The 53,521-nt window shown below is 71.4% G+C and carries 62 protein-coding genes and 1 tRNA gene (1 of these 63 cut by a window edge); 19 read left to right on the top strand and 44 right to left on the bottom strand.

What is annotated here, in order from left to right:
- The 22 genes from ACZ4TW_RS10160 to rpsJ all read right to left on the bottom strand — a co-directional run.
- Positions 1 to 277: the start of an adenylate kinase gene (locus ACZ4TW_RS10160; RefSeq protein WP_465542586.1), read on the bottom strand. 356 nt of this gene lie to the left of the window's left edge; 277 of the gene's 633 nt are visible here — the first part of the coding sequence; the start codon lies at positions 275 to 277; the stop codon falls past the left edge of the window.
- Positions 274 to 1,596 carry a preprotein translocase subunit SecY gene (gene secY / locus ACZ4TW_RS10155; RefSeq protein WP_465542584.1) on the bottom strand — a complete coding sequence of 441 codons (1,323 nt, stop codon included), beginning with the start codon at positions 1,594 to 1,596 and terminating at the stop codon, positions 274 to 276. Before secY ends, ACZ4TW_RS10160 begins: the two co-directional genes overlap by 4 nt.
- 114 nt (positions 1,597 to 1,710) lie before the next feature.
- Positions 1,711 to 2,364 carry a 50S ribosomal protein L15 gene (rplO, locus tag ACZ4TW_RS10150; RefSeq protein WP_465542582.1) on the bottom strand — a complete coding sequence of 218 codons (654 nt, stop codon included), beginning with the start codon at positions 2,362 to 2,364 and terminating at the stop codon, positions 1,711 to 1,713.
- A complete protein-coding gene (rpmD, locus tag ACZ4TW_RS10145; RefSeq protein WP_092668548.1) occupies positions 2,364 to 2,549 on the bottom strand; it encodes a 50S ribosomal protein L30 in 186 nt (61 codons plus the stop codon). Before rpmD ends, rplO begins: the two co-directional genes overlap by 1 nt.
- Positions 2,549 to 3,214, bottom strand: coding sequence for a 30S ribosomal protein S5 (gene rpsE / locus ACZ4TW_RS10140; RefSeq protein ID WP_465542579.1), 666 nt, complete (start codon positions 3,212 to 3,214; stop codon positions 2,549 to 2,551). The genes rpmD and rpsE overlap by 1 nt, the downstream gene beginning before the upstream one ends.
- Positions 3,215 to 3,258: 44 nt before the next feature.
- Positions 3,259 to 3,618, bottom strand: a complete 360-nt coding sequence (gene rplR, locus ACZ4TW_RS10135; RefSeq protein ID WP_465542577.1) for a 50S ribosomal protein L18 — start codon at positions 3,616 to 3,618, stop codon at positions 3,259 to 3,261.
- Positions 3,619 to 3,620: 2 nt separating this feature from the next.
- A complete protein-coding gene (rplF, locus tag ACZ4TW_RS10130; protein WP_465542575.1) occupies positions 3,621 to 4,157 on the bottom strand; it encodes a 50S ribosomal protein L6 in 537 nt (178 codons plus the stop codon).
- 4 nt (positions 4,158 to 4,161) lie between these two features.
- Positions 4,162 to 4,560, bottom strand: coding sequence for a 30S ribosomal protein S8 (rpsH, locus tag ACZ4TW_RS10125; RefSeq protein WP_465542573.1), 399 nt, complete (start codon positions 4,558 to 4,560; stop codon positions 4,162 to 4,164).
- 157 nt (positions 4,561 to 4,717) lie between these two features.
- Complete coding sequence (gene rplE / locus ACZ4TW_RS10120) at positions 4,718 to 5,308, bottom strand: 50S ribosomal protein L5 (protein ID WP_465542571.1); 591 nt, start codon at positions 5,306 to 5,308, stop codon at positions 4,718 to 4,720.
- Positions 5,308 to 5,667, bottom strand: coding sequence for a 50S ribosomal protein L24 (gene rplX, locus ACZ4TW_RS10115; protein ID WP_465542569.1), 360 nt, complete (start codon positions 5,665 to 5,667; stop codon positions 5,308 to 5,310). Before rplX ends, rplE begins: the two co-directional genes overlap by 1 nt.
- 2 nt (positions 5,668 to 5,669) lie before the next feature.
- Entirely contained in the window at positions 5,670 to 6,038 is a 369-nt protein-coding gene (gene rplN / locus ACZ4TW_RS10110) for a 50S ribosomal protein L14 (protein WP_092668534.1), read from the bottom strand.
- Between the two features lie 33 nt (positions 6,039 to 6,071).
- A complete protein-coding gene (rpsQ, locus tag ACZ4TW_RS10105) occupies positions 6,072 to 6,374 on the bottom strand; it encodes a 30S ribosomal protein S17 (protein ID WP_465542568.1) in 303 nt (100 codons plus the stop codon).
- A gap of 2 nt (positions 6,375 to 6,376) precedes the next feature.
- Complete coding sequence (gene rpmC, locus ACZ4TW_RS10100) at positions 6,377 to 6,694, bottom strand: 50S ribosomal protein L29 (RefSeq protein ID WP_092668530.1); 318 nt, start codon at positions 6,692 to 6,694, stop codon at positions 6,377 to 6,379.
- Positions 6,694 to 7,113, bottom strand: coding sequence for a 50S ribosomal protein L16 (gene rplP, locus ACZ4TW_RS10095; protein ID WP_092668528.1), 420 nt, complete (start codon positions 7,111 to 7,113; stop codon positions 6,694 to 6,696). The genes rpmC and rplP overlap by 1 nt, the downstream gene beginning before the upstream one ends.
- A gap of 2 nt (positions 7,114 to 7,115) precedes the next feature.
- A complete protein-coding gene (gene rpsC / locus ACZ4TW_RS10090) occupies positions 7,116 to 7,865 on the bottom strand; it encodes a 30S ribosomal protein S3 (protein WP_465542565.1) in 750 nt (249 codons plus the stop codon).
- Positions 7,865 to 8,230 (bottom strand): 50S ribosomal protein L22, encoded by a 366-nt coding sequence (gene rplV / locus ACZ4TW_RS10085; RefSeq protein WP_092668524.1) that lies wholly within the window; start codon positions 8,228 to 8,230, stop codon positions 7,865 to 7,867. The genes rpsC and rplV overlap by 1 nt, the downstream gene beginning before the upstream one ends.
- Before the next feature lie 25 nt (positions 8,231 to 8,255).
- Entirely contained in the window at positions 8,256 to 8,537 is a 282-nt protein-coding gene (rpsS, locus tag ACZ4TW_RS10080; RefSeq protein WP_135063327.1) for a 30S ribosomal protein S19, read from the bottom strand.
- Between the two features lie 12 nt (positions 8,538 to 8,549).
- Complete coding sequence (gene rplB, locus ACZ4TW_RS10075) at positions 8,550 to 9,389, bottom strand: 50S ribosomal protein L2 (RefSeq protein WP_465542563.1); 840 nt, start codon at positions 9,387 to 9,389, stop codon at positions 8,550 to 8,552.
- A 19-nt stretch (positions 9,390 to 9,408) separates the two neighbouring features.
- Positions 9,409 to 9,711 carry a 50S ribosomal protein L23 gene (gene rplW / locus ACZ4TW_RS10070; protein WP_067948587.1) on the bottom strand — a complete coding sequence of 101 codons (303 nt, stop codon included), beginning with the start codon at positions 9,709 to 9,711 and terminating at the stop codon, positions 9,409 to 9,411.
- Complete coding sequence (gene rplD / locus ACZ4TW_RS10065; protein WP_465542561.1) at positions 9,708 to 10,367, bottom strand: 50S ribosomal protein L4; 660 nt, start codon at positions 10,365 to 10,367, stop codon at positions 9,708 to 9,710. Before rplD ends, rplW begins: the two co-directional genes overlap by 4 nt.
- A 3-nt stretch (positions 10,368 to 10,370) precedes the next feature.
- Positions 10,371 to 11,027, bottom strand: coding sequence for a 50S ribosomal protein L3 (gene rplC / locus ACZ4TW_RS10060; protein WP_465542559.1), 657 nt, complete (start codon positions 11,025 to 11,027; stop codon positions 10,371 to 10,373).
- Between the two features lie 8 nt (positions 11,028 to 11,035).
- Positions 11,036 to 11,344, bottom strand: a complete 309-nt coding sequence (gene rpsJ / locus ACZ4TW_RS10055; RefSeq protein WP_087135818.1) for a 30S ribosomal protein S10 — start codon at positions 11,342 to 11,344, stop codon at positions 11,036 to 11,038.
- A 524-nt stretch (positions 11,345 to 11,868) separates the two neighbouring features.
- Here rpsJ and ACZ4TW_RS10050 point away from each other — a divergent pair.
- The gene (locus ACZ4TW_RS10050; RefSeq protein WP_465542556.1) at positions 11,869 to 12,345 is read left to right on the top strand and encodes an OsmC family protein; all 477 of its coding nucleotides are present in this window, start codon (positions 11,869 to 11,871) and stop codon (positions 12,343 to 12,345) included.
- A 66-nt stretch (positions 12,346 to 12,411) separates the two neighbouring features.
- On the opposite strand, the gene tuf is transcribed toward ACZ4TW_RS10050, so the two are convergent.
- From tuf to rpoB, 10 genes are all read right to left on the bottom strand, one after another.
- The gene (gene tuf, locus ACZ4TW_RS10045) at positions 12,412 to 13,605 is read right to left on the bottom strand and encodes an elongation factor Tu (RefSeq protein ID WP_465542554.1); all 1,194 of its coding nucleotides are present in this window, start codon (positions 13,603 to 13,605) and stop codon (positions 12,412 to 12,414) included.
- Positions 13,606 to 13,718: 113 nt separating this feature from the next.
- The gene (gene fusA, locus ACZ4TW_RS10040; protein WP_465542547.1) at positions 13,719 to 15,833 is read right to left on the bottom strand and encodes an elongation factor G; all 2,115 of its coding nucleotides are present in this window, start codon (positions 15,831 to 15,833) and stop codon (positions 13,719 to 13,721) included.
- Positions 15,834 to 15,929: 96 nt separating this feature from the next.
- Positions 15,930 to 16,400: a 30S ribosomal protein S7 gene (gene rpsG / locus ACZ4TW_RS10035; protein ID WP_092668506.1), complete on the bottom strand. Its 471-nt coding sequence runs from the start codon at positions 16,398 to 16,400 to the stop codon at positions 15,930 to 15,932.
- Positions 16,400 to 16,774 carry a 30S ribosomal protein S12 gene (rpsL, locus tag ACZ4TW_RS10030; RefSeq protein WP_056734914.1) on the bottom strand — a complete coding sequence of 125 codons (375 nt, stop codon included), beginning with the start codon at positions 16,772 to 16,774 and terminating at the stop codon, positions 16,400 to 16,402. The genes rpsG and rpsL overlap by 1 nt, the downstream gene beginning before the upstream one ends.
- 289 nt (positions 16,775 to 17,063) lie before the next feature.
- Entirely contained in the window at positions 17,064 to 17,711 is a 648-nt protein-coding gene (locus tag ACZ4TW_RS10025) for a spermidine/putrescine ABC transporter substrate-binding protein (protein WP_465542544.1), read from the bottom strand.
- Positions 17,712 to 17,785: 74 nt separating this feature from the next.
- Positions 17,786 to 18,262, bottom strand: a complete 477-nt coding sequence (locus tag ACZ4TW_RS10020; protein WP_465542542.1) for a hypothetical protein — start codon at positions 18,260 to 18,262, stop codon at positions 17,786 to 17,788.
- Between the two features lie 86 nt (positions 18,263 to 18,348).
- Positions 18,349 to 19,440, bottom strand: a complete 1,092-nt coding sequence (locus ACZ4TW_RS10015) for a hypothetical protein (protein WP_465542540.1) — start codon at positions 19,438 to 19,440, stop codon at positions 18,349 to 18,351.
- 89 nt (positions 19,441 to 19,529) lie between these two features.
- The gene (locus ACZ4TW_RS10010) at positions 19,530 to 20,204 is read right to left on the bottom strand and encodes a hypothetical protein (RefSeq protein WP_465542538.1); all 675 of its coding nucleotides are present in this window, start codon (positions 20,202 to 20,204) and stop codon (positions 19,530 to 19,532) included.
- A 198-nt stretch (positions 20,205 to 20,402) separates the two neighbouring features.
- Complete coding sequence (gene rpoC, locus ACZ4TW_RS10005; RefSeq protein ID WP_465542536.1) at positions 20,403 to 24,299, bottom strand: DNA-directed RNA polymerase subunit beta'; 3,897 nt, start codon at positions 24,297 to 24,299, stop codon at positions 20,403 to 20,405.
- A 44-nt stretch (positions 24,300 to 24,343) separates the two neighbouring features.
- On the bottom strand, positions 24,344 to 27,835 hold the full coding sequence (gene rpoB, locus ACZ4TW_RS10000; protein ID WP_465542668.1) for a DNA-directed RNA polymerase subunit beta: 3,492 nt from the start codon (positions 27,833 to 27,835) through the stop codon (positions 24,344 to 24,346).
- 276 nt (positions 27,836 to 28,111) lie between these two features.
- Between rpoB and ACZ4TW_RS09995 the strand changes: the two genes are divergently transcribed.
- Entirely contained in the window at positions 28,112 to 28,867 is a 756-nt protein-coding gene (locus ACZ4TW_RS09995) for a spermidine synthase (RefSeq protein WP_465542534.1), read from the top strand.
- A gap of 24 nt (positions 28,868 to 28,891) precedes the next feature.
- A complete protein-coding gene (locus ACZ4TW_RS09990) occupies positions 28,892 to 29,746 on the top strand; it encodes a spermidine synthase (protein ID WP_465542532.1) in 855 nt (284 codons plus the stop codon).
- An 18-nt stretch (positions 29,747 to 29,764) separates the two neighbouring features.
- Here ACZ4TW_RS09990 and ACZ4TW_RS09985 read toward each other — a convergent pair whose 3' ends face one another.
- Genes ACZ4TW_RS09985 through ACZ4TW_RS09975 form a run of 3 tightly spaced genes read right to left on the bottom strand, consistent with a single transcriptional unit; the run spans position 29,765 to position 32,036 of the window.
- Positions 29,765 to 30,628, bottom strand: coding sequence for a 5-oxoprolinase subunit C family protein (locus tag ACZ4TW_RS09985; RefSeq protein ID WP_465542531.1), 864 nt, complete (start codon positions 30,626 to 30,628; stop codon positions 29,765 to 29,767).
- On the bottom strand, positions 30,625 to 31,278 hold the full coding sequence (locus ACZ4TW_RS09980) for a 5-oxoprolinase subunit B family protein (protein ID WP_465542529.1): 654 nt from the start codon (positions 31,276 to 31,278) through the stop codon (positions 30,625 to 30,627). Before ACZ4TW_RS09980 ends, ACZ4TW_RS09985 begins: the two co-directional genes overlap by 4 nt.
- On the bottom strand, positions 31,275 to 32,036 hold the full coding sequence (locus tag ACZ4TW_RS09975) for a LamB/YcsF family protein (protein WP_465542527.1): 762 nt from the start codon (positions 32,034 to 32,036) through the stop codon (positions 31,275 to 31,277). Before ACZ4TW_RS09975 ends, ACZ4TW_RS09980 begins: the two co-directional genes overlap by 4 nt.
- A gap of 82 nt (positions 32,037 to 32,118) precedes the next feature.
- Between ACZ4TW_RS09975 and ACZ4TW_RS09970 the strand changes: the two genes are divergently transcribed.
- The 3 genes from ACZ4TW_RS09970 (at position 32,119) to ACZ4TW_RS09960 (ending at position 34,506) form a co-directional block, all read left to right on the top strand.
- Positions 32,119 to 33,273 carry a PQQ-dependent sugar dehydrogenase gene (locus ACZ4TW_RS09970; protein WP_465542525.1) on the top strand — a complete coding sequence of 385 codons (1,155 nt, stop codon included), beginning with the start codon at positions 32,119 to 32,121 and terminating at the stop codon, positions 33,271 to 33,273.
- An 84-nt stretch (positions 33,274 to 33,357) separates the two neighbouring features.
- The gene (locus tag ACZ4TW_RS09965; RefSeq protein WP_465542523.1) at positions 33,358 to 33,882 is read left to right on the top strand and encodes a SprT-like domain-containing protein; all 525 of its coding nucleotides are present in this window, start codon (positions 33,358 to 33,360) and stop codon (positions 33,880 to 33,882) included.
- 9 nt (positions 33,883 to 33,891) lie between these two features.
- The gene (locus tag ACZ4TW_RS09960) at positions 33,892 to 34,506 is read left to right on the top strand and encodes a CGNR zinc finger domain-containing protein (protein ID WP_465542522.1); all 615 of its coding nucleotides are present in this window, start codon (positions 33,892 to 33,894) and stop codon (positions 34,504 to 34,506) included.
- Between the two features lie 20 nt (positions 34,507 to 34,526).
- Here the strand turns inward: ACZ4TW_RS09960 and ACZ4TW_RS09955 are convergent, their stop codons facing one another.
- Positions 34,527 to 35,114 (bottom strand): 2-phosphosulfolactate phosphatase, encoded by a 588-nt coding sequence (locus ACZ4TW_RS09955; RefSeq protein WP_465542520.1) that lies wholly within the window; start codon positions 35,112 to 35,114, stop codon positions 34,527 to 34,529.
- 52 nt (positions 35,115 to 35,166) lie between these two features.
- Between ACZ4TW_RS09955 and ACZ4TW_RS09950 the strand changes: the two genes are divergently transcribed.
- A complete protein-coding gene (locus tag ACZ4TW_RS09950; RefSeq protein WP_465542518.1) occupies positions 35,167 to 35,931 on the top strand; it encodes an SDR family NAD(P)-dependent oxidoreductase in 765 nt (254 codons plus the stop codon).
- A gap of 34 nt (positions 35,932 to 35,965) precedes the next feature.
- Here ACZ4TW_RS09950 and ACZ4TW_RS09945 read toward each other — a convergent pair whose 3' ends face one another.
- Entirely contained in the window at positions 35,966 to 37,231 is a 1,266-nt protein-coding gene (locus tag ACZ4TW_RS09945; protein WP_465542517.1) for a hypothetical protein, read from the bottom strand.
- A 140-nt stretch (positions 37,232 to 37,371) separates the two neighbouring features.
- On the opposite strand from ACZ4TW_RS09945, the gene ACZ4TW_RS09940 reads away from it, so the two are divergent.
- The 3 genes from ACZ4TW_RS09940 (at position 37,372) to ACZ4TW_RS09930 (ending at position 40,326) form a co-directional block, all read left to right on the top strand.
- Entirely contained in the window at positions 37,372 to 37,902 is a 531-nt protein-coding gene (locus ACZ4TW_RS09940; RefSeq protein WP_465542515.1) for a hypothetical protein, read from the top strand.
- Positions 37,899 to 38,528: a DUF1684 domain-containing protein gene (locus ACZ4TW_RS09935; RefSeq protein ID WP_465542513.1), complete on the top strand. Its 630-nt coding sequence runs from the start codon at positions 37,899 to 37,901 to the stop codon at positions 38,526 to 38,528. The genes ACZ4TW_RS09940 and ACZ4TW_RS09935 overlap by 4 nt, the downstream gene beginning before the upstream one ends.
- Before the next feature lie 217 nt (positions 38,529 to 38,745).
- The gene (locus ACZ4TW_RS09930) at positions 38,746 to 40,326 is read left to right on the top strand and encodes a DEAD/DEAH box helicase (protein ID WP_465542511.1); all 1,581 of its coding nucleotides are present in this window, start codon (positions 38,746 to 38,748) and stop codon (positions 40,324 to 40,326) included.
- Positions 40,327 to 40,387: 61 nt separating this feature from the next.
- Here the strand turns inward: ACZ4TW_RS09930 and ACZ4TW_RS09925 are convergent, their stop codons facing one another.
- Positions 40,388 to 41,893, bottom strand: coding sequence for a S1C family serine protease (locus ACZ4TW_RS09925; RefSeq protein WP_465542510.1), 1,506 nt, complete (start codon positions 41,891 to 41,893; stop codon positions 40,388 to 40,390).
- Positions 41,894 to 42,041: 148 nt separating this feature from the next.
- Here ACZ4TW_RS09925 and ACZ4TW_RS09920 point away from each other — a divergent pair, with 148 nt between their 5' ends.
- Positions 42,042 to 42,545 (top strand): GNAT family N-acetyltransferase, encoded by a 504-nt coding sequence (locus ACZ4TW_RS09920; RefSeq protein WP_465542508.1) that lies wholly within the window; start codon positions 42,042 to 42,044, stop codon positions 42,543 to 42,545.
- A 31-nt stretch (positions 42,546 to 42,576) separates the two neighbouring features.
- Here the strand turns inward: ACZ4TW_RS09920 and ACZ4TW_RS09915 are convergent, their stop codons facing one another.
- Positions 42,577 to 43,164, bottom strand: a complete 588-nt coding sequence (locus tag ACZ4TW_RS09915) for an NUDIX hydrolase family protein (protein WP_465542507.1) — start codon at positions 43,162 to 43,164, stop codon at positions 42,577 to 42,579.
- 42 nt (positions 43,165 to 43,206) lie between these two features.
- Here ACZ4TW_RS09915 and ACZ4TW_RS09910 point away from each other — a divergent pair, with 42 nt between their 5' ends.
- Positions 43,207 to 43,845, top strand: a complete 639-nt coding sequence (locus ACZ4TW_RS09910; protein WP_465542505.1) for an alpha/beta hydrolase — start codon at positions 43,207 to 43,209, stop codon at positions 43,843 to 43,845.
- 215 nt (positions 43,846 to 44,060) lie between these two features.
- Positions 44,061 to 44,348 (top strand): hypothetical protein, encoded by a 288-nt coding sequence (locus ACZ4TW_RS09905; RefSeq protein ID WP_465542503.1) that lies wholly within the window; start codon positions 44,061 to 44,063, stop codon positions 44,346 to 44,348.
- Between the two features lie 57 nt (positions 44,349 to 44,405).
- Here the strand turns inward: ACZ4TW_RS09905 and ACZ4TW_RS09900 are convergent, their stop codons facing one another.
- Positions 44,406 to 44,813, bottom strand: coding sequence for a DUF5997 family protein (locus ACZ4TW_RS09900; RefSeq protein WP_465542667.1), 408 nt, complete (start codon positions 44,811 to 44,813; stop codon positions 44,406 to 44,408).
- Between the two features lie 165 nt (positions 44,814 to 44,978).
- On the opposite strand from ACZ4TW_RS09900, the gene ACZ4TW_RS09895 reads away from it, so the two are divergent.
- Positions 44,979 to 45,620, top strand: a complete 642-nt coding sequence (locus ACZ4TW_RS09895; RefSeq protein WP_465542502.1) for a LysR family substrate-binding domain-containing protein — start codon at positions 44,979 to 44,981, stop codon at positions 45,618 to 45,620.
- The gene (locus tag ACZ4TW_RS09890) at positions 45,617 to 46,366 is read left to right on the top strand and encodes a glutamine amidotransferase (RefSeq protein ID WP_465542500.1); all 750 of its coding nucleotides are present in this window, start codon (positions 45,617 to 45,619) and stop codon (positions 46,364 to 46,366) included. Before ACZ4TW_RS09895 ends, ACZ4TW_RS09890 begins: the two co-directional genes overlap by 4 nt.
- A gap of 60 nt (positions 46,367 to 46,426) precedes the next feature.
- Here ACZ4TW_RS09890 and ACZ4TW_RS09885 read toward each other — a convergent pair whose 3' ends face one another.
- Positions 46,427 to 46,693 carry a GlsB/YeaQ/YmgE family stress response membrane protein gene (locus ACZ4TW_RS09885; RefSeq protein WP_336571874.1) on the bottom strand — a complete coding sequence of 89 codons (267 nt, stop codon included), beginning with the start codon at positions 46,691 to 46,693 and terminating at the stop codon, positions 46,427 to 46,429.
- A 238-nt stretch (positions 46,694 to 46,931) separates the two neighbouring features.
- Between ACZ4TW_RS09885 and ACZ4TW_RS09880 the strand changes: the two genes are divergently transcribed.
- Entirely contained in the window at positions 46,932 to 47,765 is an 834-nt protein-coding gene (locus ACZ4TW_RS09880; RefSeq protein WP_465542498.1) for a universal stress protein, read from the top strand.
- On the top strand, positions 47,762 to 48,862 hold the full coding sequence (locus ACZ4TW_RS09875; protein WP_465542497.1) for a DNA polymerase IV: 1,101 nt from the start codon (positions 47,762 to 47,764) through the stop codon (positions 48,860 to 48,862). Before ACZ4TW_RS09880 ends, ACZ4TW_RS09875 begins: the two co-directional genes overlap by 4 nt.
- A 43-nt stretch (positions 48,863 to 48,905) precedes the next feature.
- On the opposite strand, the gene ACZ4TW_RS09870 is transcribed toward ACZ4TW_RS09875, so the two are convergent.
- Together ACZ4TW_RS09870 and ACZ4TW_RS09865 are read right to left on the bottom strand one after the other, a co-directional pair.
- A tRNA-Ser gene (locus ACZ4TW_RS09870) sits at positions 48,906 to 48,995 on the bottom strand.
- 73 nt (positions 48,996 to 49,068) lie between these two features.
- Complete coding sequence (locus ACZ4TW_RS09865; protein WP_465542495.1) at positions 49,069 to 50,274, bottom strand: flavin-containing monooxygenase; 1,206 nt, start codon at positions 50,272 to 50,274, stop codon at positions 49,069 to 49,071.
- A gap of 122 nt (positions 50,275 to 50,396) precedes the next feature.
- On the opposite strand from ACZ4TW_RS09865, the gene ACZ4TW_RS09860 reads away from it, so the two are divergent.
- Both ACZ4TW_RS09860 and radA read left to right on the top strand, forming a co-directional pair.
- Positions 50,397 to 51,269, top strand: coding sequence for an SGNH/GDSL hydrolase family protein (locus ACZ4TW_RS09860; protein ID WP_465542494.1), 873 nt, complete (start codon positions 50,397 to 50,399; stop codon positions 51,267 to 51,269).
- A gap of 10 nt (positions 51,270 to 51,279) precedes the next feature.
- A complete protein-coding gene (gene radA, locus ACZ4TW_RS09855; protein WP_465542492.1) occupies positions 51,280 to 52,647 on the top strand; it encodes a DNA repair protein RadA in 1,368 nt (455 codons plus the stop codon).
- Here radA and ACZ4TW_RS09850 read toward each other — a convergent pair whose 3' ends face one another.
- Positions 52,648 to 53,085, bottom strand: coding sequence for a dehydrogenase (locus ACZ4TW_RS09850; protein WP_465542490.1), 438 nt, complete (start codon positions 53,083 to 53,085; stop codon positions 52,648 to 52,650).
- Positions 53,086 to 53,521 lie beyond the last annotated feature (436 nt).

Below are 53,521 nucleotides of genomic sequence, written 5' to 3'. Positions count from 1 at the left end.
GGTAGCCGTCGAGGAGGAAGCCGTGCGCGGCATCGGGCTGGGCCAGGCGGTCGCGCACGAGCTCGCTGGTCAGCTCGTCGGGCACGAGGTGTCCGGCCTCGATGATCTCCTGCACCTGCTTGCCGAGGTCGGTTCCGCCCTTGACGTTCTCGCGGAAGATGTCGCCCGTGGCGACCTGGGGAACGCCGAAGGCCTCGGCGACGAGCACGCCCTGCGTGCCCTTGCCGGATCCCTGCGGGCCGACGATGAGGAATCGGGCGGAGGCGACGGCGGTCATCGGAGGAGTCCTTCGTAGTGGCGCTGCTGGAGCTGCGCGTCGATCTGCTTCACGGTCTCGAGTCCGACGCCGACGATGATCAGGATCGACGCGCCGCCGAAGGGGAAGTTCTGGTCGGCGCCGACCATGGCGAAGGCGATGAGCGGGATGAGCGCCACGAGGCCCAGGTAGAGGGAGCCGGGCAGCGTCACGCGCGTGAGCACGTAGTCGAGGTACTCCGCCGTCGGGCGGCCCGCGCGGATGCCGGGGATGAAGCCGCCGTACTTCTTCATGTTCTCCGCGACCTCGTCGGGGTTGAACGTGATCGCCACGTAGAAGTACGTGAAGCCCACGATGAGGAGGAAGTAGATGAGCATGTAGAGGGGGCTGTTCCCCTGCGTGAGGTTGTTCGTGATCCACACGACCCACGCCTGCGGCTCCTCGCCCGCGGCGGGCTGGTTGAACTGGGCGATCAGCGCCGGCAGGTACAGCAGCGACGAGGCGAAGATGACCGGCACCACGCCGGCCATGTTCACCTTGATGGGGATGTAGGTGTTGTTGCCGCCGTAGGTGCGGCGGCCGACCATGCGCTTGGCGTACTGCACCGGGATGCGGCGCTGCGACTGCTCGACGAAGACCACGGCGAGCACGATGACCAGGCCGATGGCGATGACGACGGCGAACACGTCGAAGCCGCGCGAGATCGCGATCGCCCACAGCGACCCGGGGAAGGTCGCGGCGATCGAGGTGAAGATGAGCAGCGACATCCCGTTGCCGATGCCGCGCTCGGTGATGAGCTCGCCGAGCCACATGATGAGGCCGGTGCCCGCGGTCATCGTGATGACCATGAGCAGAATGGCGTACCAGGCGTCGTTGGTGATGAGCTGCGTGCACGCCGGGTCGGAGTTCGCCGGGAACAGGGCGCCCGATCGGGCGACCGTGATGAGCGTCGTCGACTGGAGGACGCCGAGCGCGATGGTGAGGTACCGGGTGTACTGAGTGAGCTTGCCCTGGCCCGCCTGGCCCTCCTTGTAGAGGGTCTCGAAGTGCGGGATGACCACGCGCAGCAGCTGCACGATGATCGACGCGGTGATGTAGGGCATGATGCCCAGCGCGAAGATCGAGAGCTGGAGGAGGGCGCCGCCCGAGAACAGGTTCACGAGCTCGTACAGGCCGGACGCACCCTGGTTCGCCGCGAGGCACTGCTGGACGTTGCCGAAGTCCACGAACGGCGCCGGGATGAACGAGCCGAGTCGGAACAGGGCGATGATGCCCAGCGTGAACCCGATCTTCCGGCGAAGGTCGGGGGTGCGGAAGATCCGCCCGATGGCGTTGAACACTCGTCCTCCTGTTACTGACGCCGCAGTCAGTCTGAATGCGGCTCGAGCCTGTCGAGACCCCCGTGAATCATACGCGAGGTCCCGACAGGCTCGAATTCCGTGTGGGCAGCGGCCTTACTTGACCGAGCCGCCCGCCGCGACGATCTTCTGCTCGGCGGAACCGGAGACCTTGTCGACCGCGACGTTGAGCTTGACCTGGAGGTCGCCGTTGCCGAGCACCTTGACGCGCTCGTTCTTGCGGACGGCGCCCTTGGCCACGAGGTCGTCGACGGTCACGTCGCCGCCCTGCGGGTAGAGCTCGGCGAGCTTGTCCAGGTTGACCACCTGGTACTCGACGCGGAACGGGTTCTTGAAGCCGCGGAGCTTCGGCGCACGCATGTGGTACGGAAGCTGGCCGCCCTCGAAGCCGGGGCGGATGTTGTTGCGGGCCTTCGAACCCTTGGTGCCGCGACCGGCGGTCTTGCCCTTCGAACCCTCACCGCGACCGACGCGGGTCTTGTCCTTCTTGGCACCCGGCGCCGGGCGCAGGTGGTGCACCTTGAGCACGGGCTCGCGCACGACGTCGGCCTCGGCCTGCTTCGCGGGAGCCTTCTTGGCGGCGGCCTTCTTCGCCGGCGCCTTCTCGGCAGCGGTGTCGTCGGCCTTGGCGGCGGCGGCCTTGGCCGGCGCCTTCTTCGCGGGGGCCTTCTCGGCAGCGGGCTTCGCCGCCGCCTTCTTCGCGGGAGCCTTCGTCGAGGTCTCCTCCGCGGCCTTCTTCTCTTCAGCCATTAGTCGATCTCCTCAACCTTCACGAGGTGGGCGACCGTCTTCACGTAACCGCGGTTCTGCGGCGTGTCCTCGCGGACGACGGAGTCGCCGATGCGCTTGAGCCCCAGGCTGCGGAGCGTGTCGCGCTGGTTCTGCTTCTCGCTCACCTTGGACTTGATCTGGGTCACCTTGAGCTGCTTGGCCATCAGGCACCTGCCTTCGCTGCTGCGGCAGCCTCGGCCGCCTGGGCCTCGGCACGCAGCAGGCGGGCCGGGGCGACCTCGTCGTAGTCGAGACCACGACGAGCGGCGACGGCGCGCGGCTCCTCGAGCTGCTTCAGCGCCTCGACCGTGGCGTGCACGATGTTGATGGTGTTCGACGAGCCGAGCGACTTGCTCAGGACGTCGTGGATGCCGGCGCACTCGAGCACGGCACGCACCGGACCACCGGCGATGACACCGGTACCGGGGCCGGCCGGGCGCAGGAGCACCACGCCGGCGGCCGCCTCGCCCTGCACGGGGTGCGGGATCGACGAGCCGACGCGAGGCACGCGGAAGAAGTTCTTCTTCGCCTCCTCGACGCCCTTCGAGATCGCGGTCGGGACCTCGCGCGCCTTGCCGTAGCCGACGCCGACGAGCCCGTTGCCGTCGCCCACGACGACCAGCGCCGTGAAGCTGAAGCGGCGACCGCCCTTGACGACCTTCGACACGCGGTTGATGGTGACGACGCGCTCGAGGAACTGGCTCTTCTCGGCGTCGCGCTCGCGACGGTCACGGCCCTGGCCGCGGTCGCGGCCGCCGCGGCGGCCCTCGCGCTCGTTGCGCGGCGGCTCGGAGGACGCTGCCGTCTCGACGGGTGCCTCTGCGGTCACCTCGGTCTCCTTCACGTTGCCACTTTCGTTGGTAGGTGCAGTGCTCACAGGTTCAGCCCTGCCTCTCGCGCTCCGTCGGCGATCGCTGCGACACGACCGGCGTACTTGTTGCCGCCGCGGTCGAACACGACCGACTCGATGCCCACCTGCTTGGCGCGCTCGGCGACGAGCTCGCCGACCTTCTTGGCCTTGGCGGTCTTGTCGCCGTCGAACGCGCGGAGGTCGGCCTCCATGGTCGAGGCGGAGGCCACGGTGCGGCCCTTGCTGTCGTCGACGACCTGCACGAAGACGTGGCGGGCCGAACGCGTCACGACGAGACGAGGACGCAGCTCGGTCCCGACGACCTTCTTGCGAAGCCGGGTGTGGCGGCGCGAACGCGCAGCCGACTTGCTCTTGACGGCCATGATTACTTACCAGCCTTTCCGGCCTTGCGACGCACGACCTCGCCGGCGTAGCGGATGCCCTTGCCCTTGTAGGGCTCGGGCTTCTTGATCTTGCGGATGTTGGCGGCGGTCTCGCCGACGGCCTGCTTGGAGATGCCCGAGACCGTGAGCTTGTTGTTGCCCTCGACGGTCAGCGTGATGCCGGCCGGCGGCTCGACCGTGACGGGGTGCGAGAAGCCGAGCGCGAACTCGACCGCGCTGCCCTTCTGCGCGACGCGGTACCCGGTGCCGACGATCTCGAGGCCCTTGGAGTAGCCCTGGGTCACGCCGAGGATGTCGTTGGCGATGAGGCTGCGCGTGAGGCCGTGCAGCGATCGCGACTCGCGCTCGTCGTCGGGGCGGGTGACGAGGACCTGGTTGTCCTCCACCTTGACCTCGATGGGCGCGGCCACGGTGAGCGCGAGCTCGCCCTTGGGGCCCTTGACGGTGACGGCGCGGCCGTCGACCTTCACGTCGACCCCGGCGGGGATGTCGATGGGGAGTCGTCCGATTCGTGACATGGATCTACCACACGTAGGCGAGGACTTCCCCACCCACGCCCTTCTTCTCGGCCTGGCGGTCGGTGAGCAGACCGCTGGAAGTGGACAGGATCGCGACGCCGAGGCCGCCGAGCACCTTGGGGATCTCGGTCGACTTCGCGTAGACGCGCAGGCCGGGCTTCGACACGCGCTTGATGCCCGCGATCGAACGCTCGCGGTTGGGGCCGAACTTGAGCTGCAGCGTGAGCGTCGTGCCGACGCGCGCGTCGGTCACCTCGAAGTCCGCGATGTAGCCCTCGCTCTTGAGGATCTCGGCGATGTGCGCCTTGAGCTTCGAGTTGGGCATCGACACGGAGTCGTGGTGCGCGGAGTTGGCGTTGCGCAGGCGCGTCAGCATGTCAGCGACCGGGTCGGTCATCGTCATGACGGTGTTTCCTTACGTTCACCAGGTTTCAGGACCCGGTACACGGGGACTGACCTGTGGTGGTGGCGACTCGCGGTTGCGGGCCGCCGGATGCCGTTGCGGGCCGGACCTCGGGTGTTCCGGGTCCGGCCGCGCGGGCACAAACTCGTAGAGTCTACTACGCGGATTCGTTCGACTTGAACGGGAAGCCGAGCGCCTTGAGCAGCGCGCGACCCTCGTCGTCGGTCTTGGCGGTGGTCACCACGGTGATGTCCATGCCGCGGACGCGGTCGATCTTGTCCTGGTCGATCTCGTGGAACACGGACTGCTCGGTGAGGCCGAAGGTGTAGTTGCCGTTGCCGTCGAACTGCTGGTCGGACAGGCCGCGGAAGTCGCGGATGCGGGGCAGCGCGAGCGAGAGCAGGCGGTCGAGGAACTCCCACATGCGGTCGCCGCGCAGCGTCACGTGGGCGCCGATGGGCTGGCCCTCGCGGAGCTTGAACTGGGCGATCGACTTGCGGGCCTTGGTGACCTGCGGCTTCTGGCCGGTGATGCGGGTGAGGTCGGCGATGGCGCCGTCGATGACCTTGCCGTCGCGTGCGGCCTCGCCGACGCCCATGTTGACCACGATCTTCACGAGACCCGGCACCTGGTGCGGGTTGGCGTAGCCGTTCGCCTCGGTGAGGGCCGTCGAGATCTCGTTCTTGTACTTCTGCTTGAGGCGCGGCTGGATCTTGCCAGCCGGCGCGGCAGTCGCGGTGTCAGTCATTACAGGTCCTTACCTGACTTCTTGGCGTAGCGGACTCGGACCGTCTTCTCGACGCCGTCCTTGGTGACCGTCTCGGTGCGGAAGCCGACGCGGGTCGGCTTCTTCGTCTCGGGGTCGACGAGCGCGACGTTCGACACGTGGATCGGGGCCTCGTGGGTCTCGATGCCGCCGGTCTTGCTGCCGCGCTGGGTCTGGCCGACGCGAACGTGCTTGGTGACGTAGTTCACGCCCTCGACGACGACGCGGTTCTGGTCGACGAGCACCTCGATGACCTTGCCCTGCTTGCCGCGGTCTCCGCCGCGGGCCTGGCTGCGGCCCGAGATGACCTGGACCAGGTCGCCCTTCTTGATGTTCGCCATGGTTACAGCACCTCCGGCGCCAGCGAGATGATCTTCATGAACTTCTTGTCGCGCAGCTCCCGGCCGACCGGCCCGAAGATGCGGGTGCCACGGGGGTCACCGTCGTTCTTGAGGATCACCGCGGCGTTCTCGTCGAACTTGATGTAGGAGCCGTCGGGACGACGGGTCTCCTTCACGGTGCGGACGACGACGGCCTTGACCACGTCGCCCTTCTTCACGTTGCCGCCGGGGATGGCGTCCTTGACCGTGGCGACGATGACGTCGCCCAGGCCCGCGTACCGGCGGTTGGATCCGCCGAGCACGCGGATCGTGAGCAGCTCCTTGGCACCCGTGTTGTCGGCGACCTTGAGCCGGGATTCCTGCTGAATCACTTCGTACTCCTTCTGAGAGGCAAGCCCAGGGGCTTACTTGGCCTTCTCGACGATCTCGACGAGGCGCCACCGCTTGGTGGCGCTGAGCGGGCGGGTCTCGGAGATCACGACGAGGTCACCGATGCCGGCGGTGTTCTGCTCGTCGTGCGCCTTGACCTTCGACGTGCGGCGCATGACCTTGCCGTAGAGGGGGTGCTTCACGCGGTCCTCGACCTCGACGACGATGGTCTTGTCCATCTTGTCGCTGACGACGTAGCCGCGGCGCACCTTGCGGTACGGGCGGTGCGAGGCCGTCTCGGCGACCTCGGCTTCAGCAGCCTTCTTGGTCTCAGCCATGATCAGGCCTCCTTCGTCTCGGCCTCGGTCGCGTCAGCCGCGGCCTTGGCCTTCTTCGTCTTCTTGGCGGGCGCGGCGGGCGCCTCGACCGGAGCCGGCGTCGCACGGATGCCGAGCTCGCGCTCACGGATGACCGTGTAGATGCGGGCGATGTCGCGCTTGACGGCCTTGAGGCGGCCGTGGCTCTCGAGCTGGCCCGTGGCCGACTGGAAGCGCAGGTTGAACAGCTCCTCCTTGGCCTTCTTCAGCTCGTCGACGAGACGCTCGTCCTCGAAGGTGTCGAGCTCGACGATAGCGAGCTCCTTGGAACCGACGGCCATTATGCGTCGCCCTCCTCGCGCTTGATGATGCGTGCCTTGAGGGGCAGCTTGTGGATGGCACGGGTCATGGCCTCGCGAGCGAGTTCCTCGGAGACGCCCGAGACCTCGAAGAGGACGCGACCCGGCTTGACGTTGGCGACCCACCACTCGGGCGAACCCTTACCGGAACCCATTCGGGTCTCGGCCGGCTTCTTCGTGAGCGGACGGTCGGGGTAGATGTTGATCCACACCTTGCCGCCACGCTTGATGTGACGCGTCATCGCGATACGAGCGGACTCGATCTGACGGTTCGTCACGTACGCGGGAGACAGGGCCTGGATGCCGAACTCGCCGAAGGAGACCTTCGTGCCGCCGGTGGCCTGGCCCGAACGGCCGGGGTGGTGCTGCTTGCGGTACTTGACTCGACGGGGAATCAACATGGTTATGCCTCAACTCCTGCGGCCGCGGGCTCCTGCGAACGGGGCGCACGGCGGGGACGGTCACTGCGCTCGCGCGACGGCTTCTGGGCGGCCTGCTCGCGCGCGAGCTCCTTGTTGGTGATGTCGCCCTTGTAGATCCAGACCTTCACGCCGATGCGGCCGAAGGTGGTCTTGGCCTCGTAGAAGCCGTAGTCGATGTTCGCGCGGAGCGTGTGCAGCGGCACGCGACCCTCGCGGTAGAACTCCGAGCGGCTCATCTCGGCGCCGCCGAGGCGGCCCGACACCTGGATCCGGACGCCCTTGGCGCCGGCGCGCTGCGCGCCCTGCAGGCCCTTGCGCATCGCGCGGCGGAACGCCACGCGAGCGGAGAGCTGCTCGGCGATGCCCTGCGCGACGAGCTGGGCGTCGGCCTCGGGGTTCTTCACCTCGAGGATGTTCAGCTGGATCTGCTTGCCGGTGAGCTTCTCGAGGTCGGCGCGGATGCGCTCGGCCTCGGCGCCGCGGCGGCCGATCACGATGCCGGGGCGGGCCGTGTGGATGTCCACGCGGACGCGATCCCGGGTGCGCTCGATCTCGATGCGCGAGACACCCGCGCGGTCGAGCGACGTCTGGAGCAGGCGACGGATCTTGACGTCCTCGGCGAGGTAGTCGGCGTAGCGCTGTCCGGGCTTCGTCGAGTCGGAGAACCACCGCGACACGTGGTCGGTGGTGATGCCGAGACGGAAGCCGTACGGGTTGACCTTCTGACCCATTACTTCGTACCCTCCTCGGGCGTGCCGAGCACGATGGTGATGTGGCTCGTGCGCTTGTTGATGCGGAAGGCACGGCCCTGGGCGCGCGGCTGGAATCGCTTGAGGGTGGTGCCCTCGTCGACGAACGCCGTCTTCACGTACAGGTCCTGCTCGTCCAGGTAGGTGTTCGTGGCATCGGCCTTGACGCGAGCGTTCGCGATGGCCGAGGCGACGAGCTTGTACACCGGCTCGCTCGCACCCTGGGGTGCGAACTTCAGGATGGCGAGCGCCTCCTGAGCCTGCTTGCCGCGGATCAGGTTGACGACGCGGCGAGCCTTCATGGGGGTGACGCGGATGTGTCGCACGCGGGCGATCGACTCCACCATTTCTTCCTCCTTCACACCACCGCGACTAGCGGCGGCGGCCCTTCTTGTCGTCCTTCACGTGTCCACGGAAGGTGCGGGTGGGCGCGAACTCGCCGAGCTTGTGGCCCACCATGGTCTCGGTGACGAACACCGGGATGTGCTTGCGGCCGTCGTGCACGGCGATCGTGTGCCCGAGCATGGCCGGGATGATCATCGAGCGACGCGACCAGGTCTTGATGACGTTCTTGCTGCCGGCTTCGTTCTGCGAGACGACCTTGCGAAGCAGGTGCTCGTCGACGAAGGGGCCCTTCTTGAGGCTGCGAGGCATCTTCCTGAACTCCTACTTGCGCTTCTTGCCGACGGTACGGCGGCGGACGATGAGCTTGTCGCTCTCCTTGTTGGGGCGACGGGTGCGACCCTCGGGCTGACCCCACGGGCTCACCGGGTGGCGACCACCGGAGGTCTTGCCCTCACCACCACCGTGCGGGTGGTCGATCGGGTTCATCGCGACACCGCGGACGGTCGGGCGGACGCCCTTCCAGCGCTTGCGGCCGGCCTTGCCCCAGTTGATGTTCGACTGCTCGGCGTTGCCGACCTCGCCGACGGTCGCGCGGCAGCGCGCGTCGACGTTGCGGATCTCGCCCGACGGCAGGCGGAGCTGCGCGTAGGGGCCGTCCTTCGCCACGAGGCGGACGGACGCACCGGCCGAGCGCGCGAGCTTCGCGCCGCCACCGGGGCGCAGCTCGATGGCGTGCACGACGGTACCGGTCGGGATGTTGCGCAGCGGCAGGTTGTTGCCGGGCTTGATGTCGGCGTTGGGGCCCGACTCGATCGGGTCGCCCTGCTGCAGCTTGTTCGGCGCGAGGATGTAGCGCTTGGTGCCGTCCACGAAGTGGAGCAGCGCGATGCGCGCGGTGCGGTTCGGGTCGTACTCGATGTGCGCGACCTTGGCGGGCACGCCGTCCTTGTCGTTGCGACGGAAGTCGATGACGCGGTACTGGCGCTTGTGGCCGCCGCCGACGTGGCGGGTGGTGATGCGACCCTGGTTGTTGCGGCCACCGGACTTCGAGAGCGGACGGAGCAGCGACTTCTCGGGCGTCGAGCGCGTGATCTCCGCGAAGTCGGCGACCGACGAACCGCGACGACCCGGGGTCGTGGGCTTGTACTTGCGAATAGCCATAGTGAGTTTCCTCTGCTCCTTAGCCGACAGCCGTGAAGATGTCGATCGAGCCGGACTTGAGGGTGACGATCGCGCGCTTGGTGTCCTTGCGCTTGCCGATGCCGAAGCGCGTGCGACGCGTCTTGCCCTGGCGGTTCAGGGTGTTGATCGAGGCGACCTGGACGTTGAAGATCTTCTCGATCGCGAGCTTGATCTCGGTCTTGTTCGCACGCGGGTCCACGATGAACGTGTACTTGCCCTCGTCGATCAGGTTGTAGCTCTTCTCCGAGACCACCGGCGCGATGATGATGTCGCGGGGGTCCTTGTTGTGCGCGGCGCTCATGCGGAGACCTCTTCCTTCTTGGCCTGCTTGGCGGCGATGAACGCCTCGAGCGCGGCCTGGCTGAAGACGATGTCGTCGGAGACGAGCACGTCGTAGGCGTTCAGCTGGTCGACCGGCAGCACGTGCACGGTCTCGATGTTGCGCACCGCACGCTCCGAGAGCTCCTCGTCGCGGGCGAGCACGACCAGGAAGTGCCTGGCCGGCGCGATGCCGGCGAGCAGCGCCACGGCGTCCTTGGTCTTCGCGACGTCGCCGGCGGCGAACGCCTCGACCGCGTGGACGCGGCCGCCGCGAGCGCGGTCGGAGAGCGCGCCGAGCAGGGCGGCGGCGATCATCTTCTTGGGGGTGCGCTGCGAGTAGTCGCGCGGCTGCGGGCCGTGGACGACGCCACCGCCGGTCATGTGCGGCGCGCGGATCGAACCCTGGCGGGCGCGGCCCGTGCCCTTCTGCTTGAAGGGCTTGCGACCGGCGCCGGAGACCTCGCCGCGAGTCTTGGTCTTGTGCGTGCCCTGGCGCGCGGCGGCGAGCTGGGCGACGACGACCTGGTGGATCAGCGGCACGTTGGTCTGCACGTCGAAGAGCTCGGCGGGCAGCTCGATCGAGCCGGACTTCTTGCCGGTGACGTCGAGGACGTCGATGGTGTTGGCGGTAGCCATGGACTACGCCCCCTTCACAGCGTTGCGGACGAACACGAGACGGCCGCGCGCACCGGGGACCGCGCCCTTGACGAGCAGGAGGCCCTTCTCGGCGTCGACGGCGTGCACGCGGAGGTTCAGGACGGTGACGCGCTCGCCGCCCATGCGGCCGGCCATGCGCATGCCCTTGAAGACGCGGCTCGGGGTCGACGACGCGCCGATCGAACCGGGCTTGCGGTGGTTGCGGTGGGCACCGTGCGAGGCGGAGACGCCCGCGAAGTTGTGGCGCTTCATGACACCGGCGAAGCCCTTGCCCTTGCTCGTGCCGACGACGTCGACGAGCTGGCCGGCCTCGAAGGTGCCGTCGACCGTGAGCTCCTGGCCGAGCGCGTAGTCCGCGGCATCCGCGGTGCGCACCTCGGTGACGTGGCGGCGGGGGGTGACGCCGGCGGCGTCGAAGTGGCCGGTGAGCGGCTTGGTGACCTTGCGCGGGTCGATGGCGCCCGCGGCGATCTGGACGGCCGAGTAGCCGTCCTTCTCAGCGGTGCGGAGCTGGGTGACCACGTTGGGGGCGATCTCGATGACGGTGACCGGGATGAGCTTGTTGTTCTCGTCCCACACCTGGGTCATGCCGAGCTTGGTGCCGAGCAGGCCCTTCACGTTCTTGGCAGTGGTGGACATGTCGTACCTCAGAGCTTGATCTCGATGTTGACGTCGGCCGGGAGGTCGAGACGCATGAGCGAGTCGACGGCCTTGGGCGTCGGGTCCACGATGTCGATCACGCGCTTGTGGGTGCGCATCTCGAAGTGCTCGCGGCTGTCCTTGTACTTGTGGGGCGAGCGGATGACGCACACCACGTTCTTCTCGGTCGGAAGCGGCACGGGGCCGACGACCGTGGCGCCCGCGCGGGTCACCGTGTCGACGATCTTGCGCGCCGAGGTGTCGATGACCTCGTGGTCATACGACTTCAGTCGAATGCGGATCTTCTGTCCCGCCATTGCTGACTCTCTCTCTGTCAAGGCGTCTTACCCCTTCCGAGGGCATCGGACGCCGCGTAGCCACTTCGTGTGAAGCACCACTGTTCTTCTGTCAAAGGCCGGTGATCGAGCCTGTCGAAACCACCCCTCGCCGCGGTGACCTCGACACGCTCGACCTTCGAGCCCCACCGACCCCCGCGCTCGGGCGTGTCGCACTCGCGGAAACGGGCATGGCGGACCCATGCTCGAAGTGGAGGTCGGTGTGTGCGTCCTGCTGCCCGCGGCCTAGCCTGACCCGCTCGCCCCCGTCAGCCGTGCTGATGAGGGTGTCGGTGGCTATGCACTGCCTGGCAGTGATTCGAACGGCACGCAGCAGGGCACGCCGTTCGAAATGTTGAACTAGAAGAGTTTGCCACAGCCGCATCGCTCGTGCAACCCGGGCGTGTCGCGCGAGTCGCGCTCACCGCATCCTCCCAGTCAAGCGGATGTCGCGGCATCCGCCCGCGTGATGGAATCGAGCGATACGAACCCCGCGGGAGGACGCCATGACCGACCAGACCACCGAGCACGCCCACGCCGTGAGCGAGCGGATCGGACCGGGCAGCGTCTCGGTCACGCGGATCGCCCCGAGGCGCTACGAGGGCCTGAACGAGCGCGGCGCGACCTTGCAGATCGGCGGATCGGAGCTCGAGGGCGAGCACTTCACGCCGGGCGAACTGCTGAAGCTCGCCCTGGCCGGATGCGTCGGGCTGAGCGTCGACCGCGTCGCCGCGCGCCGGCTCGGCGACGACTACGCGATGACGGTGTGGGCCCACGGCAGGTCCGACCAGGAGTCGAACCGGTACCAGCAGATCGCCGAGGAGGTGATCGTCGACCTGTCGGTCCTCGACGCCGCGGACCGCGAGAAGCTCGTCGGCATCATGGCCCGCGCGATCGAGAAGGGCTGCACGGTCGGGCGCAGCGTCGAGGGCGCCATCGACGTCGACACCGAGATCGACGGCACCCGGGTCGACGCCCACTGAGCGCGGACACGACGAAGGGGCCGGGCCCGAGGGCCCGACCCCTTCAGAAGGTCGCGATCGCGAAGATTACTTGATGATCTTCGTGACGGTACCGGCGCCGACCGTGCGGCCACCCTCGCGGATGGCGAAGCCGAGGCCCTCCTCCATGGCGATCGGCTGGATGAGCTCGACCGTCATGTCGGTGGTGTCGCCGGGCATGACCATCTCGGTGCCCTCGGGCAGCGTGATGACGCCGGTGACGTCGGTGGTGCGGAAGTAGAACTGCGGACGGTAGTTCGCGTAGAACGGGTTGTGACGGCCGCCCTCCTCCTTCGAGAGGATGTACGCGGTGCCCTCGAAGTTGGTGTGCGGGGTGACCGAACCCGGGGCCACGACGACCTGGCCGCGCTCGACGTCCTCGCGCTTGGTACCACGGAGCAGGAGACCGCAGTTCTCGCCGGCCCAGGCCTCGTCGAGCTGCTTGTGGAACATCTCGATACCCGTGACCGTGGTCTTCTGCGTCGGGCGGATGCCGACGATCTCGACCTCGGAGTTGATCTTCAGCGTGCCGCGCTCGGCGCGACCCGTGACGACCGTGCCACGGCCGGTGATGGTGAAGACGTCCTCGATGGGCATGAGGAACGGCTTGTCCTTGTCGCGCACCGGGTCGGGGATCGACTCGTCGACGGCCTCCATGAGGTCGAGGACCGACTGGACCCACTTCTCGTCGCCCTCGAGCGCCTTGAGGCCCGACACGCGGACGACCGGAGCGTCGTCGCCGGGGAAGCCCTGGCTCGAGAGGAGCTCGCGGACCTCGAGCTCGACGAGCTCCAGGATCTCCTCGTCGTCGACCATGTCGGCCTTGTTCAGCGCGACGAGCAGGTAGGGCACGCCGACCTGCTTGGCGAGCAGCACGTGCTCGCGCGTCTGGGCCATCGGGCCGTCGGTCGCCGCGACCACGAGGATCGCGCCGTCCATCTGGGCCGCACCGGTGATCATGTTCTTGATGTAGTCGGCGTGACCCGGGGCGTCGACGTGCGCGTAGTGGCGCTTCGGCGTCTCGTACTCGACGTGCGAGATGTTGATCGTGATGCCGCGCTGGCGCTCCTCGGGAGCCGAGTCGATCGACGCGAAGTCGCGCTGCACGTTGGTGGCCGACGGGTACTTGTCGGCGAGCACCTTCGAGATCGCCGCGGTGAGCGTCGTCTTGCCGTGGTCGACGTGACCGATCGTACCGATGTTGACGTGCGGCTTGGTCCGCTCGAACTTGGCCTTAGCCACTGTGGGTCCTCCTCAGGATCCGTGTAGCAGCACCGGGCGCCGGATTGCGACCGGTGGGCTACGGGGGTTGTGTTGTTATGTTACGCGAACCTGTCGGCTCGTGCGTTCGGGCGCTACTCGCCCTTGTTCTTCTGGACGATCTCGTCGGCCACGGCCTTCGGGACCTCCGCGTAGCTCTCGAACTCCATCGAGTACACCGCGCGGCCCGAGGTCTTGGACCGCAGGTCTCCGATGTAGCCGAACATCTCCGAGAGCGGGACGTGCGCACGCACGACCTTCACGCCGGCGGCGTCCTCCATGGACTGGATCTGGCCGCGGCGCGAGTTCAGGTCGCCGATGACGTCGCCCATGTACTCCTCGGGAGTACGGACCTCGACGGCCATCAGCGGCTCGAGCAGGACGGGGTTCGCCTTCCGAGCGGCCTCCTTGAAGCCCATCGAACCGGCGATCTTGAACGCCATCTCCGAGGAGTCGACGTCGTGGGCGGCGCCGTCGAGCAGGATGCCCTTGACGCCGACCATCGGGTAGCCGGCCAGGATGCCGTACTGCATGGCGTCCTGGAAGCCGGCGTCGACCGAGGGGATGTACTCGCGCGGAACGCGGCCACCCGTGACCTTGTTCTCGAACTCGTACGTCTTGTCGCCCTCGACCGCGAGCGGCTCGAGCGCGAACTGGATCTTGGCGAACTGACCCGAGCCACCCGTCTGCTTCTTGTGGGTGTAGTCGTGCTTCTCGACGGCGCGCTTGATGGTCTCGCGGTACGCGACCTGCGGCTTGCCGACGTTCGCCTCGACCTTGAACTCGCGCTTCATGCGGTCGACCAGGATGTCGAGGTGCAGCTCGCCCATGCCCTTGATGACGGTCTGGCCGGTCTCCTGGTTGAGCTCGGTGCGGAAGGTCGGGTCCTCCTCGGCGAGCTTCTGGATCGCCGTGCCGAGCTTCTCCTGGTCGGCCTTGGTCTTCGGCTCGATCGCGACCTCGATGACGGGCTCGGGGAAGGTCATCGACTCGAGGACGACCTGGTTGTCGGGGTCGCACAGGGTGTCGCCCGTGGTCGTGTCCTTGAGGCCGATGACGGCGTAGATGTTGCCCGCGGTGACCGAGTCGACCGGGTTCTCCTTGTTGGCGTGCATCTGGAAGATCTTCCCGATGCGCTCCTTCTTGCCCTTGGTCGAGTTGATGACCTGGGCGCCGGAGTCGAGGCGGCCCGAGTACACGCGGACGTAGGTGAGGCGACCGAAGAACGGGTGCACCGCGACCTTGAACGCGAGCGCCGAGAACGGCTCGGTGGCGTCGGCGTGGCGCTCGATGATCTTCTCCTCGTCGCGCACGTCGTGGCCCTGCACGGGCGGCACGTCGAGCGGCGACGGCAGGTAGTCGATGACCGCGTCGAGCATGGGCTGCACGCCGCGGTTCTTGAACGCCGAGCCGCAGAGCACGGGGTAGATCTCGGAGTTCACGGTGAGCTTGCGGATGGCGCCCTTGATCTCGTCGACCGTGAGCTCCTCGCCGCCGAAGAACTTCTCGAGCAGCTCGTCGCTGGTCTCGGCGACGGTCTCGAGCAGCTGCTGGCGGTACTCCTCGGCCTTGTCCTTGAGGTCGGCCGGGATCTCCTGCACCTCGTACTTGGCGCCCATGGTCACGTCGCCCTTGGCGTCGCCGGGCCACACGAGCGCGCGCATCTCGACGAGGTCGATGACCCCGACGAAGTCGTTCTCGGCGCCGATCGGCAGCTGCAGCACCAGCGGCTTGGCACCGAGGCGGTTCACGATGGTGTCGACGGTGAAGTAGAAGTCGGCGCCGAGCTTGTCCATCTTGTTGACGAAGCAGATGCGGGGCACGTCGTACTTGTCGGCCTGGCGCCACACGGTCTCGGACTGGGGCTCCACGCCCTCCTTGCCGTCGAAGACGGCGACCGCGCCGTCGAGCACGCGCAGCGAGCGCTCCACCTCGACGGTGAAGTCGACGTGGCCCGGCGTGTCGATGATGTTGATCTGGTTCTTGTTCCAGAAGCAGGTCACGGCGGCCGACGTGATCGTGATGCCGCGCTCCTTCTCCTGCTCCATCCAGTCGGTGGTCGAGGCGCCGTCGTGCGTCTCGCCGATCTTGTGGTTGACGCCCGTGTAGAACAGGATGCGCTCGGTGGTGGTGGTCTTGCCGGCATCGATGTGCGCCATGATGCCGATGTTGCGGACCTTGCTCAGGTCGGTGAGCACGTCAAGTGCCACGGGGTTCCTCCGGATGATCGGGAAGGTGAGAGTGGGGGGTGAGCGGATGCCGCGAGCCGGCCGCGAGCGGGGCGCCCGCGGCATCCGCTCGGCCCGCTACCAGCGGTAGTGGGCGAAGGCGCGGTTCGACTCGGCCATCTTGTGGGTGTCCTCGCGGCGCTTGACCGCGGCACCCAGGCCGTTCGACGCGTCGAGGATCTCGTTGGTGAGACGCTCGGTCATGGTCTTCTCGCGGCGGGCCTTGGCGTAGCTGGTGAGCCAGCGCAGCGCCAGGGTGTTCGCGCGGTGGGGCTTGACCTCGACGGGGACCTGGTAGGTCGAGCCGCCGACGCGGCGCGACCGGACCTCGAGGGTCGGGCGCACGTTGTCGAGGGCCTTCTTGAGCGTCGCGACGGCGTCCTGGCCGGACTTGTTCGCGACGTTCTCGAGCGCCTCGTAGACGATGCGCTGGGCGAGGTCCTTCTTGCCGTCGATGAGGATCTTGTTGACGAGCTGGCTGACGACCGGCGAACCGTAGACCGGGTCGGCGACGACGGGGCGCTTCGGAGCGGGACCCTTGCGAGGCATTACTTCTTCTCCATCTTCGCGCCGTAGCGGCTACGAGCCTGCTTGCGGTTCTTCACGGCCTGCGTGTCGAGCGCGCCGCGGATGATCTTGTAGCGCACGCCGGGGAGGTCCTTCACACGACCGCCGCGAACGAGCACCATCGAGTGCTCCTGCAGGTTGTGGCCCTCACCGGGGATGTAGGCGGTGACCTCGGTGCCGTTCGAGAGCTTCACGCGGGCGACCTTGCGGAGCGCCGAGTTCGGCTTCTTCGGGGTGGTGGTGTACACACGCGTGCACACGCCGCGCTGCTGGGGGTTGGCCTTCAGGGCGGGCGCCTTGGTCTTGGTGACCTTGGGCGTGCGACCCTTGCGGACCAACTGCTGAATGGTTGGCACTGCTTCTCCTTGTTGTGCTGCACGGTGACAGCATTGATGGATTTCACATCACGACCCACCGGCACCGCCGAGCGACGGAGCCTGTCAGTGGTGGGTATGCCGTGGGGGCGACCGGGTCGATGGTGAGCCGACGCCCTGCGTGCGTCTCGTGAGAGCCCGCTCCGGACCCGCGACGTTCTGCGGGCAGGGTGCGAGCGCGCGGCAAGGCGCACACCCGGTCAATCGTAATGCGGCGTCACCGGTCGGTCAAATGGGTGCCCCGCCCGGCAGCACGCCCTGAGCGAACGGCTCAGTTCGGCCAACCGGGCGCGTCGAGCTCGCGGTCGAGGTCGGCCAGCATCTCTGCGACCTGCGGCTCGACGTGCCGCTCGACCGCGGCGGCGATCCGCGCGCGGTGGTGGGCCAGCTCGACGCAGATGCGCCGGCCGAGCTGCTTGGCGAACTCGTCGGCCATGCGCACCTCCTCGCGCAGCGCCTCCTTCTCGTGGGGCGTGAACGGGCGCGGCGCCGGCTCGGCGGCCTCGGCCGCGGCATCCGCCTCGAGTCCCTGCAGCGTGAACAGGAAGGGCTGGTCGGGCACGGGCTCGGGGTCGAGGTCGAGTCCGAGGAACTCCGGGTCGAGCCCCTCCCCCGCCCGGTACGGACGCCGCGACTTGCGTTCCTCCGCGAGCCGGATCTCGCGGTGCAGCATCGGCAGGTTGCGCGCGGTGTAGTCGTCGACGGCGGCGTCGATGATGCCCTTCATCCGCATCGAGAAGGCATGCTGCACCGGGTGCGGGACGTCGACGTCGAGACCGGCGGCGGCGAGGATCGGGGAGCCGAAGCAGCGCGTGCAGAGGCGCACGCGACCGCGGTGCGTGCCCGGACGCCAGCGCGGCAGCCACGCGAGCCAGCGGTCGACCTCGTGGCTGACACGGGCCTCGACCGATCCCTCCACGCGGTTCACCCTACTGCCGGGGCGCTCCGGCGCGGCGCAGGCGGTGAACGGATGTCACGACGCGCCGTTCCGCGTCACTCCTCGTCGTCGCGCTCCCACGGCCACCGCGGGCGTTCCACGCCGCCCTGCTGGGCCCGGGCCGTCACGGCGGCGAGGAGCGCGACGAGCGCGCTCGTGATCGGGATGATGAGGCCGAATCCGACGGTCATGAACGAGAGGGCGAACAGCAGCGCCGCGAGCACCGTGCCGGTGGATGCCGCGTAGGCGACGGTCGCGGCGAGCACTCCCGCGGCCCAGGTGACGAGCAGGGCGAGTCCGGCGAGGCTCCACGGCCGCATGCGGCGGGTGAGCCCGTATCCGAGCAGGAGGAGCAGGGCGAGCACGGCGACGCCGACCGTGATGGGTCCGACGAGGCGCCCGGCCGCCGGGTCGGGGACGGGCTCGGCCTCCGCGAACAGGCTGACGAACCCGAACGCCGCGACGATGAGCGCGACGTCGAGCGCGGCCGCGAATCCCGCGACCGTCCACGCGGAGGCCCTGTCCCACGCCATCCTCCGAGCGTACGCCGCCCGCGACGCCGAACGGCGCGCGTCAGCGCCCGGCGAGCTGCGACTGGTAGCGGACGGGATGCCGCGTCTCAGCGCGTGATCGGCTGCGGTCCGGCCGCGAGCTGCCGCTCGTACTCCTCGCGCGCCTGCCGGTTGCGCTCGGTCACCGTGCGGCCGTGCGCCGCGATCCAGCCGCCGAACCAGATCGGCAGCTCGCGCGCGACGATGAACGCGATGATGGCGAAGGGGTCGAGCCAGCGCTGCCGGATGAAGTCGGCCGCCTGCTCGGGCGTGAACTGCCAGGCCGCGACCGTGAGCAGCGACGCCGCGATGTAGGAGAAGTACACGATCACGCCCACGAGCAGGCCGAACACGGCCCACGTCCACCACGCGGCCCGGTTGAGGATCACCGCGAGCACGGCGAACGCGATGAAGAAGAAGATCACGGGGAGCCAGAACACCGGCTGCGCCGCGAACTCGAGGAACACGCCGAGGGCCTCGAACGGGCCTTGGCCGAGCAGCACGAGGTAAGAGATGCCCGCGTACAGCACGCCGAACACGGCCGTCGCGATCAGGCCGACCAGGACGCCGAACCCGCGGTTGCCGCGGGCGCGCGGCTCCGGGGGCGCCTGCACGTAGATGGCCTGCGGTGCCGCCGGGGCGGGCGTCGCGGACGGGGCGGTCGCCGCGGCGGCGGCGCCCGTCGCGCCGGCCGCGCCGACGGTCTCGGGCACGCCCGTCTCCCGGCGCACGTCCTCCGCGCGGACCGGCTCGGGGCTGCCGGCGAGCAGGTCGTCGCGCTGCATCGCGCTCGTGTCGGTGCGATCGGCGGGGTCGGGGCTCTCGTGGACCACGGGCGGGTGCTCCGTACGCGCCCGCTCGACCGCGGCGTCGAGCTCGGATCGGTCGTGCACGATGGTGTCGCCCTCGGGGCCGGGGGACGCCGCGCCCTCGTCGGTGCCCACGAACCGCGGTTCGCCCGCCGACCCGCCGGAACGGTCGCTCGGCGCGGTGACGGGCTGCTCGAGCCGGTCGACGCGGTCGGCGTCGGCGGCGGTCGGATCGACCGAGGCCTGCGCGTCGGACGGCGTGGTCGCCGCCGGCTCGGCCGGCGAGTCGGGCACGCCGTCGCCGTCGAGGTCGCGCGCGTCGCGGTCGGATCCGGGAGTCGTGCTGCTCATCGTCCGCTCCTTCCGGGCAGCACCGTCTGCCCGTGGTGCGCTCACTCTAGCAACGCGCCACGCGACCCCGGCGCAACGCCGCGCGCGGCTCAGGCGAAGAGCTGGGCGATGATGTCGGCCGTGTACCCGGTGACGGCCGGACCGTCCCAGCGGGTGGCGATCCAGAGACCCTCGCGGATGAACTGGGACTCGCCGGCGGAGCCCGCCGCGCCCTCCCACTCGGCGACGCACCGCGTGCCGCCGGACTCCTCGTAGCACTCCATGCCGGCGGCCTGGAACGCGGCGATCGCGGCGGCCGTCTGCGCCTCGTCGACCGCGGCGACGTTCGTGACGAGGCCGATGCTCCCGTCGCCGGCCTCGGGCGGGAGCCAGCCGCACGTCAGCTGCGAGGTCTCCTGCAGCACGGGCAGCGCGACCGCGTCGCCGGTGCCGAAGAGGGGCGCCGCGCCGTCGGCGGTCGACCACTCGGGATTGAGCACGTAGTCGGGCTCGAACTCCCCCGACCAGTCCGTCGTGTAGATCGCGGCGCAGTCGGTCGGGATGCGGGGGTCAGGCGCGGGTTCGGGCTCGGGCACCACGACCGGCGCCGGGGCGAGCCGCTCGGTGGGAGTGGGCCGCGAGGCCGACGTCGGCTCGGCCGAGTCCCCGGTGGACGGCGGGGCCAGCAGCACCGCGAGGACCACGGCGACGGCGATCACGAGCACGACCGCGGCGGCGATGAGCCAGGTCACGGGTCGGCGCAGGACGGGGACACTCTCGGGCATGTGGACTCCGGGTCGCGGATCGGGAGGAAGGTGACGACCGCCGCGATCCTAGCCCGCCGACCTGAATGCCGTCGGCAGGGCCGGTTCGGGCGCCGTCGTGCGGGAGGAGACGGTGACCGTGGATACGCCGACGGGCCCCGGAATCCGGGGCCCGTCGGGGTGCGGCGGGGCGACGCCGGAGCGCCGCCCCACCGTGGATCAGCTGTAGTTGCCGGGGGTGAAGTCGTCGCTCGAGAACGAGTCGAAGTCGACGAAGCTGAGGTCGCCCTCGGTGAACGACGCGTCGTCGGCGAAGATGCGGTTCGGGTAGCGCTCCGCCTTCGCCTCCTCCGTGGCCTCCACCGTCACGTTCCGGTACTTGGCGAGGCCCGTACCGGCCGGGATCAGCTTTCCGATGATCACGTTCTCCTTGAGGCCGACGAGCGGGTCGGACTTGCCCTCCATGGCGGCCTGCGTGAGCACGCGGGTCGTCTCCTGGAAGGACGCGGCCGACAGCCACGACTCGGTCGCGAGCGAGGCCTTGGTGATGCCCATGACCTCCTGGCGGGCCGAAGCGGTCCGCTTGCCCTCGGTGAGCGCCGCACGGTTGATCTCGTTGTACCGCGAGCGGTCGACGAGCTCGCCCGGGAGCAGCTCGGTGTCGCCGTGGTCGACGACGGTGACCTTGCGCAGCATCTGGCGCACGATGACCTCGATGTGCTTGTCGTGGATCGGCACGCCCTGCGAGCGGTAGACATCCTGCACGCCGTTCACCAGGTGCTTCTGCACCTCGCGCACGCCCTTGACCCGGAGGACCTCCTTCGGGTCGACCGTGCCGACGATGATCTGCTGGCCGAGGTCGACGTGCTGGCCGTCCTCCACGAGCAGCGTCGAGCGCTTGAGCACGTTGTACGCGATGGGCTCGTCGCCGTTGTCGGGCGTGAGGATCACCTTGCGCTGGCGCTCGGTCTCGTCGATCGTGATGCGGCCGGGGGCCTCGACGATCGGCGACGCGCCCTTGGGGGTGCGGGCCTCGAAGAGCTCCTGCACGCGGGGAAGACCCTGCGTGATGTCGTCGGCCGAGGCCGAGCCACCGGTGTGGAAGGTGCGCATGGTCAGCTGCGTGCCGGGCTCGCCGATCGACTGGGCGGCGATGATGCCGACCGCCTCGCCGATGTCGACGAGCTTGCCGGTCGCGAGCGAACGGCCGTAGCACTTCGCGCAGACGCCGACCGCCGACTCGCACGTGAGCACCGAGCGGACCTTGATCGACTCGACGCCCGCCGCGACCAGCTTGTCGATGAGCACGTCGCCCACGTCGTCGCCGGCCTCCGCCACGACCTCGCCCTTCGCGTCGACCGCGTCGGCCGCGAGCGACCGGGCGAACACCGAGTTCTCGACGTTCGCGTCGCGGACGAGCTCGCCGGTCGAGTCGACCGCCGCGATCGGGAGCTCGAGGCCCTTGCCCGTGCCGCAGTCGTCCTCGCGGATGATGACATCCTGCGAGACGTCGACCAGGCGACGGGTCAGGTAGCCCGAGTCGGCCGTGCGGAGGGCGGTGTCGGCGAGGCCCTTGCGGGCACCGTGCGTGGCGATGAAGTACTCCGCCACCGACAGCCCCTCGCGGTACGAGGAGATGATCGGACGCGGGATGATCTCGCCCTTCGGGTTGTTCACGAGGCCTCGCATGCCGGCGATGTTGCGCACCTGCAGCCAGTTACCACGAGCGCCCGAGGTCACCATGCGGTTGATGGTGTTGTCGGTCGGGAAGTTCTCCTGCATGGCCCGGGCGACCTCGTCGGTGGCCTTGGTCCAGATCTGGATGAGCTCCTGGCGACGCTCGAGGTCGGTCGTGAGGCCCTTCTCGAACTGCGACTGCACCTTGGCGGCCTGCTTCTCGTACTTCGAGACGATCTCGCCCTTGCTCGGCGGCGTGATGATGTCGGACAGCGCGACGGTCACGCCCGAACGGGTCGCCCAGCGGAAGCCGGCGTCCTTGATCCGGTCGAGGGTCGCGGCGACCTCCGTCTTCGGGTAGCGCTCGGCGAGGTCGTTGACGATCGACGAGATCTGGCCCTTGCCGGCCTGCTGGTTGAAGTACGGGTAGTCCTCCGGCAGCGCCTCGTTGAAGAGCGCGCGACCGAGCGTGGTCTCGAGCAGGAACGGCTGCCCCTGCACGAAGCCCTCGGGCTCGTCGCCCTCGCGGAAGTGGAGGCCGTCGAGGCGGATCTTCACCTTCGCGCCGAGGTCGAGCGCGAGCTCGCCCGGACGGTTCTGGTCGAACGCGAGGATCGCCTCGGCGATCGACGAGAACGCGCGGCCCTCGCCGGCGGCGCCGGGCTTCTCGGTCGTCAGGTGGTGCAGGCCGATGATCATGTCCTGCGAGGGCAGGGTCACCGGACGGCCGTCGGACGGCTTCAGGATGTTGTTCGACGCCAGCATCAGGATGCGGGCCTCGGCCTGGGCCTCGACCGACAGCGGCAGGTGCACGGCCATCTGGTCGCCGTCGAAGTCCGCGTTGAACGCGGCGCAGACGAGCGGGTGGAGCTGGATGGCCTTGCCCTCGACGAGCTGCGGCTCGAAGGCCTGGATGCCGAGGCGGTGCAGCGTGGGCGCGCGGTTCAGCAGGACGGGGCGCTCGCGGATGATCTCCTCGAGCACGTCCCACACCTGCGGGCGCGAACGCTCCACCATGCGCTTGGCGGCCTTGATGTTCTGCGCGTGGCTGAGGTCGATCAGGCGCTTGATGACGAACGGCTTGAACAGCTCGAGCGCCATCTGCTTCGGCAGGCCGCACTGGTGCAGCTTGAGCTGCGGGCCCACGACGATGACCGAACGGCCCGAGTAGTCCACGCGCTTGCCGAGCAGGTTCTGGCGGAACCGGCCCTGCTTGCCCTTGAGCATGTCGCTCAGGGACTTCAGGGCGCGGTTGCCGGTGCCCGTGACCGGACGACCGCGGCGGCCGTTGTCGAACAGCGCGTCGACGGCCTCCTGCAGCATCCGCTTCTCGTTGTTCACGATGATCTCGGGAGCGCCGAGGTCGAGCAGGCGACGGAGCCGGTTGTTCCGGTTGATCACGCGGCGGTACAGGTCGTTGAGGTCGGAGGTCGCGAAGCGGCCGCCGTCGAGCTGGACCATCGGACGGAGCTCCGGCGGGATCACGGGGACCACGTCGAGCACCATGGCGGCCGGCGAGTTGCCGGTCTGCAGGAACGAGTTGACGACCTTGAGCCGCTTGATGGCGCGGATCTTCTTCTGGCCCTTGCCCTCGGCGATCTGCAGGTGCAGGTCGTCGGCCTCGGCCGCGAGGTCGAACGCCAGGAGGCGCTTCTTGATGGCCTCGGCGCCCATGTAGGCCTCGAAGTACATGCCGAAGCGGTCCTGGAGCTCCTGGAAGACGGAGTCCTCGGGCTTCAGGTCGCCGACCTTCAGCGTGCGGAAGTCCTCCCACACGCGCTCGAGGTGCGCGATCTGCTCGTCGCCGGACTTGCGGACGGCGGCCATCTCCTTGTCGGCGGCGGCCTCGGCGCGCTTCTTCTGGTCGGACTTGGCACCCTCGGCCTCCAGGGCCGCGAGCTCCTCCTCCTTGCGCTTCATGAGGTCGGCGATGCGCGCGTCGCGCTGGTCGCCGATCGTCTTGATCTCGAGCCGCAGCTCGTTCTCGAGGCCGGGGAGGTCCTGATGGCGACCGTCCTCGTCCACGTCGATGACCATGTACGCGGCGAAGTAGATGACCTTCTCGAGGTCCTTCGGCGCCATGTCGAGCAGGTACCCGAGGCGCGAGGGCACGCCCTTGAAGTACCAGATGTGCGTCACCGGGGCGGCGAGCTCGATGTGGCCCATGCGCTCGCGGCGGACCGAGGACTTGGTGACCTCGACACCGCATCGCTCGCACACGATGCCCTTGAAGCGCACGCGCTTGTACTTGCCGCAGGCGCACTCCCAGTCGCGGCTGGGTCCGAAGATCTGCTCGCCGAAGAGCCCGTCCTTCTCGGGCTTCAGCGTGCGGTAGTTGATGGTCTCGGGCTTCTTGACCTCACCGTACGACCACTTGCGGATGTCGTCAGCGGTGGCCAGGCCGATGCGGAGCTCATCGAACGTCGTTGCGTCGAGCAATTTCTCTCCTAGATTCCTGAAGTCTTCTTCTCGTACCTGGCGGTTCAGATCTCGTCGATGTTCGACGACTCGAAGCGCGCGGAGATGTTGATGCCGAGCTCCTCCGCGGCGCGGAAGGCCTCGTCATCGGTGTCGCGGAGGCTCACCGCGGTGCCGTCGGCCGAGAGGACCTCGACGTTCAGGCACAGCGACTGCATCTCCTTCATGAGCACCTTGAAGGACTCGGGGATGCCGGGCTCCTGGATGTTCTCGCCCTTGACGATGGCCTCGTACACCTTGACGCGGCCGAGGATGTCGTCGGACTTGATCGTGAGGAGCTCCTGCAGCGCGTAGGCGGCGCCGTAGGCCTCGAGGGCCCACACCTCCATCTCGCCGAAGCGCTGACCGCCGAACTGCGCCTTCCCACCGAGCGGCTGCTGGGTGATCATCGAGTACGGGCCCGTCGAGCGCGCGTGGATCTTGTCGTCGACGAGGTGGTGCAGCTTCAGGATGTACATGTAGCCGACCGCGACCGGGTACGGGAAGGGCTCGCCCGAACGGCCGTCGAACAGCTGCGTCTTGCCCGTGGAGTCGATGAGGCGCTCGCCGTCGCGGTTGGGCAGCGTCGAGTCGAGCAGGCCCGCGATCTCCTCTTCCAGGGCGCCGTCGAACACCGGGGTCGCGACCTTGGTGCCGGGGTCGGCCTCGTGCGCCTCCTTCGGGAGGCGCTTGGCCCACGCCGGGCTGCCCTCGACCTTCCAGCCCTGCTTCGAGACCCAGCCGAGGTGCGTCTCGAGGACCTGGCCGAAGTTCATGCGGCCCGGGATGCCGAGCGGGTTGAGGATGACGTCGACCGGCGTGCCGTCGGCGAGGAACGGCATGTCCTCGACGGGCAGGATCTTCGAGATGACGCCCTTGTTGCCGTGGCGGCCGGCGAGCTTGTCGCCCTCGGTGATCTTGCGCTTCTGGGCGATGTACACGACCACGCGCTGGTTGACGCCCGAGCCGAGCTCGTCGTCGCCATCCTGCGCGTCGAACACCTTGACGCCGATGATCGTGCCCTGCTCGCCGTGCGGCACCTTGAGCGACGTGTCGCGCACCTCGCGGCTCTTCTCGTTGAAGATCGCGCGGAGCAGGCGCTCCTCGGCCGAGAGCTCGGTCTCGCCCTTCGGCGTGACCTTGCCGACGAGGATGTCGCCGGGGCGGACCTCGGCGCCGATGCGGATGATGCCGCGCTCGTCGAGGTCGGCCAGCAGGTCGGGGCTCACGTTGGGGAGGTCGCGGGTGATCTCCTCCTTGCCGAGCTTGGTGTCGCGGGCGTCGACCTCGTACTCCTCGATGTGGATCGAGGAGAGGACGTCGTCCTTCACCAGGTTCTGGCTGAGGATGATCGCGTCCTCGAAGTTGTGGCCCTCCCACGGCATGAACGCCACGAGGAGGTTCTTGCCGAGCGCGAGCTCGCCGTTGTCGGTCGCGGGACCGTCGGCGATGACCTCGCCGGCCTCCACGCGCTCGCCGGCGGAGACGATGACGCGGTTGTTGTACGACGTGCCCTGGTTCGAGCGGTCGAACTTGCGCAGGTAGTAGGTCTGCGTGCCGCCCTCGTCGAGCTGCAGCGTGACGGCGTCGGCCGAGACCTCGGCGACGACACCGGCGCGGTCGGCGGTGATCACGTCACCGGCGTCGACGGCCGCGTAGCCCTCCATGCCCGTGCCGACGTACGGCGAGTCGCTGCGCAGCAGCGGCACCGCCTGGCGCTGCATGTTCGCGCCCATGAGGGCGCGGTTGGCGTCGTCGTGCTCGAGGAACGGGATGAGCGACGTCGCGACCGACACCATCTGGCGCGGCGAGACATCCATGTAGCCGATCTCGTCGGCCGGGAACAGGTCGACCTCGCCGCCCTTCTTGCGAGCGAGGACGCGCTCCTCCTGGAAGTGGCCGTCGGCCTTCAGCGGCGCGTTGGCCTGGGCGACGATGTAGTCGTCCTCCTCCATCGCCGTGAGGTAGTCGATCTGCTCGGTGACCTTGCCGTCGACCACCCGGCGGTACGGCGTCTCGATGAAGCCGAAGGAGTTGATGCGCGCGAACGACGCGAGCGAGCCGATCAGGCCGATGTTCGGGCCTTCCGGCGTCTCGATCGGGCACATGCGGCCGTAGTGCGAGGGGTGCACGTCGCGGACCTCGACGCCCGCGCGATCGCGCGAGAGGCCGCCGGGGCCGAGCGCCGAGAGGCGGCGCTTGTGGGTGAGGCCGGCCAGCGGGTTGTTCTGGTCCATGAACTGCGAGAGCTGCGAGGTGCCGAAGAACTCCTTGATCGCGGCGACGACGGGTCGCACGTTGATCAGGGTCTGCGGCGTGATCGCCTCGATGTCCTGCGTGGTCATGCGCTCGCGGACCACGCGCTCCATGCGCGAGAGGCCGGTGCGGACCTGGTTCTGGATGAGCTCGCCCACCGCGCGGATGCGACGGTTGCCGAAGTTGTCGATGTCGTCGACGTCGAGGCGGATCTCGACGGCCTTGCCGCCGCGGCGGCCGGGCAGCGTCGGGCGGTCCTCGTGCAGGGCGACGAGGTACTTGATCGTGGCGACGATGTCCTGCACCGTGAGCACCGAGTCGGTGAGCGGCGCCTCGAGGCCGAGCTTGTTGTTGATCTTGTACCGGCCGACCTTGGCGAGGTCGTAGCGCTTCGGGTTGAAGTAGAAGTTGTCGAGGAGCGCACGCGCGGCCTCGGCGGCCACCTGCTCGCCCGGACGGAGCTTGCGGTAGATGTCCTTGAGCGCCTCCTCCTTCGTGAGGATGTTGTCCTTCTCGAGGGTGAGGGCGATCGACTCGAAGCCGGCGAACTCCTCGAGGATCTCCTCGGAGGTGAGGCCGAGGGCCTTGAGGAAGACCGTGACCGACTGCTTGCGCTTGCGGTCGATGCGCACGCCGACCTGGTCGCGCTTGTCGATCTCGAACTCGAGCCAGGCGCCGCGGCTCGGGATGACGCGAGCCGAGTAGATGTCCTTGTCGGAGGTCTTGTCGGGCGTGCGCTCGAAGTACACGCCGGGCGAGCGGACGAGCTGCGACACGACGACGCGCTCGGTGCCGTTGATGACGAAGGTGCCCTTCGGGGTCATCAGGGGGAAGTCGCCCATGAAGACCGTCTGGGTCTTGATCTCACCGGTGAGGTGGTTCATGAACTCCGCATTGACGTACAGCGGAGCGGAGTAGGTCTTGCCCTTCTCCTTGCACTCGTCGATGGTGTACTTCGGCGGCTCGAGCTCGGGGTTGGTGAACGAGAGCTGCATGGTCTCGCCGAGGTCTTCGATCGGGGAGATCTCCTCGAAGATCTCCTCGAGTCCGGTCGTCTCGGGCAGGTCCTGGCGGCCCTCCTCGACGGCAGCCGCGACGCGCCCCTTCCACGCGTCGTTGCCGACGAGCCAGTCGAAGCTCTCGGTCTGCAGGGCGAGCAGATCCGGTACGGTGAGGGTGTCGGTGACCTTTGCGAACGAGAGGCGGCTTGCACCGCGTCCGTTCTTGGGGGTGGGCGTGGTCGCATTGCGCGCAGCAGCCAAGGAAATGACCTCCATGGACCCCGTCTCGGGGCCGGTTCACTGTCGGTGGTGGTGGAGTTGACCCCTCAGACGAAGTGCGGATGCCGGGAGACCCGACACGCAGAAGCCGACCGCAATATGAAGGCATAGTGGGTCTGGGAGCGCAAAGGTCAAGCATAGACCGGATGACTCGCCGTGTCCAGTCGAATTCTTGATTTGTTCGCGGATGTCGGGTATAACCACGCGCCCGACCCCCGACCGTGGCCCCGTGGGCGTGCGGCGTGACACGATGCCCGCATGGCGCCGCGCATCGAGTTCGAGGCCGACGTGTTCTCGTCGACCGGGCTCACGCTGCTCGTCGACGGTGCCGCGCAGTCCCACGTCGACCCGCACGACCCCACGCGGCTGTTCTTCGAGTACGTGCGGCGCATCGGGCACGTGATCGACGCGGTGGCCGACCCGGGAGCGCCGTTGCGGGTGCTGCACCTCGGCGGCGGCGCGATGACGCTCGCGCGCTACGTCGAGGCGACGCGTCCCGGTTCGACGCAGGTCGTCGTCGACGCCGACGCACGACTCGTCGCGCTGGTGACCGAACGGCTGCCGCTGCCGCCCGGGGCCCGCATCGGGGTCGTGGTGGCCGACGCGCGCGACGCGCTCGACCGGCTTCCGGCGGAGGACCGCTTCGATCTCGTGATCGTCGACCTGTACACGCGGCTGGACGCGCCCGCGTTCGTCGACGAGCCGGCCTTCATGGGCAGGTGCCTCGATCGGCTCGCGCCGCGCGGCGTGCTCGTGGTGAACGTCGCGGATGCCGCGGGCGGACCCCGGCTCGCGGCGCAGGCCCGTGCGGTGGCGCGCGCCGATCCGGCCGCCGAACTGCTCGTCGCGGGTCCGCCGGCCGTGCTCGCGGGCGCCGAGGAGGGCAACGCGGTGATCGCGGCGGGCCGCGCCATCCCGCCCCGCGTGGTCGAGCAGCTCCGCGCGGCCGGCCCGTTCCCCGCCGAGCTGCTCGAGGGCGCGCGCCTCGACACGGTGCTGTGGGGCGCCTGCTGAGGGGGCGGCGGTAGCGTGGCATCCGTGCCGAACCCCGAACGCCGACTCGCCGTGAGCGGTCACCTCGCCCGCCTCGAGGAGTCGCGCACGCGCCCCGGCGCGTGGACGCTCTACGTCGACGGCACGCCCCAGTCGCACGTCGACCTCGAGGACCCGGAGTGGCTCGGGTTCGAGTACGTGCGCCGCATCGGGCACGCCGTCGACCTCGTCCGCCCGGCCGGGACGGCCATCACGGCGCTGCACCTCGGCGGAGGCGCGCTCACACTGCCGCGCTACGTGATCGCCACGCGTCCGGGGTCGCGCCAGCAGGTCGTCGAGCTCGAGTCCGATCTCGTCGACTTCGTGCGCGAGCACCTGCCGCTGCCGCGCGGCGCGCAGGTGCGCGTCAGGCACGGCGACGCGCGCGAGGTGCTCGCGAAGCTGCCGGCCGGCCTGCGCGGCGCGGTCGACCTCGCCGTGGTCGACATCTTCTCGGGCGCGCGCACGCCCGCGCACGTGACGAGCGCCGAGTTCTACGGGCTCGTCGCACCGCTGCTCGCGCGCGGCGGCATCCTCTCCGTGAACGTCGCCGACGGCGCGGGCCTGGCGTTCGCGCGCTCGCAGGCGGCGACGCTCGCGCACGTCTTCGCGCACGTCGCGATCGCGGCCGACACGTCCATGCTGAAGGGTCGCCGGTTCGGCAACGTCGTCATGTACGCGTCCGACGCCGAGCTGCCGTTCGCGTCGATGCCGCGGCGGCTCGCGAGCGATCCCGCGCCCGCGAAGCTCGTCGAGGGCGATGAGCTCGAGCGCTTCGTCGCGGGCGCACCGGTCGTGACGGATGCCACGGCGGTGCCGTCGCCGCCGCCGTCGCGTTCGGTGTTCCTCGCGAAGGGCTGAACAGGCGCCGTCGACCGGTCAGCGCACGTGCCGGAACCGCACGGCCTGCCCGGGGCGCACCTGCGCGACGAGGTCGAGCGAGCCCGGCTCGACGATCGCGACCACGGGGTAGCCGCCCGTCACGGGGCGGTCGGCGAGGAGGACGGTCGGCACGCCCGCGCCCGTCACCTGGATGCCGCCCGCGACCGTGGGCTCGCTGAGCAGCTCACGCGTGATCCTCCGCTCCAGCACCGGTCCCTCGAGGCGGGCGCCGACGCGATCGGATGCCGCCGCGACGCGCCACTCGGACTCGTGGAGCACGGCGAGCGCGGCATCCGTCAGCCAGTCCGCGCGCGGACCCGGCAGCAGTCCGAGCGTCACCGCCCCCGTGGGCGGTGCGTACGCGGCGTCGTCGTCGAGCAGGGGCACGGATGTCGCGGGCTCGGCGCCGACGGCGAGCAGCCGGCCCGCCTGCACCGGCTCGGGTCCGATCGCGGCGAGCGTGTCGCGGCTGCGCGAGCCGAGCACGACCGGCTCGTCGATGCCGCCGCGAACGGCGAGCGCATACCGCAGTCCGCGACGTGCCGGGCCGAGCTCGAGCGGCTCGCCGCCGCGCACGCGCACCGCGCGGTACGGGCCGGCGTCGCGGCCCGCGACGAGCACCGGGCCCCAGGCGCCCGCGGCCGCGACCCACACGTCGGCGTCGGGTACGAGCCGCAGCCCGCCGAGCACGACCTCCAGGCCCGCGGCGCCGTCGGGGTTGCCCACCAGCCGGTTCGCGAGGGCGAGCGCCCCGCGATCGAGCGCGCCCGACGTGCCGACGCCGAGCCGCGCGAGCCCGGGGCGACCCAGGTCCTCGACGAGCACCGGGCCGCCGACGGCCTCCACGACGAGCGTCGTCACGTGGCCACCGCACGGAAGCGCACGGTGCGACCGGGCACGAGCAGGGCGGGCACCTCGGCGTGCGGGTCCCACAGCGCGGCATCCGTGCGCCCCACGAGGCGCCAGCCGCCGGGACTGGGTCGCGGGTAGGCGCCAGAGAAGGCGCCTGCCAGCCCGACCGCACCGGCGGGGACCCGCGTGCGGGCGACCTCGAGGCGCGGCACGTCGAACGGCCACTCCTCGGCGACGAGGTAGCCGAAGCCGGGCGCGAAGCCGATGAAGGCCACGCGCCACTCCGTCGCGACATGGCGTGCGACGAGGTGCTCGACCGACACCTCGAGCAGGGCGGCCGTCTCGGCGAGGTCGTCGCCGCGGTAGTCGACGTCGATGACGACCGCGTCGTCGCCCGACTGGGCGAGCGGCCCGGCCGGGCGCGGCGAACCCGGCGCTGCGTCGGCGGCGGCGCGCCGCACCCAGCTCGCGGCCGACTCGAGCGGGAGCCGGTCGGGATCGACCGAGACGAGCAGCGTGCGCGCCGCCGGCACGAGCTCGACGAGACCGTCGGGCGCGCTCCCGGCGAGCGCGTCGTGGAGCGCGAGCACGTCCTCGAGCGCGTCGCACTCGACGAGCAGGGCCGAGCGGCCCGACGGCAGCAGGCGGACGGCGCTCATGCGAACGGCCGCACGCCGTGGCCCGCGGCGTCGAGCGCGGCGCGCACCGCCCGCGCGATGTCGACCGATCCCGGGGTGTCGCCGTGCAGACACAGCGAGTCGGGCGACAGCTCGACGCGCGCGCCGTCGTCCGCGGCGATCCCGCCGGTCTCGACGAGCTCGAGGGCGCGATCGGCCGCCGCGCCCGGGTCGTGCACGAGCGCGCCGGGCTCGTCTCGCGGCACGAGCGTGCCGTCGGCCAGGTAGCCGCGGTCGATGAAGGCCTCGCGCGCATAGCCGAGGCCGGCGGCCGCGGCCGCGCGCTCGAGCTCGCCGCCGGGCGGGCCGAGCAGCACCAGCGCGGCGTCGAAGGCGGCGAGCGCGTCGGCGACCTCGGTCGCGGCGGCGTGGTCGGTGCCGAGCCGGTGGTAGAGCGCGCCGTGCGCCTTGACGTAGCGCACGCCGATGCCGGCGGAGCGCGCCGTCGCGGCCAGCGCGCCGACCTGGTAGACGACCTCGGCGGCGACCTCGGCGGCCGAGACGGCGAGCGCGCGGCGTCCGAAGCCCGCGCGGTCGCGGTAGCCCGGGTGCGCGCCGAGCACGACGCCGTGCTGCGCGGCGAGGTGCGCGCTGTGGCGCATCGTGAGCGGGTCGCCGGCGTGGAAGCCGCACGCGACGTTCGCGCTCGAGACCAGCGCGAACATGGCCTCGTCGTCGCCCATGCGCCAGGCGCCGTACGACTCCCCCAGGTCGGCGTTGAGGTCGATCGAGAGCGGCATGCTCCCATTCTCTCCCCGGGGTCCCTCGCCGGGGTCGCGGTCGCCCGCCCGCTCGCGCAGACTGGAGGCGGGAGGTGGTCGGATGCGGCACCGCGCGGCAGGGCTGACGGTTCGGGCGACGCTCCTCGCGGGCGTCGCCGCACTGCTGGCAGGGTGCACGACCGGCCCGGAGTCCGGCCCCGTGGTGGCGTCGCCATCCGCGTCGCCCTCGCCCTCGACCCCGGCCGCCTCCGTGCCGCCGCCGGTCGCGCCGACGGGCACGCCCGAGACGATCGCCGAGGGCCTCGCCGCACCGTGGTCGATCCTCCGCCTGCCCGACGGCGGCGTGCTCGTCAGCGAGCGCGACGCCGCTCGCATCGTCGAGGTGCTCGAGGACGGCAGCCTCCGCGAGGTCGCGGCGGTGCCGGGCGTGGTGCCCGGCGGCGAGGGCGGCCTCATGGGCCTGGCGCACCTGCCCGGCGACGGCGACCGGCCGAGCACCGTGTTCGCGTACCACTCGACCGACTCCGACAACCGCATCGTGCGGATGCCGCTGACCGGCGAGCCGGGCGAGCTCGAGCTCGGCGAGCCCGAGGTGATCCTCGACGGCCTGCCGCGCGGCGGCAACCACAACGGCGGCCGCCTCGCGATCGGCCCCGACGACTACCTCTACGCAACCGTGGGCGACGCCGGCCGGCGCGACTCCGCGCAGGACCCCGACGCGCTCGGCGGCAAGATCCTGCGGATGACCGCCGACGGCGAGGTGCCCCCGGACAACCCGGCGGGCACGCTGGTGTGGTCGCTCGGACACCGCAACCCGCAGGGACTGGCATGGGATGCCGCGGGCGGAATGTGGGCGGCCGAGTTCGGCCAGAACACGTGGGACGAGCTCAACCGCGTCGAACCGGGCGCGAACTACGGATGGCCCGTCGTCGAGGGCATCGCCGGAGACGACCGGTTCACCGACCCCGCCGTGCAGTGGCCGACCTCGGAGGCGAGCCCGAGCGGCATCGCAGTGGTCGGCGACACGGTGGTGATCGCGGCGCTGCGCGGCGAGCGACTCTGGTGGGCCTCCCCGGCCACGACCCCGCCGACCGAGGTGGTCGACGCGTTCGCCGGCGAGTTCGGCCGCTTCCGCGACGTCGTGCCGGGGCCCGACGGCGAGGCCTGGGCGATCACGAACAACACCGACGGACGGGGCTCGCCGCGCGACGGCGACGACCGGCTGCTGCGCATTCCCGTGGAGGAACGCGGCTGAGCCGGCGCTCCCCCGGCCGCGGTCCCCCGATCGCGTCACACCCGGGGCGGTGCCCGCGGGAACGGGCGGGACTATCCTCGACCCATGGCGGAACTCGAACGGGTTCGGATCTGGGCTGAGGCGCTCATCGTGCTGCACCTCGACCCGTCCGCCTGGACGTTCGGCTTCGACAACGCCAAGAAGCGCGCGGGCCTCTGCAACTACACGGCGAAGCACATCTCCGTCTCCCGCTATCTCGCCCTCCGCTACGACGACGACGAGATCCACCAGATCCTGCTGCACGAGGTCGCGCATGCGATGGCCGGCCCGCGGGCCGGCCACGGACCCAAGTGGGCCCGCATCGCGGCCGAGATCGGCTACGTGGGCCGCCGCACGCACGACGGCGCCGTTGCCGACGAGCTCGCGCCCTGGGTGGGCCGGTGCCCTGCGGGACACGAGCACTACCGTTACCGGGCGCCCGTCCGGCCGCTCAGCTGCGGGCTCTGCCGGCGCGGGTTCGACCGCTCCAACCTCATCGTGTGGCATCGTCGCGAGATCACCGGCGCGATGCGGCGCGCCGCCGCGAGCGCGGCCGCAGAACCGCCGTCGCCCGGTGCCCGCAGCCGGTAGGTTCGTACGGTGCCCGTCTCGACCGTCTCGATCCCCGTCGGCCAGTGGTTCACCGATGACAGCGGCCGGTGGTGGTTCGACTCCGGCTCGTTCGCGCTCGACTTCGCATACACGGGCGCCATCCCGGTGGCCGTCGCGCCCGAGCGCCTGCACGCTCCCGACGACCTGACGTCCTGGATGCGCGAGCGCTTCCCGATGGCCGTGGGCGCCGCGCGATCGCGCGACCTGTTCGACGCGGTCTCCCTCCGCGACGCCATCGGGCGGCTCGCCCTCGCGGCCGGTCGCGGCGAGGCGGTGCGCGTCGCCGACATCGACCTCGTCAACCTGTACGCGGCCACGCCCGACGTCCCGCCGACGCTCGCGGGCGGCTCCCGGCAGGCCGGGCGTTCGGTGCAGACCGTCGGCCAGGCGCTCTCGACGATCGCGCGCGACGCCGTCGACTGCTTCGGTCCCGCCAACGACGGGCGGGTCCGCATCTGCGCGGGCGACTGCGGGATCGTCTACCTCGACACGTCGCGAGCCGCGAGCCGGCGGTGGTGCTCGATGCAGCGCTGCGGCAACCGGGCCAAGGTCCGCGCGCACCGCGCCCGCAAGTCGGGCAAGGTCTCGCTCACCGCGGCCTGACCGAGCGCGGCGGTCCGCGTTCAGCGCTCCCGTGCGACGCGCACCGTCGCGTTCGCGTCGCGCGTCGCCGCGCGGCGCAGCGCCGCGGGCTCGACGCCCGCCTCGATCGCGGTGCGGCCCGCCACCGAGGCCGTGGCGAGGTGCGCGACCGCGCGGCGCAGCCCCGTGAACGCCGACGACGCGACCGCGGCCTCGGGCGACGTGTCGTCGATGCCGAGCTCGGTGAGCGCATCGACGATCGCGCCCGCGGCGAGCACGTCGTCGGCCGCGAATCCGCCGTCGTCGCGCCCGGCGGCCACGATCGCGACGTAGGCGCGACGCCCGAGCCGCTCCTGCTCCCCGAGGATCCACGCCGCGACGGCGGCGGCATCGTGCAGGCCCGCGACCGCGACGGCCGCGTCGGGCGCGGCGTCGAGCGCCTCCGCGGGCACGGACGGCGGGGCGCTGCGCTGCGACGTGGCGCGCGCGGCATCCGTCGCCACCTGGTCGACCCACACCAGCACGTCGGCCGCGCCCGCGATGCGCACGACGCCGTCGACGCCCTGGTCGAACCGCACCTGGTACTTGGCCTGCGCAGCCGGATCGGCGGCCGGGGTCCACTCGCTCACCGCGTCAGGCTACGCGATCCGGCTGGCCGGGGCGCACTCGTAGGGTGGTCGCATGACCACGAACGTCGACCCCCGGCCCGTGACGATCGTCACGGGCGGCGGCCGCGGCATCGGCGCCGCGATCGCCGAGCGCCTCGCCGCCGACGGCCACGACCTCCTCCTGACCTACCGCGAGCGCGCCGACGAGGCCGAGGCGGTGGCCGACGGATGCCGCGCCGCGGGCGCGCGCGTCGAGCTGCTGCAGGTCGACCTGGCCGACCTGGACGCCGCCGCCGAGGTCGTGCCCGAGGCCGTCCGCCGCTTCGGCAGGGTCACCGGACTCGTGAACAACGCCGGGATCACCGGGCGGATCGGTCCGTTCCTCGAGGGCTCGATCGAGGAATCCGACCTCGTGTTCCGCGTGAACGTCCTCGCGCCCATGGTGCTGTGCCGCTCCGCGATCGCCCACATGGCGACCGATCTCGGCGGCGCGGGCGGGTCGATCGTGAACATCTCCTCGGGCGCGGCCACGCACGGCGCCCCCGACACGTACATTCCCTACGCGGCGAGCAAGGCCGCGGTGAACATCCTCACGGTGGGACTGGCCAAGGAGTTCGGACCGGTCGGCGTGCGCGTCAACACGGTCTCGCCCGGCACGACGCACACCGAGATCCACGCGACCGCGGGGCGGCCGAACGCGCCGGAGGAGCGCGCGGCCGGCATCCCGATGCGCCGCGCGGGCCGGCCGCACGAGGTCGCCGGTGCGGTCGCGTGGCTGCTCTCGCCCGACGCGTCGTACACGTCGGGCGCCGACATCCGGGTCGCCGGCGGCAAGTAGCCCCGCCGCGTCCGCGGTCCGTCCGCCGCCCGGCTCAGCGGTGCAGCGCGGCGTAGTGTGCGAGCGCCTCGGCGTCGCTCGCCCTCGCCGCCGCGCGTCGCGCCGCATCCAGTGCGGCGACGGGATCGGCCTCGCGCCGCGCGATGCCGAGCTGCCGTTCGGCTTCCGCCAAACGGGTGCGGGCGTCGGCGCCCACGAACGCGCGCGCTCGCTCGATCGCGGACCGCGCGACGGCGATCTGGCTCTCGGCGATCGCGATCGCCCCGGGCAGGGCGCCGCGAGCGCCGCCCAGCCGCTCCTCGGCCCGACGGGTCGTCGCCCGCGCGACCTGCAGGCGATCGCGACCGGCCCGCAACCGGTCGCGCTCGGCGAACGGATCGTCGGCCCGCTCCTCGCGCCCGACCAGCAGCGGCGACAGCTCCCCGATCGCCACGGCCAGCGCCGAGCCCGCGTCGGGGTCGATCGCACCGTCGCGTTCTCGGCGCGCGTCGAGGAGCTCGCGATCCAGCGCGGCCGCCTCGGACGCCGCGTCGTGCGCGGCGGCCGCGAGGTCGAGTTCCACGTGCTCGACCGAGGAGAGCTCGGCCTCGACCCGGTCGAGCGCGTCGGCGGCGCGGCCGAGCACGTCGGCCACCGGCCGGCCTGCACCGCCGGCGAGTCGCGCGTCGGCCTCGTCGAGGGCGGCATCCGCGGCGGCGAGGTCGCGGTCGGCGCGGGTGAGCGCGCCGGACGCGCCGGCGAGCGCCGCCGCCGAGAACCGCGTGCCCAGGCGCTCGAGGCTCGCCGTGGCATCCGCTCGGCGCACCGCGAGGCGGGCGGCGCGCTCGCGCTGGGCGGGCGCGTCGGCGGCGGCGCCGCGCTCGGCGGCGCGGCGACCAGCGAGCCCGGCGGCGGCCTCGGCGAGCGCCCGCTCGACCGAGTCGCACAGCGACGCGATGCGCGCGCTGCGGTCGCGGCGCGCCGCCGCGGTGAGGGCCTCGGCGTCGTCGAGCCGCTGCTGCAGCAGGAACGCCTCGCGGAGCCAGCCCCTGGCCTGCTCGACCGTCGCCGCGAGGTCGCGCGCCGTCGCCGGGCCGAACTGCGCCTCGACGTACCGCACCTCGAGCTCGGCGTCGCGTAGCGCCTCGTCGGCGTGCACGAGCCGCGACTTCGCGGAGTTCTGCAGGGCGTGCGCCGCGTCGTCGTCGCGCGCCTCCCTGCGCACGCCGAGCCGCCGCACGCCGAGCACGCCCAGGACGAGCGCGACCGCCGTCGTGCCGAACACCACGAGCGAGGGCAGCCACTCCAGTCCGTCGGGCATGGCGCGAGCCTAGTCCCACCATCCGCCAGGTGCCCGCGTGTCCGGTGATGGGTCCTGACACGCCGTCGCGCCGTGCGATCCCGCAGCGTGTCGCGACCCCTCGGAGGTCGGGGCGGGTGCGACGCGATAGGGTCCCATCCATGCGGGTGCTGCTGAAGCTGACCCTCGATTGCGATGCGGATGCCGCGTGGCGCGCCATCCGCAGCCCCGCCGTGCTGCGCGAGGTGGTCGCCCCCTGGCTCGACTTCGAGTCGCTCGAGGCCGAGGGCTTCCCCGCGACCTGGCCGGAGGGCCCCCACCGGCTGCGGGCGCTCGCGTTCGGCATCACGCCGGCGGGCGACGAGGTCGTCGACGTGTCGTACCCCGGCGGGCTGCCGCCGGGCGTGCGCATGCTGCGCGACGGCGGCGGCGCGGTGACCGGCCCGCTGTCGGCGTTCCGGCACTGGGACCACCGGATGGCGGTCTCGCCGCTGCCCGACGGGCGCACCCTGTACCGCGACCGCCTCATCGCGAGCGCCGGCCCGGTGCTGGATGCGGCGCTGTGGTACCCGACGTGGGCGTTCTGGCAGTGGCGCGGCATGCGGCTCAGGCAGCTGGCCCCGACGTGGGCGTACGACCCGCCCGGCACCGCCGACGCGAGGCGGGCCGACGCCGCGAGGGGGGTCGCATGAGCGCGACCCTCGGCGCCCTGCAGCTGCAGGACTGGCGCCGCCGGGTGTTCGGCCTCTACGCCGGGGTCCGCCACCTCAGCGTGCACGACCCCGCCGAGGGCCACGAGCTGTGGAAGTCGGGGCGCGACGAGCTGTTCGCGGGGCATCCGCAGTCGCCGCTGCTGCCCGACGACCGGGCCCGCTTCACGGGCCTGACCGTCTCGCGCTACGACCCCGACTGGCGGTACGAGCTGGAGGTGCGCCGTCCCGAGGAGCCGGCCCGGATGCTGGTCGACGACTCCAGCGACGGTCCCATCCCGTTCTCGCTCGTCGGCACCGTGCGCATCCCGTACCTCGGCACGCTCGACGTGTGGCGCCTGCGCACGTACGGCGGCGGGCTCTTCCTGCCGATCAAGGACGGGCTCGCGGGCCAGCCCGGCGGCACGTACGGCGGCGGCCGCTACCTGCTCGACACCGTCAAGGGCGCCGACCTCGGGTCGGGCGCCGACGACGACTCGCTCATCGTCGACTTCAACTTCGCGTACAACCCGTCGTGCGTGTACGACCCGTCGTGGTCGTGTCCGCTCGCACCGGCCGGGAACACCGTCCACGACGACATCCCGGTGGGCGAGCGGATGCCCCGCTGACGCCCCGCACAGCTTTCCCGCAGCACCATCCGCTATGGTGGACCGCGGTGGGCGCGACGATCGCGCCGCCTGCGTCGTAGACACGCTTCCGGGCCTCGGCCCGTCGACTTCATACGGCGAACGGATTCGCCGACCGGCGTCTTCGCCATTCCCACCGCCGGGCCCATCCGCCGCGTTCCGCGGCGCGCCCGGCCGTGCCATCCCGAACGGACCCCCTTTGACGGACCTCACCTTCGGCGCGCTCGGCGTGCCCGCCCCGCTCGTCGCCGCGCTCGCGGCCGACGGCAAGACCACCCCCTTCCCGATCCAGGCCGACACGCTGCCCGACACACTCGCCGGGCGCGACGTGCTCGGCCGCGGCAAGACCGGCTCGGGCAAGACCATCGCGTTCGCGCTGCCCATGGTCGCGCGCCTCGGCACGTCACTCGCCGGCGGCCGCCGCCGTGCCGGCCGCCCGCTCGGCCTCGTGCTCGCTCCCACGCGCGAGCTCGCGACGCAGATCACGCAGACCTTCGAGCCGCTCGCGGCCGCGTACGACCTGAAGGTCACCACCATCTTCGGCGGCATCAACCAGACCCGCCAGGTCGCCGCGCTCCGCGCCGGCGTCGACATCGTCGTGGCCACCCCCGGCCGCCTCGAGGACCTCATGAAGCAGGGCTTCCTGCACCTCGACGCGATCGAGATCACCGTGCTCGACGAGGCCGACCACATGGCCGACCTCGGCTTCCTCCCGGTCGTGACCCGCATCCTCGACAAGACCCCCCGCGGCGGGCAGCGCCTGCTGTTCTCCGCCACGCTCGACAACGGCGTGGACAAGCTCGTCAAGCGCTACCTGCAGGACGAGGTGCTCCACTCCGTCGACGAGGCGAACTCGCCCGTCGCCGCGATGACGCACCACGTCTTCGAGATCGACGACGTCGACGCGAAGAACGAGCTCGTGAAGACGCTCGCGTCGGGCACCGGCCGCCGCATCCTCTTCATGCGCACCAAGCACCACGCGAAGAAGCTCGCGAAGAAGCTCACCGAGCAGGGCATCCCGGCCGTCGACCTGCACGGCAACCTCTCGCAGCCGCAGCGCGACCGCAACCTCGCCGCGTTCGGCGACGGCTCGGTCAAGGTCATGGTGGCGACGGATGTCGCAGCACGCGGCGTGCACGTCGACAACGTCGAGCTCGTCATCCACGTCGACCCGCCCATGGAGCACAAGGCGTACCTGCACCGCTCGGGCCGCACCGCCCGAGCCGGCAGCGAGGGCGATGTCGTCACGATCTGCCTGCCCGGCCAGAAGCAGGACCTGAAGACCCTCCTCCGCAAGGCCGACATCCGCGTCACGCCGCAGCAGGTGACCGCCGACTCCCCCGCCGTCGCGACGCTCGTGGGCGAGGTCGCGCCGTACGTGAAGCCGCAGCCGAAGGCGGCCCAGCAGCAGCAGGGCGGCGGCGGGCGGTCGCAGGGCGCCAACGCCCAGCGCAAGCGCGCCGCGCGCGATGCCGCCGCGGCAGGTTCCGCCACGGGCGCATCGGCTCCCGGTCGGGGACGCCGCAGCCGGGGCCGCGGCCGCGGCGGCCAGTCGGATGTCGCCCCCGCGACGCCGCGCGGCGGCGAGCGCTCGGGGCGCGCCGCCGAGACGAGGGCGCACGCGCCGAAGCAGGCGGCCGCTCAGGGCCGCGGCGGGCAGGCGTCCGGCGCGCAGCGCGGCGCATCCGCTCGCCAGGGCGGCCAGAAGGCGCCGCTGCGGGTCGGCAGCCTCGTCTCCCCGAACCGCAACACCCGCACCAACCGCCGCGCGCAGGGCTGAGCCCTCGCGCACGACGAACGGCCCCGCACCCGGGACGGGTGCGGGGCCGCTCCCCGTCGGATCAGTAGGCGGCGTAGAAGGTGCCGAGCACGCGGTCGGCCGCCTCGAGGTCGGCCTCGCCGATGGCCTGCGCCGCGACCACCACGGTGTACGACCCGGTGATGTCGTTCGCGCCGACGACCACGAAGGTGGCGCTCCCGCCGCAGCCGGTGAAGATCTCCCAGACGCCGGTGTGCAGTCCGTCGTCGTACGGCTGGCGACCGGTCGAGGTGCAGCCCTGCTCGGCGAGCCCGGTCGTCAGGAGGTTCGCGGCGTCATCCGGGGACATGCCCGCGGCGGACTGCGAGGCGTAGACGGTCATGCCGGGCGTGCCCCAGGAACCGGTGTAGCCGGCCAGGTCGGGGGCCGCGGAGACGGACTCCCAGACGGTGCCGTTCGCGTCGGTCACGGCCGCGCCGTCGACGTCGGCCCACGAGGCGGGCACCTCGACGCCGATCGCACCGGAGTCGTCGGTCACCGAGACGTAGTCGCCCGATGCCGGGTCGTCGCTTCCGGTGCCGGCCACCACGGGCACCGCGGTGATGGCCTCGCCGTTGAACTGGCCGCGGTAGGTGAGGCCGTCGGCCGGACGGTAGAGCTCGACCGAGAGCGTGGCGTCCTGCCCGTGCGTGCGCAGCACGTCGCAGTACTCGGTCATGGTGCCCTCGGCGCCGAGCGAGACGCCCTCCATGCGCGTGAGCAGGTCGCCGGGCTCGACGCCCGCCTCGTCGGCGGCCGAACCGGACTTGACCGAGTTCACCCAGATGCCCAGGCCGGTGCCGTCCTCGCCGACCAGCGCCTCGCCGTTGATGCCGAGGCTCAGCACGTCGGTGCCGTCGACGAGGTCGCTGATGACCTCGAGCACCTCGTCGCGGTGGATGGCGTAGTTGTAGTCGAGCGCGTCGTTGCCGGCGTAGTTCACGCCGACGAGCGCACCCTGGCTGTCGATGAGCGGGCCGCCCGAGTTGCCCCCGCGGATGCGCGCATCGTGCTCGATGACGCCGTCGATCGAGGCCCACGGCGTCTCACCGCTCGTGATCGCCTTCGAGACGATCCCCTTCGTCTCGGTGAACGTCGGGTCGCCGAGCGGGAAGCCCGCGGCATACACGTCGAGCGCGGTGTCGATGTCGCCCTTGCGCCAGTCGAGGAACGGGTAGCCCTCGCCCTCGAGCTGCACGACCGCGAGGTCGAGGCACTCCGAGCTGCCGAGCACCTTCGCGCTCAGCTCCTTCGTCGTGTCGCCGCCGCGCCACACCTTGAGGGTGCCGGCGCCGGTGACGACGTGGTTGTTGGTCACTGCGAGCCCGTCGGGCGTGATGATGAAGCCCGACCCGCGGCCGGCGGCTTCGTAGCCGCCCTCCTCGGGCGACACGAACGTGCCGACGGCCTCGAGCTGGATGGTCGCGGACTGGACGCCGTCGAAGCCGACGGGCGTCGGTCCGGAGGCGGTGGGAACGCAGCCGGCGAGGCCGGCCACGACGGCCGTCGCGGCGACGGCAGCACTGATCCTGGTGGTGTTCGAAGTCATGCCTCCGACGGTATGGATCGGGGCGTGGGTCACGGGACCGTGTCGACCCTCATGTTCGCCACGGCATCCCTGAAACCCGGACGGGGTCAGCACTGAGACGACCGGCGCCGATTTCGCCGAGGGCGGGGGCCGGGGTTAGCCTGACCACATGAGCACCGAGGTCGTTGCCGATGTCGTCATCCGTCCCGTCCGCGACTCCGACGCGGAGGCGCTGGGTCGGGTCCACGCGCAGTGCTGGCACGAGGACTACGACACCCTCGTGAGCGCAGCGACGCTCGAGAACCTCTCGCCGCGACGCATGGCCGAGCTCTGGACGCACTGGATGGGCCAGGGCGACGACTTCACGCACGTCGCCGCGCTCGTCGACGGCGAGATCGTGGGCTTCGCCGGCGCCGGGCCGGCGCGCGACGAGGATGCCCCGCGCGCCCGCGAGCTGTTCTTCATCCACCTGCTCGACGCCCATCACGGGCGCGGCATCGGCCAGAAGCTGTTCGACGCCGCGGTGGGCGACGCCGCGGTCTACCTCTGGGTGCCCTCGGCGAACGAGCATGCGGTGCAGTTCTACGCGCGCAACGGATTCCAGGCCGACGGCGCCTCGCACGTCGAGCCGTTCCTCGGCGAGACGATCCACGAGATCCGGATGGTGCGCTGACGCGTCGGCGCGAGGGCGGCGCGAGCCGCCGTCAGGGCAGGGCGCCGACCGCGGCGAGCGCGCGCCGGAGCAGCACGCCCCGGCCGCCCTCCATCTCGGCCGAGAGCGCGTCGCTGCACGCCTCGGCGGGCGACATCCAGGTGACCTCGAGCGCGTCCTGGCGCGGCTCGCACGTGCCGGTCACGGGCACGACGTAGGCGAGCGAGACCGCGTGCTGACGCTCGTCGGTGAACGGCGTGATGCCGGGCAGCGGGAAGTACTCGGCGACCGCGACCGGCACCGGGCTCGCTGGAAGCAGCGGGAACGCCATCGGCCCGAGGTCCTTCTCGAGGTGGCGGAACAGCGCATCGCGGATGGTCTCGCCGTACATCACCCGGCCCGAGACGAGCGTGCGGGTCATCTCGCCGACCGCGTTCGCGCGCAGCAGCATGCCGACCTCGGTGACCTGGCCGACGCCGTCGACCCGCACCGGCACCGCCTCGACGTAGAGCAGCGGCAGGCGGCCCCGCACCTCTGCGAGCTCGAGGTCGGAGAGCCAGCCCGGGTTCGCGGGCGGCTGCACCACGGGCTCGTCTCCGGGTTCCCAGTCGGGGTGCGGGTCGGGTGTGCGCACGGCCATGCCTCGATTCTGCCCCACGACCGGCCGGGGTACGATCTCCCGATGCGGATCGACGATGAGGCGGTGCTCTGGTCGGCGTCGCCGGCCGACCGGGCCGGGCGCCCGCTGCTGGTGCTGCTGCACGGCTACAACTCGCACGAGGGCGACCTCTTCGGGTTGAGCCCGTACCTGCCGCTGCGGCCGGCGATCGCGTCGCTGCGCGCCCCGATCGAGACCGGATACGGACACGCGTGGTTCCCGTTGCCCGAGCAGCTCGACGACGAGCTGTCGACGGTGGATGCCGAGGCGGCCACGACCGCCGTGATGGAGTGGCTCGACCGTGCGGCGCCCGAAGCGCCATCCGTGGGCCTGCTCGGCTTCTCGCAGGGCGGCGCGATGGCCATCGAGCTGCTGCGCCGCGCCCCCGAGCGGTTCGCCTTCGCGGTGAGCCTCGCGGGCTTCTCGCTCCCCGGCGAGCGCGAGGGCGACGAGCGGATGTCGCGCCTCGCGCTTCCCGTCTTCTGGGGCCGCGGCACCGCCGACGACGTGATCCCATTCGAGGCCGTCGCATTCACGCAGGAGTGGTTGCCGTCGCACTCCGACCTCGACCAGCGCGTGTACGAGGGCGTGGGCCACGCGGTGTCCGACCGCGAGCTCGCCGACGTCACGGCGTTCCTGCAGGCGCAGTACGCGGCCGCCTGATCCGGTCGTCGCGGCGCGCGAACCCCCGTGAACTGGGGGCAGGATCGACGGTTGTCGCCGCTGGACGCACGGCGATAACCTGAGGAAACCTCGCGGTATGGGCTGCCGCGCAACCCGAAGGATCCAGCGCCCGCTCCTGTCCCGCGCGGTCGGAACGCCACCCGACGTTCCGACGCGACCGGGCGTCGTGCCCGGCGATGCAAGGGGGAAACAGCATGCGGAAGATCCTCGCCACCCTGGCGCTCACGGGATTCCTCGTCGGCGGCGGCGCCGCCCTGGGCGCCGTGGCCGCCCCGCTGCCCGACAACTGTACGAAGGAGAAGGGCACGGTCACCTGCACCACGTTCGAGGGACCCGGCAAGAACCAGGCCGGAGTCGGCTCGACGGAGACGACCCAGACTCAGGGCAACACGACGAACAAGAGCCCCGAGCCCCAGGACCTCCAGGACGACTGCACGGTGAAGCCGCCGAGCAGCCAGGGTGCACCGAACAGCTGCCCGTAAGCGCAGGCCCGAGCGCCCCCTGACGCCGATCGACGGACGCAGGGGGCGTTCGCCGTGTCAGACGCCGGCTCCGCCGCCCCCGCCGCCGCGGCGTTCGTCGGCCGGACGGCGCGCCGCACGCTCCGCGTCGCGCTCGGCGACCCGGCGCTTCTCGGCCCGCACGCCGGCCTGCCGCGCGCGCTCCTCGACCAGCCAGGCGGGCGGGTCGGCGAGCAGCGCCTTGATCTCGGCGGTCGTCAGCGGGTCGACCACGCCGGCGCGTGCGAGCCCCGAGTTCGAGACGCCGAGCTTGGCGGCGACCACGCCCTTCGGGTGCGGCCCCTCCCGGCGGAGCGTCGCGAGCCATTCGGGCGGATCGGCCTGCAGCTCAGCGAGCTCGGCGCGCGTGACGGGCCCCTGCTGGAACTCCTCGGGCGCGGCCTCGAGCAGGATGCCGAGCTTCTTCGCCGCCGTCTCGGGCTTCATCGACTGGGACTGGCGGGGCTTGGAGTCGTTCACCCCTCCACGCTAGCCGGGACGCCGCGCATCCGCCTCCACCGGGGCGATGCCGCGGGGCGTCACGGCCCGCCGCACCGGCGTGCGGCGACGCTAGCCTGAGAGGGCCGCGCGGCGCGGCGGAAGGGGGCGGAGGTGTCGTTGCGACTGCAGTACGTCGCGGGCGTCAGCCCCGCGAGGTGGCTGCGCGCGTGGGCGGAGCGACGGCCCGACCTGCCGCTCGAGGCCGAGCGCGTCGACCAGCCCGACCAGCTCGATGCGGTGACCGCCGGCGAGGCCGACCTCGCGTTCGTGCGCCTGCCGGTCGACACCGACGGCCTGCACGTCATCCCGCTGTGGGAGGAGATCGCGGTCGCCGTCCTCCCGAAGGAGCACCCTCTGGCCGAGGCCGACGAGCTCGCGCTCGACGACCTCGCGGAGGAGCCCCGCGCGCCGGAGCAGGAGGATCCGGCGATGACCGTCGAGCTCGTCGCCGCGGGCACTGGCTGGGCCATCCTGCCGCACAGCCTCGCCCGCCTGCATCACCGCCGCGACGTCGTCGCGATCCCGGTCACGGATGCCGCGCCCACCCGGGTCGCGCTGGTCTGGCGCGTCGAACGCGACGACGACGACATCCAGGAGTTCGTCGGCGTCGTGCGCGGCCGCACGGCGCGCAGCTCGCGCAGCGGCGCGCCGCCCGAGCCCGATCGGCCCCCCGTGAAGCGCACGCCGCCGCCGGCCAAGCGGACGCCGCGCGGCCGGACGCCGGCGACCAAGCGGAAGCGGCGCGGCCGATGAGCGGCGCGTTCCTCTTCATCTCGGCACGGCCGGAGCTCGAGGCCGTCGGACCGGAGTACGCGTCGGTGCTGCGCGCGACCGGCCTGCCGGCCGATCGGCTCGAGCACCTGCGCCTCGATGCCGAACCGCTCGGCTCGGTCATTCCGCAGCGGTTCTCGGGCGTGATCGTCGGCGGCAGCCCGTACAACGTCACGACTCCCGAGGGGGGCAAGCCCGACGTGCAGCGCCGCGTCGAGCGCGACCTTGCGCGCCTCGCCGAGCAGGCCCTCGCGACGGACCATCCGGTGCTGTTCACCTGCTACGGCATCGGCGTGCTCACGCGCGTGCTCGGCGGCGAGGTCGACACGCGGTTCGGCGAGGAGGCGGCGGCGGTCGAGATCGAGCTGACCGACGAGGGCCGCGCCGACCCGCTCGTCGGCGTGCTGCCCGCGCGGTTCCACGCGCTCGTCGGCCACAAGGAGGCCACCGGGCGCCTGCCCGATGAGGCCGTGCTGCTCGCCCGGTCGGCGGGATGCCCGGTGCAGGTGTACCGCGCGGGCGGCGTGTACGCCACGCAGTTCCATCCCGAGGTGTCGACGGCCGACTTCATCCTGCGTGCGCAGGTCTACCGGCACCACGGCTACTTCCCGGCGCATGAGCTCGACGCCTTCAGCGCGCGGGTGCGCTCGGCATCCGTCACCGAACCGCAGCGGATGCTGCGGCGGTTCGTCGAGCTGGCCGAGGCCCGGTCGCTCGCCCGCGCCTGACGTGCGGAAGGCCCGCCCGACACGAGGTCGGACGGGCCTTCCGGGTACGAGCCGCCCGGGTCAGGCGGTGCGACGGCGATTCACGATGAGGCCGTAGATCAGCAGCACGACGATGGCGCCGCCGATGGCGAGCAGCCAAGTGCTGAGGTCCCAGAACTCCTCGAGACCGACGCCGAACAGCACACTCCCGAGCCACCCGCCGAGCAGGGCGCCGACGACGCCCAGCAGGAGGGTGATGAGCCAGCCGCCACCCTGCTTTCCGGGCAGGATCAGCTTGGCGATAGCCCCGGCGATCAGGCCGAGGAGGAGGAATGCGAGGAAACTCATTGGTGCTCCTTCCGTGGTGCCACTACTGTCCTCCTCCGGGCGACTTGCGTGCAAGTGGTTGCGCTGGTGTGTCGGAACGCGCTATTCAGGGGCCAACCACCCCCGTGCGGGGGACACGCACTGTCGGGGTCGCGTTCGGCGAGGGGGGTGTGCGCGATCCCCGGGCGAGGGACCTTCAGCCCGTGGACTCGGTCGCCGATGCGGCAGGCTCGGAACGGATCGAATCGGAGGTTGCGCGATGCACGAGACGACGATCGTCGGATGGGACGGAAGCAGCACCGCTGAGGCGGCGCTCGCGTGGGCGATCGCCCGGGCCGAACGGCAACCCGAGGGCGCCCGACGGCTCAGGATCGTCCGCACGGTCGACGACGGCTCGATCGCCGGCGACGACCGCGAGACCGCGGACCTGGTCGCGGAGGCGGAGCGCGAGGGCGAGGAGGTCGCCGCGCGGACCAGGGCCGGGCATCCCTCGCTCGACGTCGAGTTCGAGGTCGTGCGGGGCGAGCCGGGCGACGCGCTCGCCGACCGATCGGGCGACGACGCGCTCGTCGTCGTGGGCGCCGAGAACGCGCAGACCGACGAGTTCTGGCACAGCTCACGCCTCGGCGTCCGGCTCTGCGGCATGGCCGACGGCCCGGTCGCCGTGATCCCCGTCGGCGCCGTGCGCGACCGGTCCGGCGTCCTGGTGGCCGTCGACCACGGACCGGCCGCCGAGCAGCTGTGCCGGTTCGCGGCCGGCTTCGCCGCGTCGAGCGGCGAGACGCTGCACGCCATGCACGTCGGCGTGCGCTCCCACACGGTCGGCGAGGATGTCGAGGAACTCGAGGATGCGCTCGCGCTCCCCCGACGCGAGTACCCCGACGTCGAGATCGTGACGCACGTCGAGTCGGGACCCACGGCGCCCACGCTCCTCAAGCGGGCACAGGATCACGACACCGTGATCGTGGGGTCGCGCCGCCTCGGCACCGTCCGGCGGATGTTCCTCGGCTCGGTGAGCCACGCACTCGTCGTGAACGCGCGCTGCCCGACGATCGTCGTGCCCCCGACGAGCGGACCGCACCGCGCGACGTGAGCCCGCACCCCGACGGCGGCGCGGGGCGCCCGTACTGGGTGCTGCACGTCGACCTCGACCAGTTCATCGCCGCGGTCGAGGTGCTGCGACGTCCCGAGCTCGCCGGCCTGCCCCTGATCGTGGGCGGCCGGGGCGACCCGACCGAGCGCGCGGTCGTCTCGACCGCGTCCTACGAGGCGCGCGAGTACGGCGTGGGGTCGGGGATGCCGCTGCGCATCGCCGCACGCAAGGCACCCGACGCCGTGATCCTCCCCGTCGACGCTGCGGCCTACACCGCGGCATCCGAGGAGGTCATGGCGGCGCTGCGGGCGCAGCCCGGCGCCGTCGTGCAGGTGCTCGGATGGGATGAGGCGTTCATCGGAGTGACGACGGACGATCCGGAGGCGTACGCGCGCGACGTGCAGGACGCCGTGCTCGAGCGCACTCGACTGCGGTGCAGCGTCGGGATCGGGGACACGCTGGTGCGGGCGAAGATCGCCACCGGGTTCGGCAAGCCGGCCGGGATCTTCCGGCTGACCGCCGAGAACTGGCTCGAGGTCATGGGCGGGCGGCCGGTCATCGAGCTCTGGGGCGTCGGCAGCAAGGTGTCCCGGCGGCTCGCGTCGCTCGGCATCACGACGGTCGCCCAGCTCGGCGCCGCCGACCCGGCCGCGCTGGCCGGCGAGTTCGGGCCTCGGATGGGGCCGTGGTACGGGCAGCTCGGACGCGGGGAGGGCGCGCGCGTCGTCGACGACACACCCTGGGTCGCGCGGGGCCACAGCCGCGAGACGACGTTCCAGCGCGACCTCGCCGAGCCGGCCGAGGTCGAGGCCGCCCTCCGGGAGCTCGCCGCGCGGGTGCTCGACGACGTCGAGGCGGAAGGACGGCCCGTGATCGCGCTGACCCTCAAGGTGCGCTACGCCCCGTTCTTCACGAAGACCTACCAGCGGCGGATTCCCGAGACATCCGACCGCGCCGACGTGACGGAGCGGGTGCTGGGCCTCGCGTCGGATCGGATCGAGCCCGGCCGTGCCATCCGCCTGCTGGGGCTGCGCGCCGAGATGCCGATGCCCGACGACGCCCGCGAGGGGCACACCCCCACGCGCAGCGGCTGGTGAGACGACGAGAGCCCCGGATCACGGGGATCCGGGGCTCTCGCACTGGCGGTACCGGTGGGATTTGAACCCACGGTGCGCTTTCACGCACACAACTTTTCGAGAGTTGCACCTTCGGCCGCTCGGACACGGTACCGAGAACGATCTTAGACGACGGACCGGCGAGGGCCAAAACGAGCGGAGGTCGCGGGACGGCCGTCGACGGCGGATCACGCCGCGAGCTGCGCGGCGACCACCGCGGCATCCTCGCCGACCCCCAGGAGGAGCGGCGACTTGCGCGTGCGCAGCCACGGGACGCCGACGAAGTACAGGCCGGGCACCCGGGTGCTCGCGCCGTCGTGCTGCAGCGGCAACCCCAGGTCGTCGACCACCCCCGGGATCGCGATCCACCGGTAGTCGGGACGGAAGCCGCACGCGACGACCACCGCGGCGATATCTGCGACGCGCGGCGGCGACGCGACCGCGATGCTCTCGCCCGGCATCGCGGGAAGCTCGGGTTCGGGCAGGCCGAGTCGAGCGGCCGTCCGGGCGATCAGCCCGCAGATGAGGTTCCACCCCTCGTCGCCCGTCGCGACCGATTCCGGGAGGTCGTCCTCGACCACGAGCCGGCCGCCGTCGACGGCGCTCACGTGCCCGATCAGCTCGGCGCCCGCCTGGGCGAGGGTGCGGAGGTTGAGGTCGTGGCCGCCGCGACGCCCGGTCACCAGCGGGTTCGGCGACAGCCGCGCCTCCGGCGAGGGCAGGTCCATCGGGGTCTGCTCGAAGAAGCCCGCGTCCAGCAGCCAGTCGACCGCGTCCCGGCCGGCGACCCGCCGCGGCATCGCGGGCGCACGCCCCGCCGACAGCACCACCTCGCGACCCGCCAGCAGCAGCTCCTCGGTGATCTGCCCGGCGGTCTGGCCGCCGCCGATCACGAGCACGCGGCCGTCGGGAAGTGAGTCGGGAGACCGGTACGACGTCGAGCCGATCACCGGCATGTGCCCCGCGAGCTCGGCGGTGAACGCCGGGCGTCGCTCCCGCTGGTACGCGCCCGTGCATGCGACGACGCGTCGTGCCCGCACGGGCCCGCCCTCGGTCTCGGCGACGAACCCGCGGTCGACGACGCGGAGCTCGGTGACCCCGGCGTGCTCGATGACCGGCGCCCCGATGGTTCCGGCGTAGCGGCGGAGGTGCACGATGATCTGGTCGCGCGGCAGGTAGCCGTCGGGCTCATCGCCGTCGTACTCGCCCCCGGGCAGCCGGATGGTGTGGTTCGGCGTGACGAGGCAGAAGCTGTCCCAGCGCAGGTACCAGGCCGCCCCGGCGCGTTCGCGGTCGACGATGACGTGGTCGACGCCGGAGCGCGAGAGCTCGCGGCTGACCGCGAGTCCGGCCTGACCTGCTCCGACGACGAGCACGTCGGTGTCCGCGAGCATGGCGCCAGCGTATGCCCGGGTCGCCCCGGAGCGGAAGGGTCGCCCCGCCGCCGCGCACGCGACATCCGGCCCGCATCGCAACCCCTGGGCGACGGATGCCTCGGGGCCGTACCCTCGAGGACATGCCCGAGGAACGTCCCGCCCTCGAATCCGTCGTCTCCGCGCTCGTGCCGATCGCGCTCCTCGCCGGAGCGGTGCTCGCCGGGCGAGCGGCGTGGCGGCGGTTCCGCGCGCGGCTCACCGCGAACAGCATGATCCTGAACGAGACGTTGCCCGTGCACTCCAAGTGGTGGCGGGACCACGCGAAGGTCCGCGGCGAGCTGCTCTACGTGGCGCTCGGCGACAGTGCCGCGCAGGGCATCGGCGCGAGCCGGCCCGACCACAGCTACGTCGGGGTGCTCGCGCGCGTCATCCGCGACACGACGGGGCGCACCGTCCGCGTCGTCAACCTCAGCGTCTCGGGCGCGACGGTCGGCCTCGCCGTACAGGATCAGCTGCCCCGGCTCGCGAAGTACCGGCCCGACGTGATGACCGTCTCGATCGGCGCGAACGACATCGCGAAGTGGGACCCCGAGGCCTTCGAGCACGGGCTGCGCACCATCTTCGCCGCCGTGCCCTCGCACACGCTCGTCGCCGACCTGCCGTTCTTCTACTTCCCGCAGAACGAGCGCAAGGTCGCGGTCGCGAACGACATCCTCCGCCGCCTCGCCGCCGAGCACGGGCTCACGGTCGTCCGGCTGCACCGCGAGACCCGCCTGCGCGGATTCCGGCGCATGTTCACGCACTTCGCGAACGACATGTTCCACCCCAACGACCACGGCTACCGCGTGTGGGCCGACGCCTTCCGGCCGGCGCTCATCGCCTCGCTCGTCGAGCGATTCCCGGTCGACGAGGATGGCGAGGAGCTCGCCCCGACCGAGATCGCGAGGGCGTCCGGAGCCGATGTCGCGGCGCCCGCCGGGTCGGTCCTCGAGGATGTCGCCGGCCGGCCCTAGGCTCTGGGACATGGCGAAGCCCTCCACCGCGTACCGATGCACCGAATGCGGCTGGAGCACCGTCAAGTGGGTCGGTCGCTGCGCCGAATGCCAGCAGTGGGGCACCGTCGTCGAGGCGGGCACCGAGACGGGCATCGTGCGCAGCCTGCAGCCGGTCGCGCCGAGCGCCGGGAGGTCGGCACGGCCCATCGCCCAGATCGACGTCGAGCTGACGGCCGCCCACCGGCCGAGCGGCATCGGGGAGTTCGACCGGGTGCTCGGCGGCGGCATCGTCGCGGGTGCGGCGATCCTGCTCTCGGGCGAGCCCGGCGTCGGCAAGTCGACGCTCCTGCTCGAGGTCGCCGCCCGCGTGGCCGCGACGGGGCGTCGCGTCCTGTACGTGAGCGCCGAGGAGTCGGCCGCGCAGGTGCGCCTCCGCGCGGGTCGCACGGGCGCGCTGCACGACGAGCTGTACCTCGCGGCCGAGACCGACCTCGCGACGATCCTCGGCCAGGTCGACGAGGTCTCCCCCGACCTGCTGATCGTCGACTCGGTGCAGACCGTGTCGAGCTCGCGCTCCGACGGACTGCCCGGCCAGCCGAGCCAGGTGCGCGAGGTCGCCTCCACGCTCATCCGCGTCGCGAAGGAACGGCAGCTGCCGGTGCTGCTCGTCGGGCACGTCACGAAGGATGGGACGATCGCCGGCCCGCGCCTCCTCGAGCACCTCGTCGACGTGGTGTGCCAGTTCGAGGGCGACCGGCAGACGGCGCTGCGCTTCGTGCGCGCCCTGAAGAACCGCTTCGGCCCCACCGACGAGGTCGGCTGCTTCGAGATGACCGGCGACGGGATCACCGAGGTCCCCGACCCCTCGGGGCTCTTCCTCAGCCGGTCGCGCACCGCCGTGAGCGGCACCTGCGTGACCGTCGCGCTCGAGGGCCGGCGGGCGTTGCCCGTCGAGGTCCAGGCGCTCGTGGTCAGCACGAAGGCACCCCAGCCGCGGCGCGTCGTCAACGGCGTCGATCCGTCGCGCGTCGCGATGATCATCGCGGTGCTCGAGCGCCGCGCGGGGCTCCGCCAGCTCGGCGAGCACGACGTCTACGTGTCCACCGTCGGCGGCGTGCGGCTCGTCGAGCCCGCGGCCGACCTCGCGATCGCCGTCGCGATCGCGAGCGCCATGCGCGACCGTGCGGTGCCGCACGAGCTCGCCGCCGTGGGCGAGATCAGCCTCGCCGGCGAGGTGCGGCCCGTGGCATCCGCTCGCCAACGGGCTGCCGAGGCAAGGCGCCTCGGGTACTCGGCGCTGCTCGACGACGAACTCGGCAGCGTGCGCGCCGCGGTCGAGCGCGCGATGATGGCCGCGACCGGCGCGCGCGAGCGCGAGCTCGACGCCGCCTTCTGATCAGGCCTCGAGCGCCTTCAGCAACTCGGCCGGCGATGCCTGCATGGGGTGCGGCCCCGCGATGTCGAGGAACACCGTCGTGATCGTCGACTCGTACCGCCTCAGGAACGACTTCAGCCATGCGGGGCTCTGCAGACCGACCGCGGGCGGCAGGTTGGCGGGCTTGTTGGCCGCGTCGCTGAACAGCAACAACGCGACCTCGCCCGTGTTCGGGTCGCGGTACGTCCACACCTCGCCGCCGTCGAGGGGCTTGTCGCGTGGACCCGGCGTGATCAGCGGCACCACCGTGTTGCCGTGCCGCAGCGCCAGCGCGACCGCGGCGATGTCCTGACGCTCGAGCGCCTCGGCGAGCGCCTGGGAGCGGAACTCCAGCGGCTCGCCGCGCTTGGGTCCCCTCGATCCCTTGGAACCCTTGGGAGAACGCGTCGCACCGGCCATCGTTCCACCCTACCGACGCGCTCGATCCCGACGCCGCGTCTCGCGCGTCGGCGCGCGCGTCTCGCGCGTCGCCGCCCGCCCCGGCTCGCTCGCCGCCGCAGCCGCGAGTCCCGGGTTTCCGCGGGTGCACCCGCACGAACCCGGGTCTCGACGCCGCCGCTCGCGCCACGCCATCCCCTGCCCTGACGCGAATCCCGGGTTTCCGCGGGTGCACCCGCACGAACCCGGGTCTCGACGCCGCCGCTCGACCACGCCATCCCTGCCCTGACGCGAATCCCGGGTTTCCGCGGGTGCACCCGCACGAACCCGGGTCTCGACGCCGCCGCTCGTGCCACGCCATCCCCTGCCCTGACGCGAATCCCGGGTTTCCGCGGGTGCACCCACGGGGAAACAGGAGTTTACGGCGTCGGGCGGCGGCGCCGGGGGCAGCGCTACG

It is taken from the genome of Agromyces sp. NPDC029043 (genome assembly GCF_055564615.1).
Note: the sequence above shows the minus strand (reverse complement) of the source record. Positions and strands in the feature narration are given on the sequence as shown.

What these genes read in the sequence shown, in the direction of transcription:
- rplO (WP_465542582.1), bottom strand. Translation starts at nt 2,364, where the DNA reads ATGGCTGAAGAGAAGAAGGCCGCGGAGGAGACCTCGACGAAGGCTCCC.
- rpmD (WP_092668548.1), bottom strand. Translation starts at nt 2,549, where the DNA reads ATGGCCAAGCAGCTCAAGGTGACCCAGATCAAGTCCAAGGTGAGCGAG.
- rplR (WP_465542577.1), bottom strand. Translation starts at nt 3,618, where the DNA reads ATGGCCGTCAAGAGCAAGTCGGCTGCGCGTTCGCGCCGCCACACCCGG.
- rplF (WP_465542575.1), bottom strand. Translation starts at nt 4,157, where the DNA reads ATGTCACGAATCGGACGACTCCCCATCGACATCCCCGCCGGGGTCGAC.
- rpsH (WP_465542573.1), bottom strand. Translation starts at nt 4,560, where the DNA reads ATGACGATGACCGACCCGGTCGCTGACATGCTGACGCGCCTGCGCAAC.
- rplE (WP_465542571.1), bottom strand. Translation starts at nt 5,308, where the DNA reads ATGACTGACACCGCGACTGCCGCGCCGGCTGGCAAGATCCAGCCGCGC.
- rplX (WP_465542569.1), bottom strand. Translation starts at nt 5,667, where the DNA reads ATGGCGAACATCAAGAAGGGCGACCTGGTCCAGGTCATCTCGGGCCGC.
- rpsQ (WP_465542568.1), bottom strand. Translation starts at nt 6,374, where the DNA reads ATGGCTGAGACCAAGAAGGCTGCTGAAGCCGAGGTCGCCGAGACGGCC.
- rpmC (WP_092668530.1), bottom strand. Translation starts at nt 6,694, where the DNA reads ATGGCCGTCGGTTCCAAGGAGCTCGCTATCGTCGAGCTCGACACCTTC.
- rplP (WP_092668528.1), bottom strand. Translation starts at nt 7,113, where the DNA reads ATGTTGATTCCCCGTCGAGTCAAGTACCGCAAGCAGCACCACCCCGGC.
- rpsC (WP_465542565.1), bottom strand. Translation starts at nt 7,865, where the DNA reads ATGGGTCAGAAGGTCAACCCGTACGGCTTCCGTCTCGGCATCACCACC.
- rplV (WP_092668524.1), bottom strand. Translation starts at nt 8,230, where the DNA reads ATGGTGGAGTCGATCGCCCGCGTGCGACACATCCGCGTCACCCCCATG.
- rpsS (WP_135063327.1), bottom strand. Translation starts at nt 8,537, where the DNA reads ATGCCTCGCAGCCTCAAGAAGGGCCCCTTCGTCGACGAGCACCTGCTT.
- rplB (WP_465542563.1), bottom strand. Translation starts at nt 9,389, where the DNA reads ATGGCTATTCGCAAGTACAAGCCCACGACCCCGGGTCGTCGCGGTTCG.
- rplW (WP_067948587.1), bottom strand. Translation starts at nt 9,711, where the DNA reads ATGAGCGCCGCGCACAACAAGGACCCCCGCGACATCATCATCGCGCCG.
- rplD (WP_465542561.1), bottom strand. Translation starts at nt 10,367, where the DNA reads ATGGCTACCGCCAACACCATCGACGTCCTCGACGTCACCGGCAAGAAG.
- rplC (WP_465542559.1), bottom strand. Translation starts at nt 11,027, where the DNA reads ATGTCCACCACTGCCAAGAACGTGAAGGGCCTGCTCGGCACCAAGCTC.
- rpsJ (WP_087135818.1), bottom strand. Translation starts at nt 11,344, where the DNA reads ATGGCGGGACAGAAGATCCGCATTCGACTGAAGTCGTATGACCACGAG.
- ACZ4TW_RS10050 (WP_465542556.1), top strand. Translation starts at nt 11,869, where the DNA reads ATGACCGACCAGACCACCGAGCACGCCCACGCCGTGAGCGAGCGGATC.
- rpsG (WP_092668506.1), bottom strand. Translation starts at nt 16,400, where the DNA reads ATGCCTCGCAAGGGTCCCGCTCCGAAGCGCCCCGTCGTCGCCGACCCG.
- ACZ4TW_RS10020 (WP_465542542.1), bottom strand. Translation starts at nt 18,262, where the DNA reads ATGGCGTGGGACAGGGCCTCCGCGTGGACGGTCGCGGGATTCGCGGCC.
- ACZ4TW_RS10015 (WP_465542540.1), bottom strand. Translation starts at nt 19,440, where the DNA reads ATGAGCAGCACGACTCCCGGATCCGACCGCGACGCGCGCGACCTCGAC.
- ACZ4TW_RS10010 (WP_465542538.1), bottom strand. Translation starts at nt 20,204, where the DNA reads ATGCCCGAGAGTGTCCCCGTCCTGCGCCGACCCGTGACCTGGCTCATC.
- ACZ4TW_RS09995 (WP_465542534.1), top strand. Translation starts at nt 28,112, where the DNA reads ATGGCGCCGCGCATCGAGTTCGAGGCCGACGTGTTCTCGTCGACCGGG.
- ACZ4TW_RS09980 (WP_465542529.1), bottom strand. Translation starts at nt 31,278, where the DNA reads ATGAGCGCCGTCCGCCTGCTGCCGTCGGGCCGCTCGGCCCTGCTCGTC.
- ACZ4TW_RS09975 (WP_465542527.1), bottom strand. Translation starts at nt 32,036, where the DNA reads ATGCCGCTCTCGATCGACCTCAACGCCGACCTGGGGGAGTCGTACGGC.
- ACZ4TW_RS09970 (WP_465542525.1), top strand. Translation starts at nt 32,119, where the DNA reads ATGCGGCACCGCGCGGCAGGGCTGACGGTTCGGGCGACGCTCCTCGCG.
- ACZ4TW_RS09965 (WP_465542523.1), top strand. Translation starts at nt 33,358, where the DNA reads ATGGCGGAACTCGAACGGGTTCGGATCTGGGCTGAGGCGCTCATCGTG.
- ACZ4TW_RS09950 (WP_465542518.1), top strand. Translation starts at nt 35,167, where the DNA reads ATGACCACGAACGTCGACCCCCGGCCCGTGACGATCGTCACGGGCGGC.
- ACZ4TW_RS09945 (WP_465542517.1), bottom strand. Translation starts at nt 37,231, where the DNA reads ATGCCCGACGGACTGGAGTGGCTGCCCTCGCTCGTGGTGTTCGGCACG.
- ACZ4TW_RS09940 (WP_465542515.1), top strand. Translation starts at nt 37,372, where the DNA reads ATGCGGGTGCTGCTGAAGCTGACCCTCGATTGCGATGCGGATGCCGCG.
- ACZ4TW_RS09935 (WP_465542513.1), top strand. Translation starts at nt 37,899, where the DNA reads ATGAGCGCGACCCTCGGCGCCCTGCAGCTGCAGGACTGGCGCCGCCGG.
- ACZ4TW_RS09925 (WP_465542510.1), bottom strand. Translation starts at nt 41,893, where the DNA reads ATGACTTCGAACACCACCAGGATCAGTGCTGCCGTCGCCGCGACGGCC.
- ACZ4TW_RS09920 (WP_465542508.1), top strand. Translation starts at nt 42,042, where the DNA reads ATGAGCACCGAGGTCGTTGCCGATGTCGTCATCCGTCCCGTCCGCGAC.
- ACZ4TW_RS09915 (WP_465542507.1), bottom strand. Translation starts at nt 43,164, where the DNA reads ATGGCCGTGCGCACACCCGACCCGCACCCCGACTGGGAACCCGGAGAC.
- ACZ4TW_RS09910 (WP_465542505.1), top strand. Translation starts at nt 43,207, where the DNA reads ATGCGGATCGACGATGAGGCGGTGCTCTGGTCGGCGTCGCCGGCCGAC.
- ACZ4TW_RS09905 (WP_465542503.1), top strand. Translation starts at nt 44,061, where the DNA reads ATGCGGAAGATCCTCGCCACCCTGGCGCTCACGGGATTCCTCGTCGGC.
- ACZ4TW_RS09900 (WP_465542667.1), bottom strand. Translation starts at nt 44,813, where the DNA reads ATGAAGCCCGAGACGGCGGCGAAGAAGCTCGGCATCCTGCTCGAGGCC.
- ACZ4TW_RS09890 (WP_465542500.1), top strand. Translation starts at nt 45,617, where the DNA reads ATGAGCGGCGCGTTCCTCTTCATCTCGGCACGGCCGGAGCTCGAGGCC.
- ACZ4TW_RS09885 (WP_336571874.1), bottom strand. Translation starts at nt 46,693, where the DNA reads ATGAGTTTCCTCGCATTCCTCCTCCTCGGCCTGATCGCCGGGGCTATC.
- ACZ4TW_RS09880 (WP_465542498.1), top strand. Translation starts at nt 46,932, where the DNA reads ATGCACGAGACGACGATCGTCGGATGGGACGGAAGCAGCACCGCTGAG.
- ACZ4TW_RS09865 (WP_465542495.1), bottom strand. Translation starts at nt 50,274, where the DNA reads ATGCTCGCGGACACCGACGTGCTCGTCGTCGGAGCAGGTCAGGCCGGA.
- ACZ4TW_RS09860 (WP_465542494.1), top strand. Translation starts at nt 50,397, where the DNA reads ATGCCCGAGGAACGTCCCGCCCTCGAATCCGTCGTCTCCGCGCTCGTG.
- radA (WP_465542492.1), top strand. Translation starts at nt 51,280, where the DNA reads ATGGCGAAGCCCTCCACCGCGTACCGATGCACCGAATGCGGCTGGAGC.
- ACZ4TW_RS09850 (WP_465542490.1), bottom strand. Translation starts at nt 53,085, where the DNA reads ATGGCCGGTGCGACGCGTTCTCCCAAGGGTTCCAAGGGATCGAGGGGA.